Origin of the sequence: Psychrobacter sp. I-STPA6b, assembly GCF_020662265.1 — a bacterium.
GTDB lineage: Bacteria > Pseudomonadota > Gammaproteobacteria > Pseudomonadales > Moraxellaceae > Psychrobacter.
Genome location: NZ_VEWM01000018.1, coordinates 1 through 57,671, shown reverse-complemented (window position 1 = coordinate 57,671; position 57,671 = coordinate 1). Strand labels below are relative to the sequence as shown.

Sequence of the window (57,671 nt, the reverse complement as noted above, 5' to 3'; positions counted from 1 at the left end):
TTCTACCCCAACGTACCGTTGTACAATTTAACTCTACCTATATGGAGTTAACAGGACGACATGATAGAATAAAAGGCGACCTGACTGCTTGGATGATATTATTCTTGGGGGTATGTAGTTTTTGCTTATACTATCTGCACTTAATACTAATTTTAACCTTTGAAAAAAATGACTCAGTAATGGGAATTGTGATAGGTGGAGTCATTTTACTGGTTATAGCTATTATATTGATACTTATTAAAACACTCTTCACAGAAATCTTTACATACACCTACTTTCCCATACGTTTTAACCGTAAGACACGCAAAGTCTATGTCAGGCAAGCCAATCGTAAAGTTGAGGAATTTAACTGGGACGAACTTAAGTTTTACATGTCTACCAGCAAACCTGCTCATGACGGGGCAGATATCAAAGCATTCACAGTAACAAAGGATGGCGTAACCGTAGAAAAGATGTTTGCCTTTCCCTTTGTGAGTGATATCACCGCAAAAGAAATCTTAGGAGGCACTCAACTCAAACAACACTTTGAATTTGTACGTCGATATATGGAATCAGAAAGTGAAGAACAACTGATAGAAGTAAAAAAAGCCATTCGTTATATTCATCCAGTGCACCAACAACGAGAAACCCCCTTTATCTCATTTCAAAGAGTCATCTTAAGTGGACATGACACATATAAAAATATGGAATATCCTAAAACATCTTTTAACCCTGATATATCACTTTTAGCAATGACCCCATTACTATGGGCAAGATATATAGGACGACTAATATCCATTAATACCAGTATCACCCCACACTTTAGTGCAAAGATTGAAGCAGAATGTCAGATTGACCCTAATGACCCCCATGACTTAAACAAACACCTACCAGAAGGCAATCTAGAAGCAAAACCCTCCCTACGATATAAAATAACCTTTACAATCATATTATTTATATCAACCATTGCCATGCTTATCTTCTCAGCATTTTATATTGACATGTTGGGTAACGTTAAAGGTGGTGATTATCCAAGTCTATTAGAAGGCTTACTTAAAATCTTAACTTTTGGGTTGTATTAAGTGGTTTATTAGTAAAGGTTGAAATGGCAGTTATGATGTTTATTGTACCCATAGCATCACTATCATTATTGGCATGGATTATAGACATCATAGAAGCAATGCGTCCACACGATGACTACCCAAGCTTTTTAAAACACTTATGGGATTGGTTATTATTACGTTGGATTTAGATAAAGTAGCAAATACAAGTCCTCTATATTGGTATAAAAAAGTCACTATTGTGGGTGGTAAAAATAGGTTCTAAGTTAACTTAGAATCTTAGATATATCAGTCTAAAACGATACTCACCTGTTATAAAGTAATGATATTGCTAAAAAATAAATAAAAAATGTTATGTTATAACATAATAACTATGCTAAAGTATGCAATAGCTAGCCAAATCATGGAATAAAACAGGAGGGACACCATGTTACAATCTAATCAGTCCAATCAGCCAGCTACTCAGTCCGTTAATCCAGTTAGCCAACCAGTTCTTCAGTCAACCCAGCCAGTCCATAAAAAATTGCCAGTGACCGTTTTATCAGGCTTTTTAGGGGCGGGAAAAACCACATTGCTTAATCATATTTTGCACAATAAAGAAGGCTTAAAAGTTGCTGTTATCGTCAACGATATGAGTGAGCTTAATATAGATGCCAATTTGGTAGAGCGAGGCGGTAGCTCTTTGTCACAAAGCGAAGAAAAACTTGTTGAGATGAGCAATGGCTGTATTTGCTGTACCTTACGTGAAGATTTGCTTATTCAAGTACGCCAGCTTGCCAGTGCGGATAAATTTGATTATTTATTGATTGAAAGTACGGGTATTTCAGAGCCTTTGCCAGTGGCAGCCACCTTTGATTTTCGAGATGAGCAAGGGCAAAGCTTATCTGACGTGGCTCATCTGGATACGATGGTGACGGTAGTGGACAGTGCCAATTTAATCAAAAATTACAGCTCAATTGAGTTTTTACGCAATAACGAAGAATACGCAGGTGAAGATGATAATCGAACTTTAGTTGATTTATTGGTTGAGCAAATTGAGTTTGCTAACGTTATTATCCTTAATAAGACCGATTTAATCAGTGCCGATGAGTTAGAAACGGTACGTGCCATCGTTAAAAGCCTAAATGGCGTTGCTAAAGTGATTGAGACCAATCATGCCAAGATAGATTTAAATGAGATTATAAATACGGGTCTATTTAATTTTGCTGAGGCTGAGCTACACCCGCTATGGGCGCAAGAGCTTTATAACTTTCAAGAGCATACACCAGAGACCGAAGAGTATGGTATTACCAGCTTTGTTTATCGCGCCCGACACCCTTTTATACCATCTAAAATCTATCAATTTTTTCAGCAACCATTACCGGGTGTGCTGCGTGCCAAAGGTTTTTTTTGGTTAGCCAGCCGTCCTGATTATGTGGGTGAGTTCTCAATTGCAGGTGCGGTTGCCAAACATCAGGGCATTGGTTTGTGGTGGGCAGCCATGGATAAACAAAGCTGGCCTGCTGGTGATGGCTTTGTGCAAATGATGCAACAAAAATGGAGTGATGAGTTTGGTGACCGCCGTCAAGAGTTAGTTTTTATTGGCTTTGCTGATGAAATGGACGAGCAAGGTATTTGTAAGCAGTTAGATAGTTGCTTGGCGTATGATTATCTAGAAAATACGAAACAGTATCAAAACATCGCTGACCCTTTCCCTCGCTGGAGTATGGTTGCAGAAGAAGACATGCCAGAAGAGCCAATGTTGGTATGATGAAAAGTTAAAGATAGCCAATAGAAAGTGGGGTCTGTTGAATATTTATCTTTATAGGAAAATTTAGCCAATTTTTACATAAAAGTAAAAAGTAGCTGTATCCCTTGTAGGTATTAGCCTAACATGGTGAAATTTCAACAGACCCTATATATCAAGGCTAATAACTTTTTATGTTATTAACCTTGAGAGCCTTCCAAACCCAATAACTGAGTTAACCTGTATTTCTTAACCCTTGTGCCACACCATTAATGGTGAGGTGGGTCAGTTGAAGTAGTCGGGCATCATCTATATTTTCGTCTTTAAGTACGGGTGTATTGCCACGACGTTGTTTTAATAGGGCAACCTGTAACCAGTTTAACGCATTTAAATAAGGCAAGCGCAATGCCAGTGAGCGTGCAAGTGGACGATTACCAGACAGTAAGGTTTGCTGTCCTGTAATTTGTAATAGTGCTTCTTGGCTTCGGTGATACTCTGCCAATATTAGGGCAAAAATTTCTTCTGCTTTCTCTGGGTCATTGGCTAAAGAGACATAGCTTTTGGCAATATCAATGTCTGTTTTTGCCATCACTTGCTCCATATTAGAAAGCATGGATTGCATAAAGGCGCTGTGCTTGGCGTGTTCTTGTAAGGTAGCAAGGTTATCTGGGTTTTCTGCCAGTAGTGTGGTCACTGCTGTTCCAAAACCATACCAAGCTGGAAGCATCAGTCGATTTTGCATCCATGAGAACACCCATGGAATGGCTCGTAAATCTTGAATACGTGCCAGTGTTTTACGGCTGGCTGGGCGAGAGCCAATGTTTAAGCTGGCAATTTCTGTAATCGGGCTGGTTTGTAAGAAGTAGTCAATAAAATATGGGTGTGTAATCAATGCACGATAATGCTCAAAGGCAGTATTAGATAGCTTTTCTAACAGGTTGTGGTCAGGGGTCATGGTCGCATTTGGTAGTAAGGTCGCCTTGAGTGTCGCCGATACGAGTGCTTCAAGGTTGCGCTCTGCATTACTGGCATCTGCATATTTTGCGGTGATGACTTCCCCTTGCTCAGTGATACGAATCTGTCCTGCTACTGAGTTGGCAGGCTGAGCCAAAATGGCCTCAAATGACGGTCCGCCACCTCGTCCAACACTCCCGCCACGCCCGTGGAATAGGCGTAGTCTGACATTGTGTTTGCCAAACACATCGACCAGCTTTTGCTCTGCCTGATACAGTGACCATTGACTGGTGATGTAGCCTCCATCTTTGTTTGAGTCTGAGTAGCCCAGCATGATTTCTTGAAGCATATCACGGCTTTGTAAGACTTGCTGATACCAAGGATTGCTAAAGAGTTCATCCATGATACCAACACAGTTTTCTAGTGCGGTGATGGTTTCAAATAATGGCACAATATTCAGACGACTAATGGGGCGACCCTGCTCAATGGTAAGTAAACCTGTCTCTTTCATTAATAGGGCAAGGGCCAATATGTCACTGAGGTTTTCACAGTTTGAGATAATGCTTTGGGTAATGGCAGTTTCACCATAGCTATTTTTGATAGTGGCTGTGGCTTCAAATATTGCCAGCTCTTTTTGGGTTTGCTCTTCGTAAGTGACATAAGGGGTATATAGTGGTCTGGGGGTTGCAAGCTCACGTAGTAGCACACGTTGGCGGGCTTTTTCACTTAAAGATAGATAGTCTTCTAAATCAGCATGCTTAAATAAGTCATGGACACAGTCTGCATGACGTCCTGCATGCTGACGCAGGTCAATAGGCATCAGGTAAAAGCCAAATAGACTAACGCTACGAATTAAATCTTCCAATCGCCCTTGTGCCAGTTTGGGACTGCCATTGTCTAATAATGATTTTTGAATGGTTTTTAGGTCGGTTAAAAATTGCTCAGCCGTATCATATGGCTCAGCTACTCCAAAACGGCAACCATAATTTAAGCCAAACTTATGACTGGTTGCGACAATACGTGCAGATAGCAAGGCTAAAGCTCGGCGGTATGGCTCTTCACTACGTGAGATGTCCGTATCTGGGGATAGCTCTGCCATCGCTAAAACATCGTCATTTATATTGACTCGGCGGATAGATAATGGCAATGCTTCATACAGCAGTCCAAGCTGGTCTCGGTAAAAATAGAAAACCGCAGAGGCTTGCTTTCTAAACGCATGATGCAAGGTTTCTGCTGAAACAAAAGGGTTACCATCTCGGTCACCACCAATCCAATTGCCGATGTGAATTAAGTTTGGTAAATGTGTGTTGGGATAAATTTCATCAAGTTGGCTTGCAAGTTTGCGGTATAAAGCGGGGAGGGCTTGAAAGAAACTTAAATCAAAATAGCCGACACCATTGATAATCTCATCATTGACCGTGATTTTAAAATGGCGGGTTTCATTGGTCTGCCATAAGGCTAATAAAACGGTTTCAATGTCACTTTCTAGCAACTGTTGTTGGTAGCCACTTTGATGGGTGTAATCATTGAGGATTTCTCGGATACGGCGGTGAAAGTTAAGAATACTTTGCCGTTGAACCTCGGTTGGATGCGCCGTTAATACTGCACCAATGGTGGTTTTATCCAAATAAGTCTGCAATTCTTCGGCTGTCACATCTTGTGACTCAATCTGCTGTAAAACAGATTTAAAGCTAGAGCGTGAAGGCTTAGCATCTTGCTCATGGGCAAGGCGACGGCGCTTATGGTGGCGGTCTTCAGCAATATTAAACATCTGTGCAAACAAACTGCATGCACGAATGAGGTTTTCTGTTTGGCGATTATCCAGTTTGGGTAAGACATTATTAATGGTGTCTTGTGGATTTGCCCCTGCAAGCAACTCATCAATAGTTTGAGTGACTAATGGTGAGGTTTGTGACTGAATCACCCGAATCAACGCATCACTTAAAAGTTTGGTTTCAGCTAATAAAGGTAAATCTTTTTCGTTGTCTAATAATTCATCACGGGCAATTGGGTCAAAGGTTGTAATTGGGTCAGCATCATCTGTTTTTATACTGTCAGATTTTATATTGTCTGCTGTGGTTGGATTGTGTTTCGGGTCTTGGCTATGTGAAGGGTTGGCTTGTTGACTCATAAATTTTCCTTGTTATACCTATGTTGCTATGTTGACTCATTTGTTGCCAAGTTTGGATGTACTGACTGGCTATCAAGTTGAATGTGTATAAAAGTATATAAAATCCACCTAATTTTAAGGTGTTAGCGTCAGTATGTTAACAAAATTTTTTTCTTTCTGGGGATTTTCATGCAGATGTACTGTGTACGTTTGAGTATTTTTTTAAAGGAATTTAAGTAATAGACTCGCAAAACGGATATAAACCTATTAGTATGCACCCTATTAACTAACTGCATTTATAGGATGCAGTTAGTTAAGTGTTTTAAGTGTTAAGCGTCTAAAAATAAGTTAGCATAGGAAATATCACTGCAATGGCTCACTCTCAAAATACCTCTTCATCCTCTACTGAGTCTCATTCACAACCAACTTCTGAAACAGCATTACAAGATATCGAAGGCTCAGGCTGGTTTCCAAATTGGAAGCCATATCATGCCAGCTTAGATGCCGTTGATGCACCGCCTGTTAATATTTATGAATATTTACCTGCTGGCAAGAGTATTTTATTAGCGATTCAGCATACTTTTGCGATGTTTGGTGCAACGGTTCTTGCACCTTTATTGATGGGCTTTGATGCCAATCTGGCTATTTTGATGTCAGGTATTTGTACGATTTTATTCTTTTGTATCACAGGCGGACGGATGCCCAGTTATTTGGGGTCAAGTTTTGCATTTATTGGTCCAGTGATTGCGGTGACAGCCTATGCTGGTACAGGGTTTAATACCAATTTGGATGTGGCACTAGGTGGCATCATTGCCTGTGGTATTTTTTATGCTTTGATTGGTCTAGCGGTTATGGCTGTAGGAACACGCTGGATAGAATCGTTAATGCCACCGATAGTGACGGGGGCAATTGTGATGATTATTGGTTTAAACCTTGCTCCAGTCACTGTGCAGGGGATTTCCAACAGTAACTTTGATATTTGGATGGCATTGCTGACCATCATCAGTATTGGCTCAGTGGCAGTATTTACCAAAGGTATGATTAGACGCTTATTATTGTTAATTGGCTTAGTCATGGCTTATGTGATTTATTTTTTACTAACCAATGTATTGGGTTATGGCACACCGATTGATTTTAAAGGTGTGCAAGAGGCATCATGGTTTGGTTTACCAACCTTGCATCAGCCTAGCTTTCATTTGAGTGCGATGATTGCAATGATACCCATCGCCTTTATCTTAGTTGCAGAAAACTTAGGTCATTTTAAAGCGGTTGAAGGCATGACCCAAACCCGAGTAACGCCTTATGTAGGACGAGCATTTTTTGCAGATGGTGTGGCAACAGCGCTGTCTGCTGGCGTTGGTGGAACGGGAGTGACCACATATGCAGAAAATATCGGTGTGATGGCAGTTACCAAAGTTTATAGCACCACCATTTTTGCATTGGCTGGTGTGGTGGCGATTTTATTGGGTTTATCGCCAAAGTTTGGAGCATTGATTCAAAGTATTCCACCTGCATTGCTCGGTGGCGCATCTATTGTGGTTTTTGGTCTGATAACCATTGCTGGTATTAAGATATGGATAGATAATCAGATTGATTTTCGTAAAAATAGTAATCTAATTATTGGTGCAGTGACGGTTATTATGGGGGCAGGTAACTTTAGCTTAAATATTGCAGGGTTTGATTTAGGCGGTATTGGAACAGCAACGTTGGTTGCGATTGTTTTAAATCTACTATTTACCCGTTTTAGCATTGAATAAAACTGATTATCTCGCTATCTTTAAAGAACGACTAAAAGAATTGTTAATATATGGATATGAGACAAGTAATGAAAACAAAACATCCCTTACAGTCTTTAGTAAAAGAAGGTAAAGATACGCCTTATCCTCAGTCACAAAATCTTGCTTTATTTGTAGGGCAATCATTAGGATGTCACACTTATGCACAGATTTATGCACTGGTGCGTAAATGTTGCCAGCTTGGTGTGCTGAGTATGGGATTAACAGTAGGGCTGTCATCATATGCTTGTCAAATTCCTAAAAGCTATTATAAGCATGTTTCTTGTACAGCAAGTAGTCGTTATTTTTTAGCTGTAAGAGATTCTGGCGCACCTGTTGGCTTACTCAATCGTAGTGGTGAAAAAGTCGTGGACTTGTCACGTTATACGCAAGTTGATGTCAGCAAACTGCGCTCAGGTTTATTGCCCGTTCAGCGTGCTGGTAAGCTGGGTTATGTCAATATGCAGGGTAGGGAAGTCATACCTGCAATTTATGATATTTTGCAGGGTGATATGCGTAGAGGCTGGGCAAGAGCCGTTAGTAATGAGCGTATTGTTGTCAAAAAAAATGGTCAGTATGGGGTGATTAATACTCGTAATCAGGTGATTGTGCCGTTTTCATCTGCCTATCAGCATATTAATGATTTTAATCAAGGTGTGGCGCAAGTCCGTAAAAATGGTACGACAGCTTGGATTGATATCCACGGACAAGCCACAGGCAATCCAAATGCACCTGTGATACCACCTATGCCAATACCAACTCCAGCGCCAATACCAGCACCAGTATTAACCGCAACGACAACTCATAATTCTTCTCCAAATTCTTCTACAGAAGCAAGCTCAGAAGTAACAACTGAGGCAATTGCTAATCAGATACCTGCAACGACTATCAATACCCAAATTAGAGTGACAACGGTCAATCCATCATCAAGCTCAACAATGACAGGCTCGACAATTACCAGTCGTTCTGGCTCAGCAACAGCCTCGGGTACTTTGCTATCCTCATCAGCCCAAGCCCAAGCCCAAGCCCAAGCCCAAGCCCAAGCCCAAGCCCAAGCCCAAGCCCAAGCCCAAGCCCAGAATTTATCTCAATCCCCACGAATAGCCATGTCACAACCTGAAACCATGGCAGAGATTGTTTATGATAGGGCAGTTTGGCAATCTGCTAAGCGTGATGGTAAATGGGGGTATGTTGATAGCCGAGGTGTGCCTATGATTACTTTTTCCTTCGATGAAGCCCGTCCTTTTTCTGAAGGGCTGGCTGGTGTACGTATTGAGAATAAATGGGGCTTTGTTAATTTGGCAGGCGATTTAGTTATTCCATTTGTCTTTAATCATCAAGATATCTCTGAAAATAAAGAAGATAATTTATATAAAGGTAAGCCTACTTTTGTATTTATTGAAGGTAAGGCATGGGTAGGTAATCTACAAAATGGCAATAAAATGTGTATTGATACAAATGCGCTAAATGTCCGTTGCGATTAAGCAACGAATATCAGCGATGATATGACCTGTCAATAGATTTTAGACTCTGTTGAATATTCCGTCAGGCTAAATATATATAAAGGATACAGCTAATTTGTACTTTCATGTAAAAATTGGCTAAATTTTTCCTATTTTTTCTATGAAGATGAATGTTCAACAGACCCTAACAGGATGACATTCATTATCTGTTCATATGTTGAGTAGATAATGTGTGTCATTATTTTTTTATAATTTTTTATAAATAGGAAAAACAATGATGACTGAAAACTCAGAAACTCATATAAATAACGATAAACTAGCCCCCATTACGGATATTGCTAAACATTATGTAAATGATGGTAAGGAAAAGATTGGACAGTTTGTCCGTGTTTATTATCACAATTTATCGGATGATGATAAGTCTCGTATCTCTGAAGAAGATTTGGCAGGTATGGCATTGCATCATTACCGTTTGCTTCAGCGTTATGATGGTCAAGGTCCTTTAATTAGTGTGTTTAATCCTACTGTGGAGACGCATCATTTCTATACATCGCATAGTGTGATACAGATGGTGGCATATGACCGTCCATTTTTGGTAGATACTCTACTATTGAGCCTAGAAGCACAAAATCTGAATGTGCATCGATTGTTTCATACGATTATCCAAGTTGAGCGTGATGAACAGGGCAATATCGAGGATATTCATCATACTAATAATAGTGATTCACGCTATATTTCATTGATTCATTGTGAGATTGATCGCCAAGAAGATGATGATTTGGAGAAGATTCGTACACCGTTATTGCAAAAAGTAACCTTACTGGACACGATTTCAGCAGACTGGAAGCAGATGCAAGATAAGCTAAAAACGATTCAGTCTGAGTTGCAAAATAAACAGATTGCACAAAGTCCTTATAGTATGGAGGCTGTGCAGACCTTTTTGGACTGGATACTGGCAGATCATTTCATTTTCTTAGGATATCGTGAATATCATTTAGAGTCACAAAATAATGAATTAGAGCTGTATTCTGTTGGTGATAGTGGTTTGGGGCTGTTGCGTCAGGGTGCTGAAAATAAACGCTCAGAGAGCTTTCATCAACTTCCTAATGAGCTAAAACAACTGCTAACCGTACCACAGGTGTTGTTGTTATCAAAATCTAGCCATATATCCCCCGTACATCGCTCTGTTTATATGGACTTTTTGGGTATTCAAAAATTTGATGAGCAAGGCAATGTTATTGGAGAGTACCGTTTTATTGGGTTATTAACATCACGTGCTTATCAGTTAGAAGTTAATCAGATTCCTTTATTACGTGAGAAAACAGAACAAATCTTGGCACGTGCTGATTTACCAAAAAATGGGCATGCATACCATAAAATGTTGCATATCATTAATACTTTGCCTCGAGATGACTTATTCCAAGGCAGTATTGATGAGTTGTATCCGATGGTATCGGGTATTGCCAGTTTGCAAGACCGTAAGCGTTTACGTCTATTTACAAGAATAGACCACTATCAGCGTTTTGTATCGTGTTTGGTATATATCCCACGTGATAAGTTTAATACCAAACTGCGTATACGTGTTCAGAAAGTATTGCTAGACGCATTTGGTGGTGTTTCGTCTGGATTTACCACTCAGTTTGATGAGTCACACCATGCCCGAGTGCATGTGCATGTGCGTACAAAGCCAGGGCATATTAAATCTGTCAATGTTTCAGAGCTAGAGGCACAACTTGGTCATGTGATGCAAGGCTGGCAAGAAGGCTTTGAAAAAGCACTGTTAAGTGATGTTGGCGAAGCACAGGCCTACCGTTTATTGCATGCGTATTTACCACATATTCCTGTTTCTTACCAAGAGCAGTTTGATGAGCGTACAGCCGTTTTAGATATCAAGCGATTGGATAGCTTGAGTCAGGAAAAATCATTGCTGTGGCATTTATATCAGTCTACAGGTAATCAAAGCAATCAGCTTAATTTAAAACTGTATGGACGAGGCACACCTGCTGTATTGTCACGAGTATTGCCTATTTTAGAAAAATTTGGGGTGGATGTGGTGTCTGCACAAACTTATGAGTTTGGTGACGTTGAGACATCTGATACTGATAATGCTGATATAGAGCAAAGCCTATCTGGTACATTATGGATGCAAGAATATGCGCTGATTTTAAAGCGTGTGGATACAGTAGATATGGCGGTGGTGCGTCAGCAGTTTGAAGAGAGTTTAGAGCAGATTTGGAATGGTAAGGTTGAAAGTGATTATTTTAATGAGTTGATTTTAACGACCAGTCTTAATACTCATGAAGTGGTGGTGTTGCGAGCGTTGTCTCGGTATATGCTTCAAGCCAGAGCGCCGTTTTCCAGACGTTATATTCAGCAGACATTGGTGAAATATAGTGACATTGCGGTTCAGTTGATTGATTTATTTGATGCACGTATGAATCCAAGTTATGGTGTCATGACGGATAGCCATCAACAAAAAATAGATAGCTATCATCAACAAATTATTGATGCATTGCAAAATGTAAATAGCCTTGATGAAGACCGTATTTTGCGTTGGTATTTGGATTTAATTAATGCCATGTTGCGCACTAACTTCTATCAGCGTGATGTTAACGGACAGCGAAAAGACCGCTTATCCTTTAAGTTTTCTGCACAAGATATCCCCAACTTACCAAAACCCAAACCAATGTTTGAGATATTCGTTTATTCGCCACGGGTTGAAGCCGTGCATTTACGAGGTGGTAAAGTTGCCCGTGGTGGTTTGCGTTGGTCAGACCGTATGGAAGATTTTAGAACGGAGGTTTTAGGATTAGTAAAAGCGCAAATGGTTAAAAATGCGGTCATTGTTCCTGTTGGCTCAAAAGGTGGCTTTATTGTCAAAACCAAAAGTATGGCAGATGGACGTGAGGCGTTCCAAAAAGAAGGTATTGCCTGCTATCAGACATTTTTACGCGGTATGCTAGATATCACGGATAATATCGTTGATGGAAAAATTGTATCACCAGAAAATACAGTTCGTCATGATGGTGATGACCCTTATCTGGTTGTGGCTGCTGATAAAGGTACGGCTTCATTCTCAGATATTGCCAATGGTATTGCCGCAGAGTATCAGTTTTGGCTAGATGATGCCTTTGCTTCAGGTGGCTCTGTAGGCTATGACCATAAAGCAATGGGTATCACTGCCCGTGGTGCATGGGAATCTGTGAAACGCCACTTCCGTATGCTTGGTATGGATATTCAAAATAAAGATGATTTTACGGTTGTTGGTATTGGTGATATGAGCGGTGATGTGTTTGGTAATGGTATGTTGCTATCTAAACATATTAAACTGCAAGCCGCCTTTAACCATCTACATATTTTTATTGACCCTAATCCAGATACGCAAGCATCTTTTGCTGAGCGTCAGCGTCTATTTAACTTACCTCGCTCAACATGGGCAGATTATGATGCGTCCTTGATTAGCCAAGGGGGTGGTGTGTTCTCTCGCCAAGATAAGTCAATTGCAATTAGTGCTGAGATGAAGCAAGCCTTTAATTTGACCCAAGATACTATGACACCAAATGAATTGATTCATGCTTTATTAAAAGCCCCTGTTGATTTAATCTGGAATGGTGGTATCGGCACGTATATCAAAAGTGAAGAAGAAAGCCATGCTGAGGTGGGTGATAGAGCCAATGATGCAGTGCGAGTTAATGGTCACCAAGTGCGTGCACGTGTGATAGGTGAAGGTGGTAACCTTGGCTGTACACAACAAGGGCGTATTGAATATGCGCTATCAGGTGGTGCTGATGGTACCGGTGGTCGCCTGTATACAGATGCGATTGACAACTCTGGTGGGGTGAACTGCTCTGACCATGAGGTAAATATTAAGATATTGCTAGGGCAGGTTGTTGAGCAGGGCGATATGACTCTAAAACAGCGTAATGAGTTGTTAGAGAGTATGACAGACACCGTTGCCAAACTGGTATTGCGCCAAAACTACCTACAGCCACAGGCGATTGAGCTATCCGCCGCACAGGCAGCAGAAAACCTAAATGACCATCAACGCTTTATCAGCTATCTAGAAGATGAAGGACGTTTGGATAGAGCCATTGAGTTTTTACCTTCAGATGATGATATCTTAGCGCGTCAAAAAGCTGGCATTGGTTTAACCAATCCTGAAATGGCAGTGATTTTAGCATATGGCAAGATGTGGGTTTATGATGCATTATTGCAGTCAGATTTGCCCGATGATGAATATTTCGTCAATGAGCTGCGTAAATACTTCCCACAAGTGTTGGTAGGGCAGTTCTTTGATGAGATGGTCAAACATCGTTTACACCGTGAAATTATCAGCACTTATTTGACCAATAGTGTGGTAAATCGTCTTGGTATTGAGTCGATATTCCGTTTATTTGAAGAAACAGGACAACCGCTAGCAACGATTGTTCGTGCGTATGCCATTGCCCGTGATGTGTTTAATATTAATATTGCATGGCAGATATTGGAAGCACTAGATGCACCAGAATATGAGGCAGTCGATGCAGACATGCAATTGTCTTTAGAGATTCGTATTCGTGAGGTATTGTCTCGTGGGGCAGTGTGGTTTATTAACTCATTCGGTAGTCACCTCAATGTAGCGGATATGATTTCACGCTTCCGTGATAGTGTCAGTCATTTAACAAAGTCACAAGGCTTTATTAATCAGCAGTTTGCTGATGTCTTGCAACAAGACTTAACCGCACTGACAAATAAAGGGCTAAGCGCTGAGATGGCACAAGCATTTGTGATGTTACCTTATCATGTCGATGCGTTAGATACAGCAATGTTGGCACAGCAGTATGATTGTCCTGTTGAGGAAGTGGCAAGTTTGTATTTTGAAGCGTATCAAAGTTTGCAACTGGACTGGATAACGCAAAATATTGCTTTATTGCCACAAAAAGATTATTGGGATCGTCGCGCGCGTTATGCATTGGTGAATGAGGTCAACCGTATTTTACGCCAGTTCTTGATGCAATTGCTTGAGCAGAAAGATGCACAAGAAGCATTGGTAAACTGGAAAAACCGTCATCGTGAGCAGTTAGCAGCATTGGCACAAGAGATGCAAAAAATGGACAGTAGCCAGATACATTTGGCAACTTTATCTGTGATGATGAGTGAAGTAGGACGACTGCTAGGTTAGCAGTGGTAACATACAACTTTTAACATTAAAAAAATCCCTCTTATTAAAGAGGGGTTTTTTGTTGGTCATTGTTGGTATTATTTTCTGATGGGCTTTATAGCCCAAAGTAGGCGTAATGGACAAAATTATAGTCAAAGTAGATAGACCATAGACTATAGGTATAAAAAAATCCTCCTTAGTAGCTAAGGAAACTAAGGAGGACTTTAAGAGAACTTGATACCTTTAATAATTTGACATTATTTTTCAAGGATACAAGTCACACCTTGACCGCCAGCAGCACAGATAGAAATCAATGCACGTCCTGAGCCTTTTTGGTCAAGTAGTTTTGCTGCGGTTGCTAGGATACGTCCACCTGTTGCGGCAAATGGATGCCCTGCTGCTAAAGATGAACCATTTACATTGAGTTTGCTACGGTCAATAGCGCCTAGTGGTGCGTCCAGTCCAAGACGTTGTTGACAGAAAGTTTCATCTTCCCATGCAGCTAGAGTTGATAGTACTTGTGAAGCAAAGGCTTCGTGAATTTCATAAAAGTCAAAGTCTTGTAGTGTCAGACCCGCACGTTTTAGCATACGTGGTACAGCATAGGCAGGTGCCATAAGTAGCCCTTCTGTTGCACCTTGCTTGCCAATAAAGTCAACAGCAGAAGTTTCTTGGTGTACCAGATATGCCATGGCTTTTAGACCATGTGCTTCTGCCCACTCATCAGTGCCAAGTAAAACACAAGATGCACCATCAGTTAGGGGTGTGGAGTTGGCAGCAGTCATGGTTGGGTTGGCACCTTTTTTACCAAAGACAGGCTTGAGTGAAGCAAGTTTTTCTATATTTGAATCTGGGCGTAAGTTGTTATCACGAGTTAGCCCTTTGTAAGGGGTCATTAGGTCGTCAAAGAAGCCTTCTTCATAAGCACGAGCTAAGTTTTGGTGGCTTTTCACTGCCAATTCATCTTGTGCTTCACGGCTGATGTTCCACTCTAAAGCAGTGATGGCTTGATGGTCACCCATAGATAGCCCAGTGCGTGGCTCACCATTACGAGGTGCTTCAATTAAGTCTTTTGGATTTAGCTTCATCAGAGCTTTTAGGCGTTGTTTATTATTTTTTGCAGCACCTAGTTGTAATAGGACTTTACGCAGACCATCACCCACTGCGATGGGAGCATCAGAAGTGGTATCGACACCACCAGCGATGGCTGAGTCAATGATACCCAAAGCGATTTTATTTGCTGTTGCAAAGGTTGCTTGTAGACCTGTGCCGCATGCTTGGGCGATGTCATAGGCAGGTGTTTGTGGTTCTAGGGCAGTGTTTAGTACAGATTCACGAGTCAAGTTTAGATCACGGCTTAGCTTAATCACCGCACCAGCGACCACTTCACCAATACGTTCACCTTGTAGGTCATAGCGCTCAACCAAGCCGTTTAATGCCGCGGTTAGCATGTCTGTATTGCTGGCGTTGGCATAGCTACCATTAGAGCGAGCAAATGGGATACGGTTTGCACCCAAAATGGCGACACGACGAGGTACATTATTGTCATTGCTGGTTGTGGTTGATTGGGTTTGTTCGTTGTTTACAGCCATGGTGTTACTGTCCTTTTCTTCTGGGGTTGAGTTTTCTTCTTTATCTTTACTTTGGGCTTGTTCCTCATTTCCGCTGTCTTCTAATGAGGAAGAGGTGTTTGAGCTCTCTTTAGATTTTAAAGATTCAGCTAAATCTTCGACTCTTTCTTCTGCAGTGCGATTATCTTCAATAATTTTTTGTTTGGCCGCTTTATCTTTGGCAATAATGGCATCTGCTTTACTTGGCTTTACTGAGTCTGAATTTGTTTTATCAATCAGATCATCAAGACTGGTTGCTTCAGTGTCTGCTTTTGATGAGGTACTACCATCAGTGCTATTGCTTTGCTCATCAACCAATGATTCACCAGCTTTGGTGACAACAGTTGCTGTAATGATGGGACTTTGTTTTTGACTACTCATAAAAATTCCTTGTATCACCTAAAAAATAGTGAGTATTGGCAAAAATTAGTTATGTATCATAAAAAAAAATTCATACTCATAAAATAATGTTATTAATAGTAAATTAAGTAATAACTTCAGCTTTCATTTTAGCATACCTTGATATAATAACAATGTTTGCAAAGTTAACATCTTGTTTGTCTATCGTAGTTATATTGATGTCATGGTATCCCTATGTGTGCAGCTGATGTTGGGTCTGTTATACTTATACACCTGATAGTAGTTATCATATACAGGTATCATAAAGAAAATTCAAGAACGCTACTGTCATTAAGAGTCTATTGAAATTGATCTTAGTTGACTATACTTCACTATAAACCTTTTTTATTTTTGTTGGAGAAAATTATGTCAGACCGTTATGGAACGTTTGTTCAGTCACCTGTAGGTAATAAAATTGCAAAGAATCTTGGGTTGCCGTTGCCAGCCGTGTTAGACCGCTTTGAGTTGGGTCAGAAATTGGTTCGTGGCTCAGTGCTATTTGGTGCTGCTTCAGGTACAGACCAAAGTTTGAGTCAATCTATTGCTCGTATCTTGGTAGATGTTCATGCTGAAGTGTATGCTTCAGATGCTGAAGATGTGCAAAAAGTATTGGCAGAAGCAGGTGTGGAAACAAAGTCTGCGACTGGTCATGATGAAAAATATAAAGTTCTGCTTTTTGATGCCAGTAATATTAAGACAACAGATGAGCTAGAGCAGCTTTATGAGTTTTTCCACCCTGTGGCACGACAAGTAGCTGCATCAGGACGTGTGATTGTCGTTGGTCGTCCACCTGAGTCATGCGACACCATTGAATATGCAACAGTACAACGCTCGTTAGAAGGATTTGTACGCTCTGTTGGTAAAGAGTTTAAACGTGGTATTACCGCTCAGCTTATCTATGTAGAGCAGGGTGCTGAAGCGAACTTAGATTCAACTTTACGCTTCTTTACTTCTGCACGCTCAGCCTATGTTTCAGGACAAGTGGTACGCATCGGTACGGGTGAATCTGTGGATGTTGATTGGACGCAGCCATTGGCAGGTACAACGGTGATGGTTACGGGCGCAAGTCGTGGTATTGGTGAAGCAATTGCCCGAGTATTGGCTCGTGAAGGGGCGCATGTTATTTGTTTAGATGTACCTCAGCAACAGGCAGATTTGCAGCAAGTAGCAGGGCAGATTAGTGGCTCTACCTTATTGGTTGATATCACCGCAGATGATGCAGGTGAAAAGATTGCGGAAGCAGCAAAAAAACGTGGTGGTTTAGATGCCATTATCCATAATGCTGGTGTGACTCGTGATAAGACACTGGCAAAAATGGATGAGAAACAGTGGAATATGGTTATCAATATTAACTTGGCAAGTATTGCAAAAGTCAACCAATACCTATTTGACCATGATGTGTTAAATGAACATGCTCGTATTGTGTGTGTGTCTTCGATTTCAGGCATTGCAGGTAACTTGGGACAGACTAACTATGCTACTTCAAAAGCAGGTGTTATTGGCTTGGTAGAAGCAACTGCCAAACAGTTAGCAGATAGTCATCAGACCATTAATGCAGTTGCCCCTGGGTTTATTGAGACACAAATGACGGCAGCCATTCCGTTGGCTGTACGTGAAGCTGGTCGTCGTATGAATTCAATGAGCCAAGGTGGTCTACCTATTGATGTGGCAGAGACGATTGCATGGTTAGCCACGCCAGCATCTGGTGGACTAAATGGCAACATTGTGCGTGTATGTGGACAAAGTCTACTTGGTGCATAAGTCTGTATTTATCATCATATCTAAAAGTAGGTGATTTGTACGATGAATGTTAATAAAGTCCCTACTGGCTGTGATGTTTTTATAAATGTTTTTATAATACTAGATGCCAAACTTATAGACTGAATCAAATGCCAGATAAAAAGTCGTCGTATGGCGACTTTTTATTGATTTTGGCTATGATTTTTGGTGCTTTCTCGGTATATTATATCGTAGTTAAGAAAACAGCACTGAGCTGTGATGAAGTGCTAGGCTCTATGGAACATTCATCTTTATAGAAGAAATAGGAAAAATTTAGCCAATTTTTACATGAAAGTAAAAAATAACTGTATCCCTTGTAGATATTAACCTAACGTGGTGAAAGTTCAACAGAGCCTAATATTGTACTATCAAATAAATGTCATGAATGGATACATGCGATCAAACTAACTGGCAATCATATAATGAGCTTTAACCAGTTTAATAGGAATTTTTATGTCAGATCAACATTTTACCGCGTTACCAAAACCGCATACAACATATGCGAATATTATTAAGAGTCTTTTACCAATTGGTGAAAATAATAAAGTTTCTAAAGATCAACTGCCACAGGCGACTTATACGGTAGATTCGTTACAGATAGACCAAGATAATCTTGATGACTATCGTAAAATTTGTGGCTTTGACGATAATGGACTTGTACCAATTACCTATTTTGCTGTGCTATCACAGGCTTTGCAAATGAATATGATGGTCAAAGAGCCATTTCCATTTGCGATGCTTGGGCTGGTGCATGTCGAAAACTCAGTGACCCAATATCGTCCGATTATGGATACAGAAGTTGTTAAGCTGGCAGTGAGTTTTGATAACTTACGTGACCATGATAAAGGACAGCAGTTTGATTTTGTAACAACTGTACATGCTGGCGAGGATAAGATTTGGGAAGGTACATCGACCTACTTGTCACGCAGCCGTTCAAAGAAAGGCAAAAAATCGAGCAGTCGTCCAAAAACAGTAAGTACAAAACCACAAGTCCCAGAAAATGGTATTAAGGCTGTCTTTGAAGCACCAGAAGATATCGGTCGCCGTTATGCGTTTGTTTCTGGAGATTTTAATTTGATTCATTTGCATCCTCTATCAGCGCGTGCGTTTGGCTTCCCGAAAGCCATTGCACATGGTATGTGGTCAAAAGCAAAATGCTTATCAAAGTTAAAAAATCTACCAGATGCCTATCAAGCCAATGTTTCATTTAAACTACCAATCTTGTTGCCTGCTGAGGTTGAGTTGATTGCCCAAAATCCTAGTGAGCTAAGTGCTGATAATGAGACTTTCTTTAACTTATACAGTGTAAAAAATGACAAGCCACATCTCTTGGGTGAAATTGTTGCAGTAGAAGGCTTATAAATAGATAGGTTATAAAAGGTGTGATAATTGGTAGCAATATTTGCTTTTTTAGCTTTATTGATATCATAAGTTAATCCTATCACTTATATGATAAAAGTAATAAAAAAAGGAAGTTATGTCTGATATGTCCCATGAGTCGCAGTTATCAAAAGATGCTCATAATAAGTCAGAAGATGTGGCAACAGGTGAAGAAGTGGATTTACAGTCTGTACTTAGTCCTGTGTTTTTCCCTGATGAACAAACCGTCGTAACAGGGGCTTTAAGCCCAGAGCAAATCGCTCATATTGCAGCTTCGGGTGTAGAGCATGTGATTAATTTTCAGCCAGAATCAGAACTGACCTTTGATGAAAAATCGGCAGTTGAAGCACATGGTATGAGCTACAGTCATTTGCCGATTACAGGTGCTGAGGATTTAAAACAGGTCAATTTGTTGGAGTTTGATAAGATATTACGCCAACATCATGGGCAACGGATTTTGATGCACTGTAGCACGGGCAATCGAGTAGGGGCTTGTGTGGCACTGCGTCAGGGCTGGTTGCGTGGTCGCAAGATGGATACAGCGATGAAGCGAGGCAAAGAGCATGGTCTATCATCGGCGTCATTGGAAGAAGAGGTGTATAAGCGCCTACTTGTACCGCGATAATCTATCGTGATGAATCATTGCTCGGTTATTTGCTGAGTGTTGATTGTTTTAATATAAGTTTAGGATAGGCTTATCAGTGTTTGGTAGCCAGTTGTTTAGTAGCCATTTATACTTAGAAAAATAGCCACTTGTTTTAAGTGGCTATTTTTATTGAGTTGCTTTTATAAATAAGATGGAAAATAAAATCATGAATCATCAGCAATCAAATCCACTTAATAGTCATAAAGATATGAGTACGGATATGGATAGTAAATATAATCATAAGCTACAGAGTCGACTGCAACAGTTGTTAACAGCATTACAACTGGATGATGCCCCGGCAGGTGGTGCAGTGATGGTATGGCAATATGGTCAACCATTGGCTTCTGCTCAAGTAGGGCAGGCTCGCTTGGGGCAGGCATGGAGTGTTGATACTTTAGCTTTGAACTTTTCGACAGGAAAAGGTGTATTGGTGACGCTGATTCATGTTTTGGTATCTCAAAACTTGTTAGATTATGATATCCCCATTGCAAACTATTGGTCTCAGTTTGGTTGTCATGGTAAGGAAGAAATAACTTTGCGTCAGGTGTTAAGCCATCAAGCAGGGCTGTTTGATATTACATCGGTGACGACCAATAGCCTAGATATGCTTAATTGGCAGAACATGATAGAAAAGGTTGCTTTGATGCAGCCGAGTCAAGCGGATGCCAAAGAGGCTCAAAGTGCTTATAGTGCTTTGATATCAGGTTGGGTATTAGGTGGCTTGATTGAGCAAGTGTGTCAGATGCCTTTAAATCAAGCCTTGCGTCAGTATTTGACTGAGCCGTTAGGTATTGCGGACGCAGTATATTTTGGGGTTCCTCAAGCTAAGCTAAATCAAGTTGCTCAGTTAAGCAAAAGTTTTGAGTCATCTGATGCCTATGATACGCAACATAGAAGCACTAAACCTAAGCTAAAAGCAGACAGTGAGCAGAGGCTTGCCCAGTATCAAGCGTTACCAAGTTATAGATGTTGGCAAGCATATATAGATAAAGATGAGCAACATATACCACAAGCATCAGATAAGGCATTGACTACTTTACAGATTAATAAGCTATATTTTGACGTCGCACATTTAAGTAAAAGTGATTATAAAAAATCATTGGTGGCAAATACACGTGAGCCATTAGATTATTATCATCCAGACAGCTTAATGGCACAGATTCCTGCCGCTAATGGTGTTGCATCTGCACGTGCTTTGGCGACGATATATGCTATGTTGGCACAAGGTGGCGTTTGGCAGGGAAAAACGTTGATAGATGCACAGACATTACAAAAGCTGGCTGAAATTGAGGTTGGAGGCGCAGATGCTGTGATGCCTTCAGCAACCGTGGTTTATGATGGGGTCTATAGTAAGCCATCAATGCAGTGGCGTTTGGGCTATCACCGCTTATTTAGTGTCTGTCATGAGGTAAGTCAGGGTTTTGGACATATGGGTTACAATGGCTCTGTGGCATGGTGTGAGCCTAGCCGAGGCTTAGCACTGTCTTTTGTGCATAATTTTGATACAACAATGTTAACAGACATACGCCAGTTTGCAATAACTGAGGCTGTTTTACAGTGGGTTGATGAGATGGATGAGTTGACAGCATCTGTTTAGTTTTAAGAAGAAATGGTTAGTCTTTATTATTTAGCTAGCCAGTTTTTATATGCAATACTGTATTGCTTGTAAAGACTGGCTAAATGACAGAAGGTTTTTCTATAGGTTCTCCAGCCAAGTTTAAGATGAATTTTGTTTACGACGAGCTTTGTTGGCTATCTTGTGTCAGTTTTAGCAAACTGGGGGCGCTCATACCATGTAAAAATATGGAAATAAATATCACAAACGCACAGACAATCCATAAAATAAGCGCTTCTTTTTCATGGAAAGCATGTGTATTGAGTGCATAGGATAAGTAATAAAATGTGCCAATACCACGAATACCAAGACTAGAGATGACCCACTTATCTTGTTTAGAAATGTCTAGTCCTGCTAAGCCAATTCTACCCGCAATAGGACGTACAAATAGTAGACAAATAAACCCAATGATATAAGTCGTCCATGTCAGCTCAATGTTGGCATTAAATGCTTGCCCAATTGCCATACCAAATGTGACCAAAACCAGAGACATCAATAAACCTTCAGATTGCTCAGCAAAGTCATGCAATTGCTCATGATAATGATGCTGATTTTCAAAACGGCGAAAGGTAAAGGCGGCAACAAACACTGCAATAAATCCATAACTATGTATCAATTCTGCCATGCCATATGACAATAGTGTCAGTGCAATCACACTATAACCTTGTGAAATGGTGGTGTCTTTGGCTTTATTGGAAAAAATCACTTTGGCAACGAGCTTGCCAACTAAAATACCAACACCCAGCCCAGCCCCAATCTTCCAAAGAACATCATCAGCAAGCCATGTTAAAAATAGACCAAACCAATCTGTCTGCTCTGTTGATTGTGAAGGTTCGGTTAATGCTTCAGTTATTTTGATGGCTAAGTAGACAAATGGAAAGGCTAACCCATCATTAAGCCCTGCTTCAGAAGTTAGGGTAAATCTGGAAGTGTCTTCTTGTCCAGTATTGGGTGGACCTACTTGAATACTGGCTGCCAAAACAGGGTCAGTAGGGGCTAAAACCGCACCTAATAAAATGGCAGCACCAAGGCTCAGGCTCAGTGTGTAATATCCCAGCATTGCTATCACTATAATACAAATCGGCATTGTAATTAATAATAGTCTTGCCGTACTCCGCCAGTATTGCCATTGCAGTGGTGTATCTAGCTTAATACCTGCACCAACTAATGAAATAAGTACGACCATCTCACATACTTTTTCAATTAGGATACCATGCTCTAAAGGGTTAAGAGCGGGTAGTGTCGTCCAAAAATAGCCCATTGTTATCCCAAATAGCACCAACAACATCGGTAATGAGATGGGAAGTTTGCGAAAAAATAGTGGATAAAACGCACCAAACAAACAGGCAATGCCACATAGAAGTAAGAAAGTATTATAGTTTTCAATCATGGCTGTCGCTCGTAAACCACTGAATTTATGGACAAAAAAATGCGCTATTTACTTTGAAATAGCGCAATATAGAAGAAAATGCTTTAAGAGACTAGCAGTAATACGTTACTAATCAAAAACTTAAGTTGTCATTTGGTGACAGACAGTTGACCCTATGTGTTGTTTAATTTTTGAGTCACCTTTAAACGCTTAGCGCTCAACTTGGCTGACATCACGAACAGCCCCTGTATCTGCACTGGTTGTTAAGGCAGCGTAAGCACGTAGAGCTTGGCTTACCTGACGGTCACGGCTGACGGGTTTCCATGCGTCACGTCCTTTTGCCAGCATTTGCTCATGGCGACGTTTTAGCTCTTCATCACTGATTTGTAAGTTAATACTACGATTAGGAATATCAATATGAATGCTATCGCCTTCTTCAACCAAGCCAATTGCACCGCCTTCAGCCGCTTCAGGGCTGGCATGACCGATAGAAAGTCCAGATGTACCTCCAGAAAAACGCCCATCTGTTAATAAGGCACATAACTTACCCAGACCTTTGGATTTTAGATAGGAAGTAGGGTATAGCATCTCTTGCATACCCGGACCACCTTTAGGCCCTTCGTAACGGATGATAACAACATCACCAGCAACAACTTTATCTGCTAAGATGGCTTCAACAGCATCATCTTGAGATTCAAATACTCTGGCGCGTCCAGTAAAGACTAGGATACTGTCGTCTACACCTGCGGTTTTAACCACACAGCCTCGTTCAGCAATATTACCAAATAAGACAGCCAATCCGCCATCTTGTGAGTAAGCATGTTGTTTTGAGCGGATACAGCCAGACTCCCGATTGACATCAAGGTTTGACCATTCTTTATTTTGTGAAAAAGCTTGTGTGGTACGGATACCTGCAGGGGCTGCAATGTATAATGCACGTGCTTCTGTATTATCAGGATTCATAATATCCCATTTATCCAAAGCGGCTTGCATACTGGGCGCGTGGACAGTAGGAACATCCGTTGATAATAAACCAGCACGGTTTAACTCTGCCAAGATACCCATAACACCACCAGCACGGTGAACATCTTCCATATGATATTTTTGTGTGGCTGGAGCAACTTTAGATAAGCAAGGTACACGGCGACTGAGTCTATCAATATCTGCCATTTTAAAATCAACCTGTGCTTCATTAGCGGCGGCCAACAAGTGTAAAATGGTGTTGGTTGAGCCGCCCATTGCAATATCAAGACTCATGGCATTCTCAAATGCAGCTTTGGTGGCAATAGAGCGAGGTAGTACGCTGGTATCGTCTTGCTCATAGCGGCGTTTTGCCAACTCAACAATGGTGCGTCCAGCTTGTAAAAATAACTCACGACGTTTGGCATGGGTTGCTAATAATGAGCCATTACCGGGTAGAGATAGACCTAGCGCTTCGGTGAGGCAGTTCATTGAATTTGCCGTAAACATACCTGAACAAGAGCCGCAGGTTGGGCAGGCTGAGCGCTCAATATGGGCAACATCTGCGTCACTGATACGGTCATCAGCCGCGTCAATCATGGCATCTACCAAGTCTAGCTTACGCACAGATTTATCATTATTGGTATCTAGACCTTGGTTATTATGGCTAGGTGCAAGCTCAGAGGCTAATACCTTACCTGCTTCCATCGGACCACCAGAGACAAAGATAACAGGAATGTTTAGGCGTAAAGAAGCCATCAACATACCGGGGGTGATTTTGTCACAGTTTGAAATACAAACGAGGGCATCGGCGCAGTGAGCATTGACCATATACTCGACCGCATCAGCAATTAGGTCACGGCTAGGTAGAGAATACAGCATACCACTGTGTCCCATAGCAATCCCATCATCCACTGCAATGGTATTAAATTCTTTGGCAACACCACCACATGCTTCGATTTCTCGAGCGACTAGCTGTCCCATATCTTTTAGGTGAACATGTCCGGGAACAAACTGGGTAAACGAATTTGCGATGGCGATGATGGGTTTATCAAAGTCTTTATCTGTCATACCTGTCGCTCTCCAAAGCGCACGTGCGCCTGCCATATTGCGACCAGCCGTAGAAGTCTTTGAGCGGTATTGCATACGATGTCCTTAATTAATAAAAATCTAAAAAACGATTCTAGAAAACAATAAAATATCAAACACAAAAGCCTGTCAGTAGCTTGTTAGTCATAGATTATCAATTTATATTGCCAATCATCACACCATACAAGATATCACCTATATTTTACCTTTTTACCATTGTAAGTGTTAGATATTGCTGATGATATTGACAATATCTAACCGTATTCATCTGTTTGTTATCTATTGTAATGGTGTTATGGATTGTTCAATATGTCATTCAAAGCGTATATCACTCAAAGCGTTGTTTGATTGCAGCAGACAGCATATTTTTAAGGTTATCTTGCTGTTCAAGCAAAGCCTGAACGGCTAGCGTCTGTGCAGGTGCAAGGCACTGATAGGCATCTGATGGCTCAATTGCCATAAGTGCATCATCGACCAAAACAAAAAGTGCTGTTGAATGTTTATTGAGGATAAAAACATCAGAATACAGATGCCAGTCTTTAATGGCATGTAGCCATGCTGTCTGTTTGTCTGATGTATAAATGGCTTGTGCGTTTTTGGCAGTATTGGTGAATTTGAGACGCAACGCCACTTGCAGTGGCTCACAAAATATGACCAATGTGCCGATGATTTTGACTTGCCACGGTGTGGGTATGGTCTGCTCTGGTAATGCAAGTAACGCATTTGCCTCTGCTGGTAGCATGGGTTGGTTAAACTTTGCAAGCAGACTGGGTGTCAACGGATAAGCCATTTTTAACTCATCGCTTAGCGTATCATAATGATATAAAAATGGCATTGGTTCTGTTTGACTCGCCAGCTTTTTTGTAATTTTGCAATTATGGACTTGCCATATCAAGGTATCATCACTGATTATCTCATTAAGTAATAATCCATTTTTTGGCACGTTGGCAAGTGTTTCTTGTGGTATTGCAGAATCTAGTGGCTGGTTATCATTTTGAGCCGTTGGCTGGCTGGTAATATGCTCAAGATTCTCTAAGTGGTCTATTGGCTTTTTAGGGTCGATGGTCATAAGTATTGCGCAAATTTTTGGTTAAGACAGCCAAAAAAGCAAGTAGGCGAGTAGTAGCGAAGTATGGCTGAGTGACTTGGCAAAATGATAACATCATCACATTATAGTTATGATACCGTGTTATCATCATTCGCTGTGGTGCTTATTTATGGCTTATTTTATACTAAAGTACCAAAATAACCTATTCTAATAACTTTTATTGTGCTTAGGGTCTGTTGATAGATTGATATTAAATCTAAGAATGAATTAAGATAAAAGTTAAGAATTTAGAAATGTTACAATATTAAGTATCAAGTTGATGGCATAGACCATAACATATGACCGAACTGTATTAAAGGAGATAATCATGACTCAAGTATATGATGATAATAATATCTTTGCCAAAATGCTGCGCAATGAGATACCTTGTCATAAAGTGTATGAAGATGAAAAAACATTGGCATTTATGGACATCATGCCACAGGCAAAAGGTCATGTTTTGGTCATTCCAAAACATCCTGCGGTAGATTTGGCAGATATGACGCCTGAATATGCTGCTGCTGTATTAATGACAGCACAAAAAGTGATGCAGGCTCAGCGTCAAGTCTTTGATAGAGAAGGTATCGTTCAGATGCAGTTTAATGGTGCGCAAGCAGGACAAACAGTATTTCATTACCATGTTCACTTGATTCCATCTAGTATTCATGAGCTGGGTCGTCATGGTAGTGAGCAAGCAGACCAAAATGAACTGGCAGAGCAAGCACAGCAGTTGCGAGATGTGATTGCACAGATGTCTGCGTCATAAAATCATTATTGAATCCTCATCGTATTCTACAAACATCAAATATTGCATAGCATAGAAATTAAGAGACCAAAACTGTGTCATCACACCCTTTATTGACACCATTAAATATTGGTGGGTTATCTGTCGAAAATCGTTTAATGGTTGCACCAATGGCAGGGGTTACAGATAACCCCTTTCGCCGATTGTGTAAGTCGTTTGGTGCAGGTCATGCCGTTAGTGAAATGATGATTGCAGATACTGCCCTGTATGCCAGCAAAAAATCTTTGTATCGTGCCAATTTTGATGGAGAGATTGCGCCAATTTCTGCACAGATTGCAGGTGCTGAGCCAGATAAACTTGCTGAGGCTGCCCGTTACCAGATTGATAATGGTGCGCAAATCATTGATATTAATATGGGCTGTCCAGTTAAAAAAGTGTGCCGTAAGCTGGCAGGTTCGGCATTGTTAAAAGATGAGGACTTGGTTGCTCGGTTACTTGATGCTGCTGTTAGTGCTGTGGATGCACCCGTGACCCTAAAAACACGATTAGGCTATGTTAATGGTGAAGAAAACATTGTCCGCATTGCTAAAAAGGCGCAAGAAGCAGGCATTGCTGCCATCGCCATTCATGGTCGTACACGTGAAGATAAGTACGGTGGTCGCGCTCGTTATGAGCTGATTAAAGCAGTCAAAGAAAGTGTCGATATTCCTGTGATTGCCAATGGTGATATAGATAGTCCACAAAAAGCAATGGCTGTCTATGAGCAGACAGGCTGTGATGCGGTCATGATAGGACGTGCTGCTCAAGGACAACCTTGGCTATTTCGAGATATTCAGCATTTTTTGCAGACAGGTGAGGTGCTTGAGCCACCAAGTATCAGTGAAATCAAACAAATTGTGCTTGCTCACTTACAAGAGCTTTATGCGTTTTATGGTGAGTATTCAGGTTGTCGTATCGCTCGTAAACACATTGCTTGGTATACCACAGGGATTCCAAATTCAAATGCGTTTCGTCAGGCCATGTATGCTGAAGATAGTACAGCAGGTCAGTTTCAGGCAGTAGAGCAGTTTTTGTCAGCACATGAAGAATGATAAAAAGTGTGATAACAATCAGATAATATCTGGCTGTTTGCCTTATCACCATGCACTTATTCTATTATCCTATCTAATTACCATCTAAAAGCACATCATCATGACTGCAACCGTAACAACTTCGACAAACGTAACTTCAATGACAAAACAACTATCCGTTCAAAATCTCGCTATTCATAGCTCAGCAATGACTTTAGTTGACGATTTATCTTATGAGCTACATCAAGGTGAGACGCTTGCTATTGTTGGTGAGTCAGGTTCGGGTAAGTCGATTTCTAGTTTGGCTTTATTGGGTTTGCTACCAAATAGCCTAAGCATAAGTGGTCATGTTGAGCTGGCAGGTCATGGTGAGTTGCCAATACAGTGCAATCCTAACATGTCATTAAAACAGTTGAAACAGCGTAACGAGCATTTGCAACAAGTGCGAGGACAGAGGATTGGTCTGATATTTCAAGAGCCAATGACTGCTTTAAATCCATTGCATAAGGTGGGTAAACAGCTTAATGAGAGTCTTAGGTTGGCAGGTGTGGCTAAAAAACACCGTCATGCACGTAGCCTAGCACTATTACAAGATGTCAATATTATTGCACCAGAAGAAAAACTCAATCGTTATCCACATGAGCTATCAGGTGGACAACGCCAACGAGTAATGATAGCAATGACATTGGCACAAAACCCTGATGTTTTAATTGCCGATGAGCCAACAACTGCCCTTGATGTGACTTTACAGCATGATATTTTGTCATTACTTGACCGCTTAAAGCGTGAGCATGATATGGCATTGATTTTAATCAGCCATGACTTAAATTTGGTACGTCGTTATAGCAGTCAGTTGATTGTGATGCAGCAAGGTCGAGTGATAGAGCAGGGTAGTACAGAAACGATTTTTCATGCACCTCAAACTGAGTATACTCGTATATTGATGCAGCAGGATTTTGGTACATCATTGAGTATGGATGAGATTAAAAAATATAGCCATCATAACCGAATAAGTCAGTCTGGAGAGCATAAAGTGTTGGCTGAGCAGATGGCACAAGCCAATGAGATTGGTGAATCAGTGCTGAATGTAGAGCAAATGTCTGTCAAGTTTCCAGCAAAAAAAGGCATCTTTGGACAAGTGACACAATGGAATACCGTATTAAGCGCACTTGATATTTACATACAGCAGGGTGAAGCACTGGGTATCGTTGGTGAGTCTGGCTCAGGAAAAACCACAGCAGCACTTGCTGTCTCTCGATTGTTAAGCGCTCAGGCAGTCGTCAATGGTGCAATACAGGTTGCCGATAAAGATATAAATAGCCTAAGCAAAAATTCTCTAAGGAAATTCCGTACTCAAGTACAGATGGTATTTCAAGACCCTTTTGCCAGTATTAATCCTCGATTTAATGTGATGCAAATTATTGAAGAAGGGCTATTGGTACAAGGGGTTAATAAAGTAACACGTGAGCAAGCCGTATTAGAGGCATTAGCCACGGTGCATCTACCAGCAGACTTTGTGCATCGCTATCCACATGAACTGTCAGGGGGACAGAGACAGCGAGTGGCACTAGCACGAGCGTTAGTGATGCGCCCACGATTAATGATATTAGATGAGCCGACTTCAGCGCTAGATAGCACCACACAGATTGCTGTCGTAAAGCTGTTGCGTGAGATTCAAGCACAGTTTGGCATTAGCTATTTATTTATTAGCCATGACCTTAAAGTAGTAAAGGCACTATGTCAGCGTATCATGGTCTTACAACAAGGGCGCTGTGTGGAGGTTGCCAGTAGTCATGACATCTTCACACAACCCCAGCATGAGTATACCAAAAAGCTGGTACACACAGCTTTTCAATGATAATAGTCATCATCATGTCATATATACACTGATAGGGCTTAGTGCTGGCTAGTTTGTAATTGGTTAAATCAATATGAGTACCAGCACAGCTCTACTATCCGTTGTGATTAACCAAAGCTAGGTTGACGTTTGGGGACAGCCGCCAAAAACTCAGTACGAGCTTGGTTATTGGTTGTAAACTCACCAATCATGGCAGTGCTGCGAGTCGTTGAGTGTTGTTTATTAACCCCTCGCATCATCATACACATATGTGACGCATCCATCACAACAGCGACACCACGACATGCGGTTACTTCCATGATGGCATCTGCAACCTGCTGTGATAGGTTCTCTTGGATTTGTAAACGTCTGGCATACATATCAATAATACGTGCTACCTTAGATAAGCCAATGACTTGACCATCAGGCAAGTAGCCCACATGAGCGACACCATGAAATGGCAACATATGATGCTCACATAATGAATAGAATTCAATATTTTGTATCAGTACCAGCTCTTTATTATCAGAAGGGAATACGGCTTTATTGGTCACTTCTTCGAGCGTTTGTTGATAGCCCTGAGTGAGATAATCGAATGCTTTGGCGGCACGAATGGGCGTATCTATTAGCCCCTCACGCTCAAGGTTCTCACCTGTAGAAGCAATCAGTTGACGGTATATAGATTCATTTGCAAAAGTTTTTTCAGACATGGCAGATATCAGAGTAATAAAACGTGGCTATAGCTTAACGGTAAATCTTAATTTGTAAAGGATTTTTCGTAAAAAGTCTGTGTAAAAAACAGTAAAATATACAAGAACTCTATAAATGTTGAGATAACGCACTTGACTGAGAATACAGATGTAAACTAAACTCAGCAAATTAGTGTATCTATTTCTATATCAGTAATAGATACTTTAACTTAACAAATACACTCTACTATAGGAAATAATATGCTATTACAAGGTCAACGATTTGTAGTAACTGGTATCGCTAGCAAACTGTCTATCGCTTGGGCAATCGCTGAAGCACTACATCGTGAAGGTGCATCGCTTATCTTGACATATCCAAATGACAAAATAAAAAAACGCGTCGATATGGCGGCTGAGCAGTTTGGTGCAGAGATGGTATTACCTTGTGATGTCGCATCAGATGAGTCTATCGCAGCTTGTTTTGCTGAGGTAGAGGCACACTGGGGTGATGGTATCAATGGTGTTGTACATGCCATTGGTTTTGCACCGATGGATCAGCTTAATGGTGACTTTACAGAAGTAACCACACGAGAAGGTAGCCAGATAGCGCATGACATCTCAGCATATAGCTTTGTTGCTTTAGCAAAAGCATCACGGGCATTGCTTGCAAAAAGACATGGCTCATTATTGACTTTAACCTATGAAGGTAGTATCTCAGTATTACCAAACTATAACGTAATGGGTATGGCAAAAGCGAGTTTAGAAGCCAGTGTTCGTTATTTAGCATCTTCGCTTGGTGCAGAAGGTATCCGTGTGAATGCCATCTCTGCAGGTCCAATTCGTACTTTAGCTGCCAGTGGTATTCAGTCATTTCGTAAGATGCTAGATATGAATGAAAAAATCGCCCCATTACAGCGCAATATTACTCAGATGGAAGTGGGTAATGCAGCTCTATTTTTATTATCACCTTGGGCATCGGGGATTACAGGTGAGATTTTATTTGTAGATGCTGGCTTTAATACAGTGGGGATGAGTGAAAAAATGCTGTTAGCAAATGAGCAAGACGGATAATCATCAGTTTTAATGTAAGAAAATACTGAAAGGCAGTCATAAAACAAGGTAGTCATAAAATAAAGATGGTGTATCCCTCAATGATAGCTACATGCTATATGATGTGATACACCATTTTTAAGGTCTTATAGAAATCAAATATTTATTTTATGCTAAAAAGGCATCAAGATGTTTAGTCATCTTCATCATGACTTTCATGATCGTGCATACCTTTCATCATCTCTAAAGCCGAGTCATCAGTATGCTGTTGCTCACTACTATCAAGATGGTCCTGATTGATATCTTTAGGTGACATTTTGGTAGTTGGATCAGTATTTGACATAGTTACATATTCCTTTTTGTTAGTTAAAATGAAGTGATTCTCAATATACTATGTTTTGGAACATGTGTAAACTCGACTTACATTTTGCCATCATATAACCTCAATAACCCTACAGAGCAATATAAGCGGATTATATGTTCCATATCTCATATGATGCTAACCTGTTATTGTTACAACTAGATATTACCACATCAAGTCATCTGGAATGACATAGGCAGCATAAGGGTCATCTTCTGCTGGTTCATTATCTGCTTTATCGTTCGATACAACAATAAAGCCTTGCATTTTTTCATTGATACGCTCTGCCAGTGGGTAGGGGAGTAGTGCGTAGCTTTCTTCTAGGCGGGCAATGACAACATGACCAGCAACGATTTGATCATATAGCTTTTGGGTCACAGCGATTTTTTTTATTTTTGTGTCATCGACAAATTGATAGTTAACATCACCTTGTGTATCTGTAATTTGATGTTGCTTAATCATTTGGATGACATTGGCTTTTAGCATTTTTTGCTCTAGCAACTGTTGCTTTTGTTGATTCAGCAACTGGTCTTTGGCTACTTTTTGTGCTTGAGCTTCTGCTAATGCTTTCTTAGTTTCAAGATCAGGCGCATTTCCAGTACGCTTGGCATGTTGTGTTTGCTTGTTCAGTTTTTTTACTTTTTTGCTGTCCACCAGTCCAGCTTTCAGTAGTTGAGCCTGTAGGGCATTTTTTGCCATGATTTCATCACCTAAATGTTAATATATTTAATATAGTAGCAAATTTTTTGGGGTATGTTAGAAGATTGATGCGATTAACAGTATATAAACGGCATAAATATGATGACTTAGGTTTTACCTAAATAGACCATAAACTATTGAGTGATAAAAGTATGGCAAACTATCAGAGAAGACAAATATTAAAAGGTTTGGCTGCAACGTTGATTGGTGGTGCAAGTGGTATTAGTTTAACCAGTAGAGCGCAGTCTGATGCTGTTGCCTCAACAGAGCCATATCAGAAAACAGCATTGCTCAGCGCAGGGCAAAAGAACAAGACATGTTATCCTGCAAGTATCTCTACTCGCTTATTTGCCTGCTCAAATGTTGGCACAGATTTACAGCGTAATCAAGTTGCACTAAAACGGTTAATGTGTGCTGGTTTTGACATTGCTAACCCTGATATTGTGCAACGTCAATTTTTGCGTTTTGCAGGTACTGATGCTCAACGAGCCAGTGATTTACAAAATATTGCTACAGGTGGGGTTATGGCACCAAAACTGTTGCTGGGTTTGCGTGGTGGTTATGGAGCGATGCGGGTTTTGCCACTGGTAGATTGGGCGAGTTTGGGTCGAGTTATGAACGAGCATGGTACGATATTGGCAGGTTTTAGCGATGTAACAGCTGTGCAGTGTGCTTTATTGGCTCAAGGCGGTATGAGTAGTTTGTCAGCACCTATGTTATATGGTGAATTTGGAAAGGAGATGCTTGATGAAGCTGATCAACAGAGCTGTCGTTATTTTGTACAGGCATTAACACAGTCCAATTTATCTATCACTGTGAACTCTGGTAGAGTTTGGTCAAGGTTACCAAAATCTACAGCCATGTCTTCTGTAATGACAGGAACAATATGGGGTGGTAATCTTAGTGTGGTATCTGCACTGGTGGGTAGTCCCTATTTGCCTCAACCGCAAGGTGGCATTGTATTTTTGGAGGATGTGGGTGAGCAGCCGTACCGTATAGAGCGGATGTTATATTCGTTATATTTGGCAGGAGCATTTCAGTATCAACAAGCCATTGTATTAGGGGCATTTAGTGCGATGGGTGTGGATGGATATGACAAACGTTATGATTTATTAGAAGTGGTGGAGCAGTTGCACAAAGTAACGAATTTACCAGTCTTTATGGGTTTGCCCTTTGGTCATGTTGCTAATAAATTTAGTTTTCCACTCGGGGCAAGGTGTACATTGACATGTCTGGATAATGAGAGCTTTAAGCTAGAGTTTGCTAACTATCCAACTATTGATAGTAGAGCTGTTTATACAGAGGCATTATGGATGGATAGTTTTGATTTATCTCATAGCATGAGCTGATAATGGCATATATAGTTAATCCTAAATCATACTAGGCAATACATCCAGTGGCTTCTAGGAGCAGAAGGATGTCTTTCAAACATATCATTTAAATTTGCAGAAGTTTTATTATGGAGGATTTGTTGTTCATGTGAGGAGGTGTCTGAATCTGAAATATATATTTATAAATATATTGATTGCTGTAATACGTTAAAAAAATAAAAATAAAATAATTTCTATTTACTTTAAACCTAATCCTTTTATAAACAACTTGAGCAAATTTTTATCTCTGCAACTCGTTTATTATGTTGCTTGCTCATTATTAATAATCTATTTTTGGCTTGTTTATTCAAAAGTACAAGGTTTTACTATAGACATAGTCTATTATTTAGAGTCCAGAAAACTATATAGGATATTCCTATGGCTCGTTACTAGCTGATCGTCAGCAGTGTACAGAGACATATTTATTGATAATGTAGTATTAATAGGCTCAAGTGAATGATTTAACCAAATACGATCATCCAGTTTATAGCGGTATGAGTCAATGGTAGCTCGTTAGTGCTGTGCCTAAAACTCAAACCCCAACCTTGGCAATGTTGTGTAATAAATTTACCTAAAGAAATATTAAGCTATACCCCTTTATTTTAAAGGGATATAGCTTTTTTGTTTTCTTATATTGTTACAATTAATTGATAATATTTAAGAATATTTTGATATTTTAGTCACTGTAAATATAATAATTTTGACACATAATATTTTTATCGTTATGATGATTTTGTTCTCCCCCATTGCGTTAGAAGTAAAAATTGCATTATTGTGATTGTTAATGTCTCATATCATTAGACTAGATATAGAGCGAGCGAATTTTAGATCGTTTATATAACTAGGATGATTAGGGGTATCCTTTTTGCAGGGTAGCTTTTGAGTCAATACGAATCTAGGTATAATTAATTTATTACACAATACCTTAATAATAATCAATTCCTTTTAAACATAATCATTTTTATATCATAGTCGAGATTCCTAATAACTTTAAAAGTTTAGGGTGTATTTATTTGTGAGCGACGGATTGAGTAACCAGCAATAGGATAAAAACATGGATTGGCTAGCCCTCATTTCTACCGGCGAAAGCAAAACATTAGAGTTTAAACGTGAGTTGCCGAGATACGATCAAATTGCCAAAACCATTGTGGCATTTGCTAATACCAGTGGTGGGCGTTTACTGATTGGTGTTGATGATGATGGCTCATTACTGGGTATTGATGAATCATCAATATTAGATCTTGAAGAGCGTATTTATGCCAGTTTGTTTGAGCGAATTAGCCCAACCATCAATCCTGATATTTATGCGTTAAATCTTGAAGGTAAAATCTTATTAGTAATAGAAGTCAGGCGAGGTGCATCCATACCTTACTATCTAAAGTTTCTTGGAAAGTCAGATGGAGTGTTTATTCGTATTGGTAGTAGTAACCGTTTGGCAGATGCCTATTATGTGGCAGAATTGGAACGCCAACGTCAGCACCTCAGTTTTGACGAGCAACCTTATTTTGACGTGGATTTTAAAAGTTTAGACATCACAGGCCTTAAACAGCGGTTTGAGTCAGCAGGCTTGCTATTAGATAAGGCCAAACTCCTAAATTTAAAACTTTTAACAATAGTAGATGATAAAGAATACCCCACTTTTGGTTTGCTGATTTTGCTTGGCTATTTTGAACATGTCAGCACGCAATGTGCTCGATTTAAGGGTTCTACCATGCAGGTCTTTTTAGACCGCAAAGAGTATACAGACGACTTGTTCACTCAGTTAGAGCAAGCTCAAATATTTGTGCAAAATCATCTCAATCTAAACGGAGAGATTAACGGGCTACAGCGTCAAGATACGTTAGAGATACCTCTACCTGCCATTCGTGAGGCATTAGTTAATGCCTATGTACATCGTGATTACAGCAACTTTGGACGCAATATTAAAGTTGCTGTGTATGATGACATGGTGAATATCGTCTCTGCTGGTGGTTTGATGCCAAATCTGACAGTCAGTGATTTATATGCAGGGCGTTCAGAAATTCGCAATCGAGCCATTGCTAGAGTCTTTAAGCTTCTTGGCTATATTGAACAGTGGGGCAGTGGCATCAATCGCATCCATGATACCTGCGTACAAGCAGGTTTACCGACACCAATTATTGAAGAAAAAAATGATTTTATCAATGTTGAGCTGATGCGAGTGACTCATGTTCAAGACTACGCTCAAAGTTTGACTCAAAAATCGTCTGCCGATGTAAAAAATGAACCATCTGATGATGCTTTGCGGACGATTACGGACGATTACGGACGATTACGGACGATTACGGACGATTATCAGCATTTGGAATTGGATCAACAAAAAGTGTTGCTTCAGCTTCTAGAAGTTGAATCTATAAGTCGTCAAGATGTTATGGTGTTGTTAAGCGTGGAAAAAACTCGAGCATATAATGTATTAAACAGTTTGGTCACGTTACAACTTATTAAACGTCATGGCAAAGGGCGAGCGACGGTTTATATGCTTACTTAAGTAATCTATTAACAGTTAGACAATTGATAGCTCAAAGGTGCGTTATGGCAAAGAATGATAAGGTGAAATCACGGCATCGCTTTCTAATTCCTAATAAACACTGTATCAGCGTTCATAAAGTTGCTGAATTGGCATATAAAGCATGGTTAAATTGCCGAATAGATCATCGAAATATCAACTTGTCTCGGGTTGATGACTATCACAAACCACCAATTCGCTTAATTGAAATCCAAAATACCTATTACTATTACTACTCGTTTGAACGAATGCGTAGTGCCATGCAGTTTGAAGCAGATCTTCGTCAACCGTTTATCATCAGTACTAGTAATGACTGGGACATGAAAAAGATGGCATGGGCTGAAGTCTTACAATTAGCATTTATGCGTGATGTTAACCATGCTCTGCTCTGGAAGACTTTAAAAAATGACTGCCCAGCGAGTATCTTGAAGGAGCTGATGCAAGTAACATCATTAGAGAAGAAAGACTATGCTAATTTCGCAAATATCAAATTGCATCAGCTTGATTATCAACAGCGTTTGATACCAACTAAGAATAGACCATTAGGACTACCCCACGACATGAGCTGGATAAATAAAATACGCTAGATATTAAGGATAAAATGATGACTCAGGGTAATGAAACTTAGAGAAATATAGATATGGAAGTCACCGCTCAGTGGATACTAAGCAAACTTGTTCCACCAACTTCACCTCATGCAGAAGTGCTACAGGGTTTTATTGCTAAACTTATTAGCACGCATAGTGATTACTCGTCTAACTTAACTGCCATGTATGGCGATGCGTTAAGTAAAATTAATCATCATAATAAGCTCACATCCTCACAATGCCAAGACATCATCAATAAAACAACTTCAGAAGGTATGACAGAAGTCTGGGCAGTGTCTTATATGCTGGCACTATTTACTCAATATTATATAGATGACACATCTGATAATCCTAGGCAAGATGAGGGATTGGATACTCCCGAATGGCGATTTATGAGTGGTTATTTACAGACCATGTTTTTGTTAACTGCTCGAAATGACCAACATTTTAAAAAGGTTAATCAGCTGGGCGTACGAGTGAGAATGGGTTTAAAACCTAGTAACATGCAAGCAGTCATTTTAAAAAAAATGATTGAAATACATGGCAGAGTAACAACGCTAAATCAAATATTCTCTGAGCTTGAAACCTATGAAGTTTTTATTAAACAGCAAGAAGCTGAGGGTAAAAATAACGCCCTTGGTAATAAAGTTGGACAGATTCGTTTGGCTTATGAAGTTATTGTTAAAGATTTAGACTTTATCAGTAAAAAAGGTGGTGGTCAACGAGGACGTGCTAAAACTAACAAGTTGCAAGTTCAAACTAACATGCTATCTCACTTAGATAATAACGCTTCGCCTGTTCGCACTTGGCATCCACTTATCACAGATACAAGCAATGTCTCTTTGGCAGAAATTCAAAGTGACGAGGATGCTCCTAAATTATTAGATAATGCGTTTAAGCCTAGTAAAAAAACTGCTAAGTCCGCGGAACTGCAACGCTGGGAAGTTAGGAATCAAGCTCGCCACAGTAGGCGTAATCAATTTACCTTCCCCAGTAATCCTAGAGTACTGAGTTTAATGGGTTATCAGCAGGTATTTGCTACGTTATGGTTACGCTTAGATGAGTTAGAGCTTTCTAAAAAACGCAGTTGTACAGTTATCTTATTATCCATGTTATCAGGACGATCAATCACAGATTTAATCATTGACCTACAATTACCCAAAGGACAACGGCGTATATTGGCTCATCACAGCAATGAGGTATTTATTAAAGTTGTTATTGATGTGACCTCTAATACTCGTGACACCCTTAAAAACCATCGGCAAAGCTTTGACAATAACTTAAAGTTGGCATTGCCCAGTACATTAGAAGCAATTATTAACTTTAAATTTGAAATTGATAGCCAAGAGGTTGATGATTTAATTTCCTCTATAAAAAAAGATTTGAGGTTGCCACTGCTGTCTCGTCAGCATATTGAATCTGCTTTAGCGTTTATCATCACTCATCAACTAGGTGAGCCACTACATGCTGATATGATTACTGGTGTGGACGTCAAGCACTCAGCACCTTTGTATTATACCAGCATCTCATCAAAATCCTTGATGAAGACCTATCAAAGTGGCATATCCTTACTGTCGGCTAATTTGACACAAAAACAGCAGTCAGACTTTATTTATGATCTATCTTACAATAGTAACAAACCTTATATTGGCAGTGACATGGTACTGAATACTAAGGTATGCCAGCAATTTTTTAAGAAGCTCACGAATCATGTCGAGCAGTATAATTATCAATCAAATTATGCCCCTGATCTTAAATCTGATCTAAGTATTGCACAGTTTAATGCGTATGGTTTGTGGCTTTGGCATGTCCTACAATTACTCACGGGCATCCGTCCTGTCAACGATGCCCCAGGTTTTTTAAACCAGTTTAACTTTACTGCGAATTTATTATGGGTTTCTGATAAAGCGAACAAGGATAACAGCCGAGAGGGTCGGCTAATACCATTAGCTGACTTTGTGGTGACTGCGGTACAAAATTATGTGGCATATCTACAACGATTTGCTAGCAAACACAATATGATATACGCCCAGTATCCTCTAGCAATTGATAATATATTGCAATCAAAACAACCGCTGTTAACTTTCTTTACCTTCAATCCATTAGGCTTTATTGCATATAAACCCAGCCGAGTGCAGAGTTTACTTGGTAAGTTTTTACGCCATCAAGACAATTGGCTCAGGCATCAATTACGCTCATTACTTACTAATCGAGCTGATGAAACCTTAATTTGTGCAGTTTTTGGGCATGAGCACCCTGAGCAAGAAATGATGCATCCCTTTTCATCAGCCAGTATGAAAGATCTGAAACATCTAAAAGTTCAGCTTGATAACATTGTCAAGGAAATGAATTTAATACAGGTTGAGGTCGTCTAAATGGTAGATGTCGCCCACATTGCTCGTGCTGAAAAACAAAAAGCTTTAAAAAAGCAAATTCAGAAACAAGCTTTTGCAATGGCTTTAACAAAACTAAAAGCTTATCAATTTAATGATTCATTGCAAACCACGGCACTATATCAACAGATTGATGATGAGTTAGCCACAAAATTTGCAAGTTTTAATCAGTACCGAATTGCTCGCCAAGGATTCTTACAAGCCGTACGTCACTATAATCAAATACATGATTGTGAGCTTGATGAACCTGTTGTACCGATTCTTGAAGGACGTGACAAACTGACTATTGACTATGATTGGTTTGTACAAGGCACTAAGGTTAGTGAGTCGTTTGCGATGATGTTAACCATTTGGCAAAAAAAACGTAAGTTTACTGCCAATGAATGTGTGATGTACTTGCTATACAGCAGTATTATGATGGGTGGGCTTAATGATATTAATGCCTTAAAAGCTCTGTATAACTGGTTATTTGGTGAACGAACACTGTATCAAATCAACCTTAACTATGATGAAAATCAAAATAAGCCATTGGCAGTCATACCACTTACAGTCTTTGATGAGCGTTATGGATGTATATCGCATGATAACAAGTTCTTAACAAGATTCGTAAATTACGTACCAGATACTAGCAGTCTGATGTTTTTATATACTTTAAAAGATATTGACCTAAATAAACGAAAAGTCAGTAAGTTTGAGACATTAATAAAACACCTCAACAATCAGTTCGATTTGACCATACGAGATCCGAATAAGCCCCATCTATCTCACTTAATAAAATATGCTAATTTTCACTGGCGTAACCTTCCACAGTCTGCCATTGATGGGGCAGGGAGTATGGTGATGCAAGGTGAGGTTAAAACAACAGCATTACCTTTTAATAAACTTGTCAACTACAATCAAGAGACGATAAATGTCAAGCTTTCGCAAGAGGTGAATTTTAACTGGGGTTTGTTGTTTGAATACCAGACAAGTCGCTTACAATCATTAAAAGAGCCTAAACAATACCCTGCCTTTAGCAAAAATATCATCAAGAGTATTCAGGATGCATTGAAGCAATCAAAGCCAAAGGCTAAAGAATACATTGAAGCATTACTAAAAGTATTTCCACAGCCCAATGCTATGCGTTTGTTGGAGTGGACTGTATCATTAATAGATGATGGTAAAAGTAACAATCAAACCATCAGTAAATATATTGGTGCAATTGGGCGAGACTGGCTGATGCTCACTATGGATGAAGACTTAAGCCTATGGCAATCGCATGATTATGCACAAGTTTATGAGCAAATCCTACAACAAAAAAGGAGTGATGGGCGTAAAGACAGTGTTTTGTATCAAGATAACCAAGATGACGCTGATGTAGAGCTGACTATTCATGAAATTGATACGCTAGAAGTAGAAGATAATGACAATGATGCATCTTTAATAAATCATGAATCTGATGCAACAGATGAGATTAAAACTCTTGATGCTGAGTCTGATCCACCACAAAATAAAACCTTTATTAAAGGGCGACTGTACGCCTTCCATGAATTTCAGAAGAAGCGATATCCAGAGGATTATGATGCCCCTGATTTAACCTTTGGACGTAAAGACAGTTTACAACTTGTTAAAGCCAATATGATTTCGCCCAAAGTGTATCGAGCGATGCATGAACAGATACAACAATCGTCTTTAGACGATGAGCAAAAGCAATTGTGTCATAGCATTATCACTTTAGCGTATCGCACAGGCATGAGACTCAATGAATTGGCTGGCATCAAGGTAAGCGATATTGAAGACTCTCAATACTTAAGCATTGTCTTGACACCAAATCGTTATCGCCGTTTAAAAAGTAGTAGTGCCAGACGTAGACTACCCATTAACCCACTGCTAAAACCACACGAGCTGGATGCTCTAAAACATCTGATTACTCGGCAACAACGTGCAAATAGAAGCTATTTGTTCTCGCAGGGTACAGGTAACGTTCCGTTGCCCAGCCATTTTTTTGCTAATTTACTTCGAATATTACTTGATACTACGCTTGGAGAAGGTAATCATGATTATACTTTTCACAGCTTTCGGCATACAGCTATTAGCCAATTAGCACTGGTGGTGAGCAAATCACCTTTGGCTTATGTCATGACTGACTATACCTCTGATGATGTTGAGCAGATTTGTCAGGATTTGTTGGGACGGCATCAAATTCAAGGAGCTTGGTTCGGGTTAGCAAGTTTTGTGGGGCATTTAACCTGCGACACGACTTTCGAGCATTATATTCACACTGCTCATTTACTTGCTGGGGAACAACTTAGTCGGGCTAAATTAGCAATACCTTTAACTACGTGGCAAAACATAACAGGAATTGATTACCAACGGGTTCATTACTATGATAAGACAGCCTATGATAAGACCAGTAAAACAGTAGATTTAAATAGTCTTAGTGGGTATCTTGCTAGAAAGCTTAAAGCTCACCATTACCTTCTATTTGTAGATAACAAAGGTGTTGCGAATCATATATCAAGTCGTGAGACTGGCTTTACGAAAAAATCTGACTCAAACTCAATTAAATGCTCAATCTTTATTCATGCAAAATATAATGATGCCATTGCTTTTTTATTGGAGCTAAATGCTATCAAGCCTGAACAAAGAGAGGCTCATATCGATCAAATTGGTTTTAAACATGGTATTGATAGAACCGAGGCAAAACAACTGTTTGAAAATGCTAAGCGACTTAACACCAGTGAACAACTCATCATCAAACCACGAGGGTATAAAGCTAATGATTTAATTAGTGTAGCAATGGAACGGGCTTATCAGATGTCTATTGATAAGCCTGAAAATCTTAAAAAGTTTGTAGGTATTTATCAACAAAAGCATATCACCTCAAACTCTTATCTGCATTTTGGTATCAAAAAATCTCAGCATCAATTACTTGCCCAATTTATGAAACTTGCTTGCCATATAATAGAGGCTCAGCATTGGCAGATACGTTCAGGTAGTGAGCAAGCGGTTAGAGAACTCAAAAAGAAATATCGATTAGATACTAAAATCATGACAGGCATTAGACCAGAGTTTAAGGGTTTTGAAGTGAGGGTAGTCATGAAAGCCAAATATTCTAAAACGGGAGAAGGTTATTTTAAGTCATCAGGGGTGCTTAAGTTTGTGGGTGGGGTACTGGTTTGTTTGGTGGGTTTGTCATTTATTGACGGCACTGATAATAAACGACACTAAATGTCGTTTTAAACTATTTATATCTTGCCATTTTATTCATACCTAGTAATACTAACAGCTAGTCTTAAACTTAGGTATTAAAAGGTATTGTTAGGGGAAGATACTATGAGTAAAAATGGATTTGAAGCATTAACAGCCAAAGAGCTTCAAGATAAAAGTATAAATTTTCAAACAAAATTAGGTTATTTCCTATCACCATATTCGAATATATCTTCTCAAAAGCTAAAGACTCTTGATAACCCAAAAGCGTATTTAAGATCAGTTATTCGTTTTGTACAGTATGGGACAGGCACTGGTAAGACTTATGCTGCAACTAATAATTACATCAAATTCCAGACTATGGATATTAAAGAGTTATGTCATCATCAAATATGGCAACGTAATCCTAATAACTCTAACTTTACTAATGCACTCTTTATAACACCAAATAAAAATCAAATTGATATAGATAAATCATTAATTAAAAAAATGCTTGAAGGTGGTATCACTCCTTTAAGTATTTTAGGTCGTGATGACATTACTAATAAAGATACAATTTTATGGTTAGGGGGTAAGTATAGCAATTATAAAAGGTTGAAAGATTATAGAGTATATATTACAAAAATTTTAAAATTAGATTGCCTTGACGATCCTACACTCCCTCCTTGGCTGATAAAACATATTAAGTATGTAGATAAACAATTACTAAAAATAACTAGTTGTATGGAATTGATTGATAAACTAGAAAAATCTCCAACCTCTGCTTTCGAAACAAAAGAAGATAGAAACAACGAAATTAATAAGCTAAAAAATCAATTTATTAAAAAAATAGAAGATGTTATCAAGGTAATTTTAAATAATACATATGAAATAAAAAAAATAAAAGACAATGAAGTAGACGCTATAAATGATATATCTAATGATGGCACAATCTTTGAACCACGCATAGATATACAAGACAATGTCTGTATGAAGCCAATCGATGAAAGCAATGTGTATACAGAAATATTTGCACTTGCTATTTCAAAAGAACATTATGATGATCTTATAACAACAGTATTATCAAAATCTATAGATATATATAAGCTGTGGGCTACTTTAAAAGCTGATATATTAAGAGTCTATGCTCCTTTAAATTATGCTGCCTGTAAACCTTCATTTATTTGTTTAACCTCAGACAAATTTATTACCAGTCCAACCATTTTTAGAGCCTCTTATGATAAAAGTAAAGTATGGACAAAGGATTCAAGCTATGCTGGTTTTGCTGAATTAATTGGTAACAAGGAGAGTGTAAATCAAATTATTCCACCAATACCAAGTTCACAACAAGCATCTAGAATATCTTATCTTCTCAGCACGATTTTAAAAAGTCGTCAACAAAATGAGACTGAAGATAAACGCACATTATATCAAAAAAAGGACATTAACTTTTATGTGATAATTGATGAATCTAACATTATGTTTGAGAAAATGTTTTATGGCTCTGATACAAAAGATGGTGTGGTAAAAAAGATCTTCGATAACTATAGTGTAACTGATTTAATATCCGTTGTTGAAAGAAAATATCGTGAATATATTCAAGCTCATCCTGATTATATCGACTGTTATCGCCAAACAGATAAGTTTTTTGCCTATATGAGGGCATATATAAAAACCTACTGTGAAGTTGATGAAGCCTTTATCTTTGATAAGTACTTATTAAAGTTTGATTTTCCACCTAATATTCTTTATATCGATAATTCTGAAGCAGATGCAATTACCAATATTATAAAAAATGCCTTTTCAGTCACAGCAAAAAACTTTATCGATAAGCGTAAGCTACAAAATATATTTATCACTAAAAGAGGCATGCACCGTTATATTAGTACAGAATCTAATGATGATAATGATATTACACTCTATGATTTCTATCAATTAATCATGTCAGTGATATATGCAGCAATTAAGTTTGAGACAAGTAGTAACTTTAGCAAAGATGAAAAAAAAGCTTTTCATCTTGAACTGGGAAAGTCCTTCTCTGGTGATCAAATTGATAGACAAAATGCACCATTGGGATCTTTTTTTAATCATATGGGTAGAAATGGTGCTAAATATAAAAATTTACTTGAAGGTAACCACTTAGATAATGAAGATCAAACACTGATTGATGAGTGGTTTGCCTATATTCAAACAAAATTAGTTTTTAGTTTAAGCCCTAATAAAAACTTTGATGCTTCTCCTGATATTGGACATCAAAGAAAAAGTTTTATTGATATAAAAATAAACTTAATTACCCATCACCCTGAACTAGAACTTCTCAAAATGACTGTTAATACCAATAACTATGTATATTGTATGAGTGCTACAAGTGGTAAATCAGGGGCTTATGCTGCTCAGTATAATATTGATTTTACCAAAAGACTTGGTAAGGAGTTAGGTGTTTGGGTAGATACTGCCGAATATGACACAACTTTTGACATTGATTATAGAGAAGTTTTTCAGGAGTTCAGAAATTTTAGGTTACAGATGCGAGATATTGATTTATACACGTTTAATAATAGTCTAGATTTAGTTAATAGTATCAATAAGTACCTATATAATGAGCAAGTTGATCAAGGGAGAGAGGCACAGAATACCAAAAGTTTTCAGGAAAATAATCACTCTGATAATGTAAATGAAGTAAATACAAACAATATAGATATAAAAAGTATTAAGTCAAATCCATTGAGCCTAATACCTCAAATGATTACTAAAAGTAATGTGCAAGATAAAAATTATAGCAGTACCCAATTCCAATTTAAGAGAAAATATAAGCAGATTAAAAATTATTTAGAGACTGTTAATAAAAATCCAAAATCTAATTTTGAGAATTATATTGTTGATTTAAAAATACCGTCTTTTAATTACGAGGCTTTTGAAAGGTCTTGTGCTTCACTAACATTTGGACTATTCAGTAATAAAAGTTCTTTATCATTGAGTATGAAAAAAGATATATTTAAACTTTTGATGAGAAGTTTTGAACTTGCATTTACTAGTCAAACACAAACTGCTATTGCTAACAAACAACTTTTAAAAGAAATTTGTGATAATCCATTAGGATATATAAATCCTACTTTCACACATAGTGTATTTGGTAAATTTAAACTACCACTTCTTAATGAGTATTTGCAAAACTTGAAATCATCATCAGATAATAATAAAAGCAAACGGCATGATTTACCAAGTTATGATAGCTTCTACTATCAACTTCTTAATCAATACATCCATCTTGTAGATTTATTAAGTCCAACTGAGGGCAGTCAGATTGATTTCATTTCACGATTAGCATTATATGATACAACGATTGATAAGATGTATGATAATTTTAAAGACCATTATCAAATTAAATTTGTAAATATTGATAATGATACTGATAAATGCCTTTTTACTAATATTGTTTCATACAATAAAGCGGCGTCCATTGGGTTGAATAGTATTGTTGATAATAAAATCATAGGAACAACAGAGGATGTGAATCGATTAATTATTAATTCGCTAGATTTTTATACTAAAATAAAAGATAAACCCAAAGGTGTGAATGGTGAAACTGATGGACTGAATATGTATAATAAAATAGAAAACTCAATAATTTATATGCGTTATTTATCAGACCCACTTAATAATTATGCCGTAAATGTATTTGAGTTTGATTCCAATTTAAACTCTAAACAAGCAAGACAAAGACTGGATTATGAACATGAACTGATTAAAAATGATGCGTTTAGACAAACGTTAGGACGTATAGAACGTAAAGACAGTTATGCAGGTTTTCATAGTGAAATATGGATACCCAAAGCCGATTTAATTGCTCAAGTAAGAATATGTCATATCCTTTATAAGATGGATGAGCATTTTAACCCTAAGTCCAATAATATGGACTATACATTTTTATCTCCCAATAACTATTTTGTTTTGCAAAAAGGACTTGAGTTGTTACAGGGCAGTTGCTTAACTCCTGAAAATAGAAAGCGACTACGACGTGATACTGAACGTAGTGCACAACAGCTTGCTGAATTTACTGATAGAGCTGGGTTTATGGGTAAACTGCTTGGTCTAGCACGTTCAGGTAATCAGTTGGTAGAGCATAACTCGCAATATGATTTAACGCCAAAACAATGTGCTGATTTAGCAATTGAATTTGATCGATATTACCGTGAACCTTCCATCTTATTTGCCCCCAATATTTGGCTAACTAATCTGAAAAAAAGTGGTCTAGTGGCTAATCAGGATTTATTAAAAAAAATGAACTGGGAGTATGTAATAGACGATCTTGATGCCATGTATATTAATCTTGATGATTATGGTATCACTGAAGATACCGTACTGTATCAAAGTAAGAAAAATGGGCTGACTGACTTTTTAGACCCCAAAGCTGATAGATTGCGTCCATACGAACCATGGTTAGCCGTTGCTAAAGATATTCAATTGCATCGATATAGTGATAAAGTAACAGTAAACAAGATTATCAGTGGTGATACTAAGTATATTAAAAAAGATCAAGAAAATGACCCTATAGCCAATTATGCTGATTATGTGAAAAAAATAAGAGATCCAAATAGTGAGCTTTATGAGACCAAACAATGCAAACTATTACTACATCCATATATGTTACATATGGCGTTAGGTAATTTTGGTGAGCTTCAGTTCGAAAGATTCTTATCATACCATCGTGGTAGTTATGATATTTATAGTCAAAAAGATATTGTTAGCCTGTATGGTTATGATTTTTATGAAGCATTTGATTTTTGGTTAAAAGTTGATGGTATGTGGGTTTGTGTAGATATTAAAAATACAACCCACCTAGACAATGAAATACAAACAGCAAATATCCAAGATAGTGAAAAGAGAAAATTTAATAAAATAGTTAATAATACCTTGGAAAATGATAATCAAGATACTGTAACTGACTATATTAAAGATCTAAATGATAAAGCGTTACAGTATAAAGGTAAAGGGCTATTTGATGATAGTAATGAGTTACACATTGTCTTTTTAAATGTACGCATATCCGATGATGAGTATCCTAAATCTAAAGCCCCGCTTATTATTGAGTTGAATCAACGCCAAGTTAAAGTTTATATCCATTATCTTACTCTATTTACTACAGTTAATTATTTAGATAAAAAATACCGCAAACTTGAAGTAAATACTAATAGAGGGAAAAAGGTTAAAAATAGACGATATAGGATTACTATTCAACCTAAGTTAGCAGAGTTGTTAAAAATTCCAGTGCAGGAAGATATTGATGCTGTTTTTCAGACAAATGTTAATATTAATTCTGATGAACAAATTGCTAAAAATAAAGCTCATTTTCAAGAATATACAGATAACTTGATTACAGAAATACTTTCTGAAGGTATATCTGATGATCTTTCGTAAATAATTTAGTGCTTGTTAAATTTTGATATAAAAGGATTGAAAATGCATATAAGTAAAACCAGATCATTTGAAAGTAAAATTGATTATATTCATAATCAAGTGACTAACAGCAATGAAGAGTTATATAGAAATATAGAAAGAAAGTTTCCAACTGCCAAAACCAATATTGTACAAATAAATAGTGAAACTAAAGAGGCTATTCTTAATATTATTAAATTACTTCAAGATAAATATGGTAGTCATATTGGTTTTATGAAGGAAATATGTTTACCAGATAAAGCTGAAGTAAAAAAGCAAAGTAGTGCTGATTATTTCAAAGCCTTGCATCAATATATTAGTAATAAGATCAGAGCAAAGACAGGAGCAACAGGACACGTTAATTATGGTCAATGGAAGTCTGATGACTCAGGTTATTGTGTTATTTATATTAATATTAATAACAATGAGCAAGACTTAGCTTCACTGAATGCCTTTATATCAGAGCTTGACAGTGAATCTGATACTTATCATTGTAGTGAAAAACAAAAGATGTTAAAAGCTTTACTGAAGCTATTTTTACAAATTGATCATATTCAGCATTTAAATGCTCATGATGATGTTCTTGCAGATAGTTATATAAATTTGAACAATGATGCCTATTATTTAATTGATATAGATGAGAATTCAGATAGCTTTTTATACCATATGTTAAAACCCAAAATATGGGTAAGTAGTGAGAATGAGATTATTACCGATGTAGAATATAAAAAGTTTGAATCTGCTATCTTAAATGCGGATATATTTACTAGTGATGAAATGGATACCATTATGTTGGATCATCTGCCATTACGTTACAAACATTTTTATAATAAAGATACTAATGAAATTCTAAAAGATAGATTTAAAATAAAGCAAATATCTGCAAGTGAAGGCAAACGTAGGGTTAATTATTTTGATAAAAATGATTTAAGAGCATCCTCGTTTTTTTATGAAACTTATTTAGCACAGTTAATGTGTCAATTATGCCATCATGCTGATATTGATTATACGCATTTACAGTACGCTCCCCAGTATAGAGGTCGTCCTTTTGTTACCCTTGAGCAAACAACATTAAAAAATACTAAATTAGTTATCATTAATGCCATACGTAAGGAGTTGCTTGAAAAAACTTATCAAGAAGCAGTTGCCTTTAAGGTGGCAAAAGATCAGCCTCAACCCAACCCTAAAACGATTGAATTTACAGGTGAGGAAGCTTTTACATATTATGTTGAATTTTTGAAAACAAATTTTTTACAAGAATTTGATGTTGAAGTTTGTAATATTTTAGATATTTCTTATGAAACACTTGACGCCAATACAAACTATTTATGTATCCAAGATCCAAAGCCCAGTTGGTTTAAAGGATACTGGGTTGTAGATAATCAAGAAACTGTTGATTTACTGACGCAGGAGTTAGGAGAGCATTGGCAAAATAGTATCAATCTTGGGTTTAACGAGTTTAAAAATAAGAACATTCATCTAAAGTTTGAGCGTGATACGCTAAAGATATTACGACTGTATCAACAAGCACAAAATAAAGAGGAGCCTTTTTATACAGATAGCTATACCCTTTTGAAAATCCATCAGTTACTAGCAGGTTTAGGAGGTGAGCAAACAAAATCTATCCAAGGATTACACAGCTCTTCTTTACAACAGGTAGGTCGTATTTTGATTGGTAAAAAAAAGTTTTTAGAGCAGGGTGATATTGATGCCATTGGTATAAAAGGATATAAAAAATTTAACCAAAATCATCAGCATATTTTGACAAAAATCAAAACTGACTTGATGTTAAAAAATATTGCTTTTTCAGGTAGCCATCTTAATTTGAATACCCATGATGGTAAACCGATGAATTACTTAGCATATGCTGGTCATTATAGATGCTACTATATTAAACGTCCTCATTTTCATAAAAAAGATACTTTTTTTGCAAGTAAGATTGACCTCACGATTGATTTAACAGGTATTACTATCACCAATATTAGCCTTGTTGATACTGAAGCTTCAGTACGCCGAGACAAAGACTTTCCAATTAATGATAATGTTTTTGAGCGATTATATGATGATGGTTTTTATATGGTAGATACCTATGGCAATGTGCTTACAAATTATACCAGTATAAGAAATGGACGTATTATTGCTTCAGATAATAAGACAAAAATTTATAATAATAAAAGTCTAGTCAATTATTATTATGAAAAGCTTGCTTATCTGGATAGCTCAGAAAATAACAAAGTAGGTTTATCTATTGCTAAGGGTGATGATGCTAGCCTGTATATCCCTTTTTGGACTTTGAAATCAAGTAGTACAGTAGAGGACTTTCATTACCATCAGTCTCATATTGAAGGAAGTCCCTCTGCAGGTATGCAATGGCTATTTATTGAGGATAATGCAAAGAAAGGTCTAAAAACTTATTTAACAGATAAAAACCAGATGAATAAAGGAGTGATGAATAAGGGTATTGGCTTATACAATATATTAGTAAAAGATGCAAAAGGTAATGCTTTAGATGCTGGTAATAGTACTCTTGCAAGTTTATATATCCATACTACTAACTATAATATCAATAGAGTCAATGATTTTAGTGCAACGAGTGTGCTTCATGCTATTGCCAAAATAGCTTTAACCAATTGAATTTTCATCAATAAATAAGTGAATGGCTGATAATACAATGCAAGTAGTCACCACAATGCCCACCGCCGATTTTCAAATTAACTTTTTACGTAATATTCAGTGGCTATTAGAATCCAGTTCTTATACATCAACCTATAAATTTGCCTTACTAATGGCAATGACCAACCTTTGTATTGAATCTGGTATTGATGATGACCGTGAACATGCAATAAATTATCAGCAATTGGCAGAACAGTTTATACATCTCTACTGGAATCAAACCTTACCATTTTCAGATAAGGATAGTGACTCTATTTTAAAGCAAAGTAATACAACAGGGCAGGCTAAAGTAATCAACAGTATTTTGAAACTACAACAAGATATACAGACAACCAGCCTAACCATAGCAAGAACCCATAAAATGCCTTGGCAGTTAACACTAAAAGAAGTTGCCCGAACCATCAAAGCCAATCCTAGCCGATACTTGCAAAATGCCGAAAACAAGCAATCTCGTGAGTTTTTGTTTGTCTATGATCCTAAAGCAAATAGCATTACCTTAAAGCGGGGGATAGCCTATTGCTTTGCTAGATTTAGTAAAATCATCCATAAGTTATGCCAACAGTATTGGACAGAGTTTGTAAGAAAAAATCGTCATAACCAAATTTATTTTAGTGATGACGTAGATTTACAGCAGTTCTTATTTCATCAATCTCGGCAAAGCTTAAAATTGCTTATTCCAGTATTGTTAGATACCCAAGATAGACAGTGCTTTTATTGCCAGCAACCCTTAACAAGTAATTTGGAAGTTGATCATTTTATCCCTTGGTCAAAGTATCCCATTGATACTACGCATAACTTTGTTTTAACCGACCATAAATGCAACAACAGCAAGCGTGACTATCTTGCCGAAGAGATATTTTATGAAAAGTGGCTCATTCGCAATCAACAGCATGGTGATGCGATTGACAAGGGTACAAAAAATCTAGGGTTTGTGACCAATTTGGAGCGTTCAGAAACAGTTAGCCAATGGGCTTATCAGATGGCTGTAGAGCATAACGACTTGGTTTGGACGCCACAAAAAGGGCTTAAATTACGCACCATTAATCCTGACTTACTTCCTTTTCTTAGGAACTAAAAACTAGCTGTTAAAAGCTAACAGCTATAGATAAAAGAACTTTCACACCATAGTTTATCAGTGCATAGTTTGCCAGTGTAAAAAGGCTGTCCCTTAATGATGGATCAAAAATCAAAAACCTTACAATATTATGATGACCATGCTAATGATTTTGTCAGTGAAACAATCAATGCTGATATGCAAAGCTTATATGCTCGGTTTATCCAAAACCTTGCCAATAAAGATAGTTTGCATATTTTAGACTTAGGTTGTGGCTCAGGAAGAGATGTATATTATTTTGCCAATATGGGCTACCAAGTAATAGCAATTGATGGCAGTCAAGCATTGATTAATTTGGCAAAATATAGCTACCATATCAAACTATCTAAAAATACTAATATTTCTTGGCAATGCTTAAAGTTTACTGACGTTGCTAAACTAAATTGGGGGCATAGGTTTGATGGTATTTGGGCGTGTGCCTCACTGTTACATGTGCCTTATAAAGAACTGCCAAAGCTAATAGAGGATTTGTTAGAGACTTTAGAAGCTGATGGTGTGTTGTACGTCTCTTTTAAATATGGTGATGCTGAGAGGGTGGATAATGGTCGCTTTTTTTGTGATATGAATGAGACTCGTTGGCAAGATATAGTATTACAACTGAAGACGAAAGTTGATTATGAGACTTGGCTGTCGGCAGATGTTCGACCTAGCAGTGAGATCCAGTGGTTTAATGTGATGATAAAGAAGTAGAGAAGGGGGATTTATAATAATCTATGATAATCCTATCAACTTTGAGGTTTGAGGGTAGTTGGTTTGAGTTAGTACAGTTTACATTGATTTTTATACGCTCGTAAATATTTTATGCTTAGTAAACTGATAACTTATTTGTTCCCACAGACCAAACCATTAAGCGGGGTGTGAGGGTTTTGTCGTGTACAGAATTAAAATGGTTATAACCAAGCATTGATATCAAAGCTATTTCAATGGGAACTTATAAGTAGAAATAAATAGTGAACACTAACAACACATCAATACACTACTCCCGAGCTGGCGATATTTTTCATTATCGCTGGGCTGCTAAACGCTGTCTCAAGCTATTAGACTTTAATACTGATTTAATCTCTATAACGATTGAAGGTTCACATCACCCTGGTTTTGCAGGTGAAGATGTCGTTGACTTAGCTGAGTACCGAGAAAATGACAAGGGTGAAAAATCCGTAGAATATTTTCAATTGAAACATTCTACGGTTAGAGCAGATAAAGCATTTACGATTTCAGACTTGGAAGATAGTATCGCTGGATTTGCACAACGCTTTATTGAACATCAGTATAACGATGCTGGATATGATGATTTTAAGTTTACTATTATCACTAATCGTAGAATTAGTGATAATTTCAACCAGAATATTTTAAAAATATCTAAAGGTGAGAAAGTAGCTGATAGATTTTTAACCACTATCAAAAGCTATACAAGGTTGTCAGGTTTACAACTACAAAAATTTTGCTCTTTATTGACGCTTGATGATAGCGAAGGTAACTTTAACACTCAAAAGCATGATATTCATCGACAATTAAAAAATACCACGGTTTTAAGTAATGTCAGTTCTACTGAGAATAACTTAATTGCGAGAATTTGGCAAAAAGTTGAACCAAACCAGTCCAACACCATATCACGTCAGGATATGTTAGATGTCTTTGATATTTTAGACATCGATGAATTTTTTCCAGCACCACCAAAGTTTGAAACCCTAGAAAAAAACATCATACATCGACAACAGCAAGATGAATTGATTCAGCATATTATAAATAATACATCAAGTCATACCATTATTACTGCAACAGGTGGCGTTGGTAAATCTATATTTATAAATTGTTTTAAAGAAATTTTTGCAGAGTTGAATAACAACCATATTGTCGTGGCTTATGACTGTTTTGGTAATGGTGGATATCGTAAAACGAGTGAAACAAGACATGGCATTGCAACAGTCACAACACAAGTAATTAATGAGCTTGCTCAGTACGGTCATTGTGAAAAAGTTACTCCTGTTAATAATCAACCAGATAGCCAATGGATTAAACATTTTCTTAGAAAAATTAATGTTGTTTGTACACAATTAGCAAAAAGGGATGATCAGGCTCTATTAGTTATTGCATTTGATGCCGTTGATAATGCTGTTATGGCCTCTGAAGAACTAGGTGGGAGTTGCTTTGCAAAACAGCTATTAAAAGAAGATGTACCATCAAACTGCCGTCTTGTTTTTACTTGTCGTCCGGAGCGTATTAATTTACTTGATGCACCGAGCCCAATACAACCAATTGAATTACAGGGGTTTTCAGACACTGAATGTCTAGAATATTTGCAACAGCACTTTGAAACAGTATCTGCTAGTAATGCAAACGAGTTTAATAGCCTAACGAATGCTAACCCTCGATTGCAGTCTAACGCATTGGCACTACACCATACATCAATTGATGAATTACTATTATCTTTTAATGCAGAATCAGTAACCGTTGACGACTTAATTGAACAGCAACTCAATGATACCATCAACAGATTAAAAGATAAGTTTCCAAAAAATAATCAAGAAGAAATTGATAGTATCTGTATTGGTCTGGCAACCCTACCACCTTATATCCCCTTGGAAACCATTGCCAAAATTGCAAAAGTCGACGAAGCATTTGTTAAAAGCTTTGTAGTTGATTTAGGGCGACCGTTGTTATTAATAGAAGACTACGTACAGTTTAAAGATGAACCAACCGAAACATGGTTTCACAACAACTATTCAGCAACCCCACAAAAAGTTTCTGAGTACGTCGATATTATTAAAAAGCTGGAAGTGACACCCTATCTAGCAGAATCATTACCTTTACTACTATTAAAAGCAGAGAGGTTTGAAGAGTTGGTTGAGTTGGCATTATCAAACGATTACTTGCCTAACCTTACAGAATATGATGATACTCTCATTAAGGTGGCTCGCTTACAGTACGCTTTTAAAGCCTCTTTGAAACGTAATAAATTACCTGAAGCTTGTAAATTAGCTTTTCTTGCAGGTCAAGAAATCTCTAGGAACGAGACTCAAAACACATTATTAGCTAATAATATTGATTTAATGGGGCAGTTTTTATCTGAAGAACGTATCAGTGAGTTCGCTCATCGTAGAATTTTTAATGGATTATGGCATGGTTCACGGTTAGTATATTCTTCTGCTTTATTTTCTGAGTTAACAAGTTATAAAGGCAGAGCAAGTAACCAGCTTCGCAGTGCAGAACATCACTTACATCAGTATTTTAAAAAGCGAGATGAAGAGAAGAATGATGATGTCCATACTGATGAGAAACTTGTAAATATTGAGATATTAGAGCTTATATATACTCATCTAAAGCTTTTTGGTGTACAAGATGCGGTAAATTATATGCTTAGATGGCGTCCGCCCAGCTGTATTTATAAAACCATTTTGATACTATCAAACAGGTTAATCGATAAAGGTGAGTTTGATACAGTAGAGCAGATGGTGCTGTTAGGAAAATACAATCCTAGCTTTGTTATTGCAGTGACAGAGGCGTTAATGGGCGTTGGCAGGACACCACCAAGAGAGTGTCTTGTCATGTGTTCAAGGTATATTCTTAATTCAAAACTATCATTAGATAAACCAAAGGATTTAGATTTTAAAAAAGAGTCCTATACAAATCATACTTACCTTAGTTTTTGTGAGGCTTGTATCATACATAAACTAGCACGTCAGAGTATTAGGAAGATTATTAACCATTATTATCAACCACCAAGATTATATACCCTTGCTGATAGTTATTCTTTTTACGCAGAAGAACAGTATGACTTCATGCGATATATTGCGATACAAGCATATTTAAATAATGACATTAATAATATCACCATAGAAGATTTTATTCCGCATTCGCCAAATGTTGATAAAGATGACTATGAAGATAAACGTAAATACAATGAGGCTGTTAATAATACCGAAACCTTATTACCATTGGCTCTACTTAGAATAAAAGCGTTAGCGTATGACTTAGATGCATTTAATACTGATATTAATAACAGTAAATATACCATGACATCGAGTCATCATGGCTCATATTACGACTACAATACCATCTCATTCACTTTAACAAAGCTTAAATTTGATAGTGTATTATTCAGTCTAAATCACGAAATTATAGATGTTTTTTATCAAACTTTTCCTCAATTAAAAATTAGATTCCATGATTATTTTTACTTTCTGCGTGCAAGTTGTCGCACGCAAGCGTTAGGAAATTTATCAGAGTCTATTGAAAACGAACTCGTAAAAAAACTCTCAAAACCTGATTTAGAAGAAGATCATGAAACTTATGCCGAAAATTATATCAATCTAGCACGAGCAGTTTTAACGGTTAGCCAAGAAGACAGCAGAGCTTACTTTGATAAAGCACTGGCAAACTTTGCTAATATAGGACAAGATTCATTTTATCGCTGGAATGCCGTTACTGCAATTGCTCAGCGTAGTGCTGATGATGGTGTTGATAATCCACAGCTTGCTTATAGATACATACGTTGTGCAGAAATGATGGGCGACTCAGTTGTCAGAGAAAAGCATTGGGATAGAAATGAAGCAATAGCAACCTGCTATAAAATATCGCCACTTTCAGCTTTTGCAACAGTTAATCTGTACTAGCTCAAACCTAATCTGACAGTACCCCCAAATTGACGGTCAAGATGTCAGGTTATATTTGAGCTAAATTCTTTTGTGCCCAAACGGATTTACCCTCAGTAAGCGTTTGCATAGGTGTTCTACCACAGCACATCTTACCTTGATGAGTTCTTTCATAATTATAATAAACAAGCCAATCATCTAAATCAGCTTGTAGAGACTCTAGATTATCGTAAATCTTCTTTCGAAAAGCAATTTGATAAAACTCTTGTAAGATAGTCTTATGAAACCGCTCACAAATACCATTGGTTTGCGGGGATTTGGCTTTAGTCTTAGTATGATCTATATCATTGATAGCCAAATAAAGCTCATAATCATGTTGTTCTACCTTACCGCAATACTCAGTACCTCTATCTGTTAATATTCTAAGCATCGGTAACTCATGCTCTTGATAAAACGGCAATACCTTATCATTGAGTAAATCAGCAGCTGTAATCGGTGTTTTGGTATTATATAACTTAGCATGTGCTACCTTCGAATAAGTATCTACAAAGGTCTGCATATAAACACGTCCAACGCCTTTTAAATGACCGACATAGAAAGTATCTTGTGAGCCTAGGTAGCCTGGATGTGCTGTTTCAATCTCACCAGATGCTTCATCGTCTAGTTTTTTCTTTTCAAGTGCTGATATTTGCTCATCAGATAAGAGGATGCCTTCGGCTTCTACTTTTGCCTCTAATGCCTTTAAACGTTTATTGAAGTTTTCTAGGTTGTGTCTTAACCATATAGAACGTACACCACTGCCTGAAACAAAAATACCTACTTTTCTAAGTTCATTAGAGGTTCTGTGCTGACCGTGAGCAGGATAGTCTATGGCATGTTGTATGACAGCTTGTTCTGTGGACTCATCAACTCGATTCTTAAGGTTAGGTACTCGCCTTGATTGATTCACTAATGCGCCTATACCGCCGTTGTCTGCCATTTCTTTATAGCGATAAAAGGTGTCTCGAGAGACCCCCATTATTTTACAAGCTTTAGAGACGTTACCTAGCTCTTGAGCTAAGTTTAGTAAGCCTGCTCTGTGTTTGATGATTGGATTACTATTTGTGCTAGAATGGTTCATGTGTGTTATTCCTTATTTGATAAAGTTTAGACATCTTCATCAATTTGGGTAACACACTCTTTTTTAAAGTGTGATTGTCAGATTAGGTTGAGACTAGTACA

At 38.1% G+C, this 57,671-nt stretch carries 34 protein-coding genes (1 of these 34 running past the window's edge); 24 read left to right on the top strand and 10 right to left on the bottom strand.

The annotated features are described in order from the left end of the window. The 3 genes from FHK88_RS03030 to FHK88_RS03020 all read left to right on the top strand — a co-directional run. A protein-coding gene (locus FHK88_RS03030) for a DUF6708 domain-containing protein (protein ID WP_227429315.1) crosses the window boundary here: on the top strand, positions 1–1,061 show its 3' portion. The gene continues 163 nt to the left of window position 1, outside the view; only the last 1,061 of its 1,224 coding nucleotides appear in the window; its start codon lies off the left edge, out of view; its stop codon occupies positions 1,059–1,061. A gap of 23 nt (positions 1,062–1,084) precedes the next feature. Next, positions 1,085–1,231 (top strand): hypothetical protein, encoded by a 147-nt coding sequence (locus FHK88_RS03025; RefSeq protein ID WP_227429314.1) that lies wholly within the window; start codon positions 1,085–1,087, stop codon positions 1,229–1,231. Between the two features lie 236 nt (positions 1,232–1,467). Continuing rightward, the gene (locus tag FHK88_RS03020; protein ID WP_227429313.1) at positions 1,468–2,790 is read left to right on the top strand and encodes a GTP-binding protein; all 1,323 of its coding nucleotides are present in this window, start codon (positions 1,468–1,470) and stop codon (positions 2,788–2,790) included. Between the two features lie 211 nt (positions 2,791–3,001). Here FHK88_RS03020 and ppc read toward each other — a convergent pair whose 3' ends face one another. After that, positions 3,002–5,851, bottom strand: coding sequence for a phosphoenolpyruvate carboxylase (gene ppc, locus FHK88_RS03015; RefSeq protein WP_227429312.1), 2,850 nt, complete (start codon positions 5,849–5,851; stop codon positions 3,002–3,004). A 350-nt stretch (positions 5,852–6,201) separates the two neighbouring features. Between ppc and FHK88_RS03010 the strand changes: the two genes are divergently transcribed. From FHK88_RS03010 to FHK88_RS03000, 3 genes are all read left to right on the top strand, one after another. Then, positions 6,202–7,587, top strand: coding sequence for a solute carrier family 23 protein (locus tag FHK88_RS03010; protein ID WP_227429311.1), 1,386 nt, complete (start codon positions 6,202–6,204; stop codon positions 7,585–7,587). Positions 7,588–7,655: 68 nt separating this feature from the next. Next, positions 7,656–9,089 carry a WG repeat-containing protein gene (locus tag FHK88_RS03005; RefSeq protein WP_227429310.1) on the top strand — a complete coding sequence of 478 codons (1,434 nt, stop codon included), beginning with the start codon at positions 7,656–7,658 and terminating at the stop codon, positions 9,087–9,089. A gap of 253 nt (positions 9,090–9,342) precedes the next feature. Then, the gene (locus FHK88_RS03000; protein WP_227429309.1) at positions 9,343–14,229 is read left to right on the top strand and encodes an NAD-glutamate dehydrogenase; all 4,887 of its coding nucleotides are present in this window, start codon (positions 9,343–9,345) and stop codon (positions 14,227–14,229) included. A 236-nt stretch (positions 14,230–14,465) separates the two neighbouring features. Here FHK88_RS03000 and FHK88_RS02995 read toward each other — a convergent pair whose 3' ends face one another. Further along, a complete protein-coding gene (locus tag FHK88_RS02995; RefSeq protein WP_227429308.1) occupies positions 14,466–16,199 on the bottom strand; it encodes an acetyl-CoA C-acetyltransferase in 1,734 nt (577 codons plus the stop codon). A 384-nt stretch (positions 16,200–16,583) separates the two neighbouring features. Here FHK88_RS02995 and FHK88_RS02990 point away from each other — a divergent pair, with 384 nt between their 5' ends. The 4 genes from FHK88_RS02990 (at position 16,584) to FHK88_RS02975 (ending at position 21,619) form a co-directional block, all read left to right on the top strand. Continuing rightward, positions 16,584–17,978: a 3-oxoacyl-ACP reductase gene (locus FHK88_RS02990; protein ID WP_227429307.1), complete on the top strand. Its 1,395-nt coding sequence runs from the start codon at positions 16,584–16,586 to the stop codon at positions 17,976–17,978. Between the two features lie 471 nt (positions 17,979–18,449). Next, complete coding sequence (locus FHK88_RS02985; protein WP_227429306.1) at positions 18,450–19,358, top strand: MaoC family dehydratase; 909 nt, start codon at positions 18,450–18,452, stop codon at positions 19,356–19,358. A gap of 115 nt (positions 19,359–19,473) precedes the next feature. Further along, on the top strand, positions 19,474–20,001 hold the full coding sequence (locus FHK88_RS02980) for a beta-lactamase hydrolase domain-containing protein (RefSeq protein WP_319800145.1): 528 nt from the start codon (positions 19,474–19,476) through the stop codon (positions 19,999–20,001). Between the two features lie 241 nt (positions 20,002–20,242). Beyond that, entirely contained in the window at positions 20,243–21,619 is a 1,377-nt protein-coding gene (locus tag FHK88_RS02975; protein ID WP_227429318.1) for a serine hydrolase domain-containing protein, read from the top strand. 136 nt (positions 21,620–21,755) lie between these two features. Here the strand turns inward: FHK88_RS02975 and FHK88_RS02970 are convergent, their stop codons facing one another. The 4 genes from FHK88_RS02970 to FHK88_RS02955 all read right to left on the bottom strand — a co-directional run bounded on the left by FHK88_RS02970 (position 21,756) and on the right by FHK88_RS02955 (position 26,254). Next, complete coding sequence (locus FHK88_RS02970; protein WP_227429305.1) at positions 21,756–23,027, bottom strand: cation:proton antiporter; 1,272 nt, start codon at positions 23,025–23,027, stop codon at positions 21,756–21,758. Between the two features lie 189 nt (positions 23,028–23,216). Beyond that, positions 23,217–25,112, bottom strand: a complete 1,896-nt coding sequence (ilvD, locus tag FHK88_RS02965) for a dihydroxy-acid dehydratase (RefSeq protein WP_227429304.1) — start codon at positions 25,110–25,112, stop codon at positions 23,217–23,219. A 271-nt stretch (positions 25,113–25,383) separates the two neighbouring features. Next, positions 25,384–26,124, bottom strand: coding sequence for a hypothetical protein (locus FHK88_RS02960; protein ID WP_227429303.1), 741 nt, complete (start codon positions 26,122–26,124; stop codon positions 25,384–25,386). Then, complete coding sequence (locus tag FHK88_RS02955; protein WP_227429302.1) at positions 26,108–26,254, bottom strand: hypothetical protein; 147 nt, start codon at positions 26,252–26,254, stop codon at positions 26,108–26,110. The genes FHK88_RS02960 and FHK88_RS02955 overlap by 17 nt, the downstream gene beginning before the upstream one ends. 216 nt (positions 26,255–26,470) lie before the next feature. Here FHK88_RS02955 and FHK88_RS02950 point away from each other — a divergent pair, with 216 nt between their 5' ends. The 3 genes from FHK88_RS02950 (at position 26,471) to FHK88_RS02940 (ending at position 29,815) form a co-directional block, all read left to right on the top strand. Then, positions 26,471–26,908: an HIT family protein gene (locus tag FHK88_RS02950; RefSeq protein WP_227429301.1), complete on the top strand. Its 438-nt coding sequence runs from the start codon at positions 26,471–26,473 to the stop codon at positions 26,906–26,908. A gap of 74 nt (positions 26,909–26,982) precedes the next feature. Then, on the top strand, positions 26,983–27,978 hold the full coding sequence (gene dusB, locus FHK88_RS02945; RefSeq protein ID WP_227429300.1) for a tRNA dihydrouridine synthase DusB: 996 nt from the start codon (positions 26,983–26,985) through the stop codon (positions 27,976–27,978). 100 nt (positions 27,979–28,078) lie between these two features. After that, positions 28,079–29,815 carry a dipeptide ABC transporter ATP-binding protein gene (locus FHK88_RS02940; protein ID WP_227429299.1) on the top strand — a complete coding sequence of 579 codons (1,737 nt, stop codon included), beginning with the start codon at positions 28,079–28,081 and terminating at the stop codon, positions 29,813–29,815. 107 nt (positions 29,816–29,922) lie between these two features. Here FHK88_RS02940 and folE read toward each other — a convergent pair whose 3' ends face one another. Then, positions 29,923–30,504, bottom strand: a complete 582-nt coding sequence (gene folE, locus FHK88_RS02935; protein WP_227429298.1) for a GTP cyclohydrolase I FolE — start codon at positions 30,502–30,504, stop codon at positions 29,923–29,925. A gap of 240 nt (positions 30,505–30,744) precedes the next feature. On the opposite strand from folE, the gene FHK88_RS02930 reads away from it, so the two are divergent. Next, on the top strand, positions 30,745–31,554 hold the full coding sequence (locus FHK88_RS02930; RefSeq protein ID WP_227429297.1) for an enoyl-ACP reductase: 810 nt from the start codon (positions 30,745–30,747) through the stop codon (positions 31,552–31,554). Positions 31,555–31,726: 172 nt separating this feature from the next. On the opposite strand, the gene FHK88_RS02925 is transcribed toward FHK88_RS02930, so the two are convergent. Together FHK88_RS02925 and FHK88_RS02920 are read right to left on the bottom strand one after the other, a co-directional pair. Then, entirely contained in the window at positions 31,727–31,876 is a 150-nt protein-coding gene (locus FHK88_RS02925; RefSeq protein ID WP_227429296.1) for a hypothetical protein, read from the bottom strand. A gap of 183 nt (positions 31,877–32,059) precedes the next feature. After that, positions 32,060–32,593, bottom strand: a complete 534-nt coding sequence (locus FHK88_RS02920; protein WP_227429295.1) for a DUF2058 domain-containing protein — start codon at positions 32,591–32,593, stop codon at positions 32,060–32,062. 152 nt (positions 32,594–32,745) lie between these two features. Here FHK88_RS02920 and FHK88_RS02915 point away from each other — a divergent pair, with 152 nt between their 5' ends. From FHK88_RS02915 to FHK88_RS02870, 10 genes are all read left to right on the top strand, one after another. Then, complete coding sequence (locus FHK88_RS02915) at positions 32,746–33,942, top strand: LD-carboxypeptidase (RefSeq protein ID WP_227429294.1); 1,197 nt, start codon at positions 32,746–32,748, stop codon at positions 33,940–33,942. Positions 33,943–35,017: 1,075 nt separating this feature from the next. Beyond that, the gene (locus FHK88_RS02910; RefSeq protein ID WP_227429293.1) at positions 35,018–36,469 is read left to right on the top strand and encodes an RNA-binding domain-containing protein; all 1,452 of its coding nucleotides are present in this window, start codon (positions 35,018–35,020) and stop codon (positions 36,467–36,469) included. Between the two features lie 44 nt (positions 36,470–36,513). After that, the gene (locus tag FHK88_RS02905) at positions 36,514–37,074 is read left to right on the top strand and encodes a hypothetical protein (RefSeq protein ID WP_227429292.1); all 561 of its coding nucleotides are present in this window, start codon (positions 36,514–36,516) and stop codon (positions 37,072–37,074) included. Between the two features lie 53 nt (positions 37,075–37,127). Then, positions 37,128–39,449, top strand: coding sequence for a hypothetical protein (locus tag FHK88_RS02900; protein ID WP_227429291.1), 2,322 nt, complete (start codon positions 37,128–37,130; stop codon positions 39,447–39,449). After that, complete coding sequence (locus FHK88_RS02895) at positions 39,450–42,677, top strand: tyrosine-type recombinase/integrase (protein ID WP_227429290.1); 3,228 nt, start codon at positions 39,450–39,452, stop codon at positions 42,675–42,677. It begins immediately after the preceding gene. A gap of 105 nt (positions 42,678–42,782) precedes the next feature. After that, complete coding sequence (locus FHK88_RS02890) at positions 42,783–48,053, top strand: hypothetical protein (protein WP_227429289.1); 5,271 nt, start codon at positions 42,783–42,785, stop codon at positions 48,051–48,053. Between the two features lie 42 nt (positions 48,054–48,095). Continuing rightward, positions 48,096–50,705 (top strand): hypothetical protein, encoded by a 2,610-nt coding sequence (locus FHK88_RS02885; protein WP_227429288.1) that lies wholly within the window; start codon positions 48,096–48,098, stop codon positions 50,703–50,705. Between the two features lie 22 nt (positions 50,706–50,727). Then, entirely contained in the window at positions 50,728–51,819 is a 1,092-nt protein-coding gene (locus FHK88_RS02880) for an HNH endonuclease (RefSeq protein WP_227429287.1), read from the top strand. 96 nt (positions 51,820–51,915) lie between these two features. Then, complete coding sequence (locus tag FHK88_RS02875) at positions 51,916–52,548, top strand: class I SAM-dependent DNA methyltransferase (RefSeq protein WP_227429286.1); 633 nt, start codon at positions 51,916–51,918, stop codon at positions 52,546–52,548. A 260-nt stretch (positions 52,549–52,808) separates the two neighbouring features. Further along, positions 52,809–56,471, top strand: coding sequence for a hypothetical protein (locus FHK88_RS02870; RefSeq protein WP_227429285.1), 3,663 nt, complete (start codon positions 52,809–52,811; stop codon positions 56,469–56,471). 49 nt (positions 56,472–56,520) lie between these two features. Here the strand turns inward: FHK88_RS02870 and FHK88_RS02865 are convergent, their stop codons facing one another. Continuing rightward, positions 56,521–57,570, bottom strand: a complete 1,050-nt coding sequence (locus tag FHK88_RS02865; protein WP_227429178.1) for an IS481 family transposase — start codon at positions 57,568–57,570, stop codon at positions 56,521–56,523. Positions 57,571–57,671: the final 101 nt, after the last annotated feature.

Bases quoted from the DNA above. Each gene is read 5' to 3' on its own strand.
- FHK88_RS03025 (WP_227429314.1), top strand. From the start codon at position 1,085: ATGGCAGTTATGATGTTTATTGTACCCATAGCATCACTATCATTATTG.
- FHK88_RS03020 (WP_227429313.1), top strand. From the start codon at position 1,468: ATGTTACAATCTAATCAGTCCAATCAGCCAGCTACTCAGTCCGTTAAT.
- ppc (WP_227429312.1), bottom strand. From the start codon at position 5,851: ATGAGTCAACAAGCCAACCCTTCACATAGCCAAGACCCGAAACACAAT.
- FHK88_RS03010 (WP_227429311.1), top strand. From the start codon at position 6,202: ATGGCTCACTCTCAAAATACCTCTTCATCCTCTACTGAGTCTCATTCA.
- FHK88_RS03005 (WP_227429310.1), top strand. From the start codon at position 7,656: ATGAAAACAAAACATCCCTTACAGTCTTTAGTAAAAGAAGGTAAAGAT.
- FHK88_RS03000 (WP_227429309.1), top strand. From the start codon at position 9,343: ATGATGACTGAAAACTCAGAAACTCATATAAATAACGATAAACTAGCC.
- FHK88_RS02995 (WP_227429308.1), bottom strand. From the start codon at position 16,199: ATGAGTAGTCAAAAACAAAGTCCCATCATTACAGCAACTGTTGTCACC.
- FHK88_RS02990 (WP_227429307.1), top strand. From the start codon at position 16,584: ATGTCAGACCGTTATGGAACGTTTGTTCAGTCACCTGTAGGTAATAAA.
- FHK88_RS02985 (WP_227429306.1), top strand. From the start codon at position 18,450: ATGTCAGATCAACATTTTACCGCGTTACCAAAACCGCATACAACATAT.
- FHK88_RS02980 (WP_319800145.1), top strand. From the start codon at position 19,474: ATGTCTGATATGTCCCATGAGTCGCAGTTATCAAAAGATGCTCATAAT.
- FHK88_RS02975 (WP_227429318.1), top strand. From the start codon at position 20,243: ATGGATAGTAAATATAATCATAAGCTACAGAGTCGACTGCAACAGTTG.
- FHK88_RS02970 (WP_227429305.1), bottom strand. From the start codon at position 23,027: ATGATTGAAAACTATAATACTTTCTTACTTCTATGTGGCATTGCCTGT.
- ilvD (WP_227429304.1), bottom strand. From the start codon at position 25,112: ATGCAATACCGCTCAAAGACTTCTACGGCTGGTCGCAATATGGCAGGC.
- FHK88_RS02960 (WP_227429303.1), bottom strand. From the start codon at position 26,124: ATGACCATCGACCCTAAAAAGCCAATAGACCACTTAGAGAATCTTGAG.
- FHK88_RS02955 (WP_227429302.1), bottom strand. From the start codon at position 26,254: ATGATGATAACACGGTATCATAACTATAATGTGATGATGTTATCATTT.
- FHK88_RS02950 (WP_227429301.1), top strand. From the start codon at position 26,471: ATGACTCAAGTATATGATGATAATAATATCTTTGCCAAAATGCTGCGC.
- FHK88_RS02940 (WP_227429299.1), top strand. From the start codon at position 28,079: ATGACTGCAACCGTAACAACTTCGACAAACGTAACTTCAATGACAAAA.
- folE (WP_227429298.1), bottom strand. From the start codon at position 30,504: ATGTCTGAAAAAACTTTTGCAAATGAATCTATATACCGTCAACTGATT.
- FHK88_RS02930 (WP_227429297.1), top strand. From the start codon at position 30,745: ATGCTATTACAAGGTCAACGATTTGTAGTAACTGGTATCGCTAGCAAA.
- FHK88_RS02925 (WP_227429296.1), bottom strand. From the start codon at position 31,876: ATGTCAAATACTGATCCAACTACCAAAATGTCACCTAAAGATATCAAT.
- FHK88_RS02920 (WP_227429295.1), bottom strand. From the start codon at position 32,593: ATGGCAAAAAATGCCCTACAGGCTCAACTACTGAAAGCTGGACTGGTG.
- FHK88_RS02915 (WP_227429294.1), top strand. From the start codon at position 32,746: ATGGCAAACTATCAGAGAAGACAAATATTAAAAGGTTTGGCTGCAACG.
- FHK88_RS02910 (WP_227429293.1), top strand. From the start codon at position 35,018: ATGGATTGGCTAGCCCTCATTTCTACCGGCGAAAGCAAAACATTAGAG.
- FHK88_RS02905 (WP_227429292.1), top strand. From the start codon at position 36,514: ATGGCAAAGAATGATAAGGTGAAATCACGGCATCGCTTTCTAATTCCT.
- FHK88_RS02900 (WP_227429291.1), top strand. From the start codon at position 37,128: ATGGAAGTCACCGCTCAGTGGATACTAAGCAAACTTGTTCCACCAACT.
- FHK88_RS02895 (WP_227429290.1), top strand. From the start codon at position 39,450: ATGGTAGATGTCGCCCACATTGCTCGTGCTGAAAAACAAAAAGCTTTA.
- FHK88_RS02890 (WP_227429289.1), top strand. From the start codon at position 42,783: ATGAGTAAAAATGGATTTGAAGCATTAACAGCCAAAGAGCTTCAAGAT.
- FHK88_RS02885 (WP_227429288.1), top strand. From the start codon at position 48,096: ATGCATATAAGTAAAACCAGATCATTTGAAAGTAAAATTGATTATATT.
- FHK88_RS02880 (WP_227429287.1), top strand. From the start codon at position 50,728: ATGGCTGATAATACAATGCAAGTAGTCACCACAATGCCCACCGCCGAT.
- FHK88_RS02875 (WP_227429286.1), top strand. From the start codon at position 51,916: ATGATGGATCAAAAATCAAAAACCTTACAATATTATGATGACCATGCT.
- FHK88_RS02865 (WP_227429178.1), bottom strand. From the start codon at position 57,570: ATGAACCATTCTAGCACAAATAGTAATCCAATCATCAAACACAGAGCA.